Source organism: Streptomyces corallincola, from assembly GCF_019104725.1.
GTDB classification, from domain to species: Bacteria; Actinomycetota; Actinomycetes; order Streptomycetales; family Streptomycetaceae; genus Streptomyces; species Streptomyces corallincola.
The window spans coordinates 1-55,052 of the sequence record NZ_JAHRXF010000025.1 but is presented as its reverse complement, the minus strand read 5'-3'; the positions used below and the strand labels follow the sequence as shown (position 1 = coordinate 55,052).

General features: G+C 72.6%; 54 protein-coding genes, 1 tRNA gene and 1 riboswitch (1 of these 56 running past the window's edge). Of the genes, 22 read left to right on the top strand and 33 right to left on the bottom strand.

The features are described 5' to 3' along the window. A protein-coding gene (locus tag KUM39_RS17375) for an LCP family protein (protein WP_217786580.1) crosses the window boundary here: on the top strand, positions 1-764 show its 3' portion. It extends 901 nt beyond the left edge of the window; only the last 764 of its 1,665 coding nucleotides appear in the window; its start codon lies off the left edge, out of view; its stop codon occupies positions 762-764. A gap of 80 nt (positions 765-844) precedes the next feature. On the opposite strand, the gene KUM39_RS17370 is transcribed toward KUM39_RS17375, so the two are convergent. Next, the gene (locus tag KUM39_RS17370) at positions 845-1,873 is read right to left on the bottom strand and encodes a glycosyltransferase family 2 protein (RefSeq protein ID WP_217786579.1); all 1,029 of its coding nucleotides are present in this window, start codon (positions 1,871-1,873) and stop codon (positions 845-847) included. Between the two features lie 169 nt (positions 1,874-2,042). Between KUM39_RS17370 and KUM39_RS17365 the strand changes: the two genes are divergently transcribed. Further along, complete coding sequence (locus KUM39_RS17365; protein WP_443732238.1) at positions 2,043-3,539, top strand: LCP family protein; 1,497 nt, start codon at positions 2,043-2,045, stop codon at positions 3,537-3,539. A 235-nt stretch (positions 3,540-3,774) separates the two neighbouring features. Here the strand turns inward: KUM39_RS17365 and KUM39_RS17360 are convergent, their stop codons facing one another. Then, positions 3,775-4,323, bottom strand: coding sequence for an acyl-CoA thioesterase (locus KUM39_RS17360; RefSeq protein ID WP_217786578.1), 549 nt, complete (start codon positions 4,321-4,323; stop codon positions 3,775-3,777). Positions 4,324-4,441: 118 nt separating this feature from the next. Between KUM39_RS17360 and KUM39_RS17355 the strand changes: the two genes are divergently transcribed. Then, a complete protein-coding gene (locus KUM39_RS17355; RefSeq protein WP_217786577.1) occupies positions 4,442-5,743 on the top strand; it encodes an LCP family protein in 1,302 nt (433 codons plus the stop codon). A gap of 146 nt (positions 5,744-5,889) precedes the next feature. Here KUM39_RS17355 and KUM39_RS17350 read toward each other — a convergent pair whose 3' ends face one another. From KUM39_RS17350 to KUM39_RS17335, 4 genes are all read right to left on the bottom strand, one after another. After that, positions 5,890-6,744, bottom strand: coding sequence for a class I SAM-dependent methyltransferase (locus KUM39_RS17350; RefSeq protein ID WP_217786576.1), 855 nt, complete (start codon positions 6,742-6,744; stop codon positions 5,890-5,892). Positions 6,745-6,832: 88 nt separating this feature from the next. After that, the gene (locus KUM39_RS17345; protein ID WP_217786575.1) at positions 6,833-7,195 is read right to left on the bottom strand and encodes a four-helix bundle copper-binding protein; all 363 of its coding nucleotides are present in this window, start codon (positions 7,193-7,195) and stop codon (positions 6,833-6,835) included. Between the two features lie 182 nt (positions 7,196-7,377). Next, positions 7,378-7,914: a DinB family protein gene (locus tag KUM39_RS17340; protein WP_217786574.1), complete on the bottom strand. Its 537-nt coding sequence runs from the start codon at positions 7,912-7,914 to the stop codon at positions 7,378-7,380. Positions 7,915-8,009: 95 nt separating this feature from the next. Beyond that, entirely contained in the window at positions 8,010-9,167 is a 1,158-nt protein-coding gene (locus KUM39_RS17335; protein ID WP_217786573.1) for an acyl-CoA dehydrogenase, read from the bottom strand. A 220-nt stretch (positions 9,168-9,387) separates the two neighbouring features. Between KUM39_RS17335 and KUM39_RS17330 the strand changes: the two genes are divergently transcribed. Next, a complete protein-coding gene (locus KUM39_RS17330; RefSeq protein ID WP_217786572.1) occupies positions 9,388-10,731 on the top strand; it encodes a UDP-glucose dehydrogenase family protein in 1,344 nt (447 codons plus the stop codon). A gap of 180 nt (positions 10,732-10,911) precedes the next feature. Here KUM39_RS17330 and KUM39_RS17325 read toward each other — a convergent pair whose 3' ends face one another. After that, positions 10,912-11,418, bottom strand: coding sequence for a CGNR zinc finger domain-containing protein (locus tag KUM39_RS17325; RefSeq protein ID WP_217786571.1), 507 nt, complete (start codon positions 11,416-11,418; stop codon positions 10,912-10,914). A gap of 126 nt (positions 11,419-11,544) precedes the next feature. On the opposite strand from KUM39_RS17325, the gene KUM39_RS17320 reads away from it, so the two are divergent. Together KUM39_RS17320 and KUM39_RS17315 are read left to right on the top strand one after the other, a co-directional pair. Continuing rightward, positions 11,545-11,916: a VOC family protein gene (locus KUM39_RS17320; RefSeq protein WP_217786606.1), complete on the top strand. Its 372-nt coding sequence runs from the start codon at positions 11,545-11,547 to the stop codon at positions 11,914-11,916. 44 nt (positions 11,917-11,960) lie between these two features. Then, on the top strand, positions 11,961-12,350 hold the full coding sequence (locus KUM39_RS17315) for a VOC family protein (RefSeq protein ID WP_217786570.1): 390 nt from the start codon (positions 11,961-11,963) through the stop codon (positions 12,348-12,350). A gap of 34 nt (positions 12,351-12,384) precedes the next feature. Here KUM39_RS17315 and KUM39_RS17310 read toward each other — a convergent pair whose 3' ends face one another. From KUM39_RS17310 to KUM39_RS17295, 4 genes are all read right to left on the bottom strand, one after another. Next, complete coding sequence (locus tag KUM39_RS17310; protein ID WP_217786569.1) at positions 12,385-13,479, bottom strand: membrane dipeptidase; 1,095 nt, start codon at positions 13,477-13,479, stop codon at positions 12,385-12,387. A 299-nt stretch (positions 13,480-13,778) separates the two neighbouring features. Continuing rightward, complete coding sequence (locus KUM39_RS17305; RefSeq protein WP_217786568.1) at positions 13,779-14,972, bottom strand: dipeptidase; 1,194 nt, start codon at positions 14,970-14,972, stop codon at positions 13,779-13,781. 7 nt (positions 14,973-14,979) lie between these two features. After that, complete coding sequence (purE, locus tag KUM39_RS17300) at positions 14,980-15,504, bottom strand: 5-(carboxyamino)imidazole ribonucleotide mutase (protein ID WP_217786567.1); 525 nt, start codon at positions 15,502-15,504, stop codon at positions 14,980-14,982. Next, entirely contained in the window at positions 15,501-16,640 is a 1,140-nt protein-coding gene (locus KUM39_RS17295) for a 5-(carboxyamino)imidazole ribonucleotide synthase (protein WP_217786566.1), read from the bottom strand. Before KUM39_RS17295 ends, purE begins: the two co-directional genes overlap by 4 nt. 225 nt (positions 16,641-16,865) lie before the next feature. On the opposite strand from KUM39_RS17295, the gene KUM39_RS17290 reads away from it, so the two are divergent. Next, complete coding sequence (locus tag KUM39_RS17290; RefSeq protein WP_217786565.1) at positions 16,866-17,366, top strand: GtrA family protein; 501 nt, start codon at positions 16,866-16,868, stop codon at positions 17,364-17,366. A 40-nt stretch (positions 17,367-17,406) separates the two neighbouring features. Here the strand turns inward: KUM39_RS17290 and KUM39_RS17285 are convergent, their stop codons facing one another. From KUM39_RS17285 to KUM39_RS17270, 4 genes are all read right to left on the bottom strand, one after another. Next, entirely contained in the window at positions 17,407-18,678 is a 1,272-nt protein-coding gene (locus KUM39_RS17285; protein WP_217786564.1) for a sensor histidine kinase, read from the bottom strand. Between the two features lie 146 nt (positions 18,679-18,824). Then, positions 18,825-19,502, bottom strand: coding sequence for a response regulator transcription factor (locus tag KUM39_RS17280; RefSeq protein WP_217786563.1), 678 nt, complete (start codon positions 19,500-19,502; stop codon positions 18,825-18,827). A 214-nt stretch (positions 19,503-19,716) separates the two neighbouring features. Beyond that, positions 19,717-20,484 (bottom strand): ATP-binding protein, encoded by a 768-nt coding sequence (locus KUM39_RS28225; RefSeq protein WP_217786562.1) that lies wholly within the window; start codon positions 20,482-20,484, stop codon positions 19,717-19,719. 293 nt (positions 20,485-20,777) lie between these two features. Next, positions 20,778-21,155 (bottom strand): STAS domain-containing protein, encoded by a 378-nt coding sequence (locus tag KUM39_RS17270; protein WP_217786561.1) that lies wholly within the window; start codon positions 21,153-21,155, stop codon positions 20,778-20,780. Positions 21,156-21,401: 246 nt separating this feature from the next. On the opposite strand from KUM39_RS17270, the gene KUM39_RS17265 reads away from it, so the two are divergent. Next, positions 21,402-22,325: an RNA polymerase sigma factor SigF gene (locus KUM39_RS17265; RefSeq protein WP_217786560.1), complete on the top strand. Its 924-nt coding sequence runs from the start codon at positions 21,402-21,404 to the stop codon at positions 22,323-22,325. A gap of 230 nt (positions 22,326-22,555) precedes the next feature. On the opposite strand, the gene hutI is transcribed toward KUM39_RS17265, so the two are convergent. From hutI to hutU, 4 genes are all read right to left on the bottom strand, one after another. Next, positions 22,556-23,731 (bottom strand): imidazolonepropionase, encoded by a 1,176-nt coding sequence (hutI, locus tag KUM39_RS17260; RefSeq protein ID WP_217786559.1) that lies wholly within the window; start codon positions 23,729-23,731, stop codon positions 22,556-22,558. Between the two features lie 65 nt (positions 23,732-23,796). Beyond that, a complete protein-coding gene (locus KUM39_RS17255) occupies positions 23,797-25,134 on the bottom strand; it encodes a formimidoylglutamate deiminase (protein ID WP_217786558.1) in 1,338 nt (445 codons plus the stop codon). Continuing rightward, the gene (locus tag KUM39_RS17250; RefSeq protein ID WP_217786605.1) at positions 25,131-26,333 is read right to left on the bottom strand and encodes an allantoate amidohydrolase; all 1,203 of its coding nucleotides are present in this window, start codon (positions 26,331-26,333) and stop codon (positions 25,131-25,133) included. The genes KUM39_RS17255 and KUM39_RS17250 overlap by 4 nt, the downstream gene beginning before the upstream one ends. Positions 26,334-26,443: 110 nt before the next feature. Continuing rightward, a complete protein-coding gene (gene hutU, locus KUM39_RS17245; RefSeq protein WP_217786557.1) occupies positions 26,444-28,108 on the bottom strand; it encodes a urocanate hydratase in 1,665 nt (554 codons plus the stop codon). A gap of 277 nt (positions 28,109-28,385) precedes the next feature. Here hutU and KUM39_RS17240 point away from each other — a divergent pair, with 277 nt between their 5' ends. From KUM39_RS17240 to KUM39_RS17220, 5 genes are all read left to right on the top strand, one after another. Next, positions 28,386-29,762, top strand: coding sequence for a type III PLP-dependent enzyme domain-containing protein (locus KUM39_RS17240; RefSeq protein WP_217786604.1), 1,377 nt, complete (start codon positions 28,386-28,388; stop codon positions 29,760-29,762). 180 nt (positions 29,763-29,942) lie between these two features. Then, positions 29,943-30,332: a hypothetical protein gene (locus KUM39_RS17235; RefSeq protein WP_217786556.1), complete on the top strand. Its 390-nt coding sequence runs from the start codon at positions 29,943-29,945 to the stop codon at positions 30,330-30,332. Then, positions 30,329-31,159: a transcriptional regulator gene (locus tag KUM39_RS17230; protein ID WP_217786555.1), complete on the top strand. Its 831-nt coding sequence runs from the start codon at positions 30,329-30,331 to the stop codon at positions 31,157-31,159. Before KUM39_RS17235 ends, KUM39_RS17230 begins: the two co-directional genes overlap by 4 nt. Positions 31,160-31,190: 31 nt before the next feature. Next, positions 31,191-31,769 carry a roadblock/LC7 domain-containing protein gene (locus KUM39_RS17225; RefSeq protein WP_217786554.1) on the top strand — a complete coding sequence of 193 codons (579 nt, stop codon included), beginning with the start codon at positions 31,191-31,193 and terminating at the stop codon, positions 31,767-31,769. Positions 31,770-31,785: 16 nt separating this feature from the next. After that, a complete protein-coding gene (locus KUM39_RS17220; protein ID WP_217786553.1) occupies positions 31,786-32,157 on the top strand; it encodes a hypothetical protein in 372 nt (123 codons plus the stop codon). Between the two features lie 19 nt (positions 32,158-32,176). Here the strand turns inward: KUM39_RS17220 and KUM39_RS17215 are convergent, their stop codons facing one another. Next, positions 32,177-32,770 (bottom strand): hypothetical protein, encoded by a 594-nt coding sequence (locus KUM39_RS17215; protein WP_217786552.1) that lies wholly within the window; start codon positions 32,768-32,770, stop codon positions 32,177-32,179. 173 nt (positions 32,771-32,943) lie between these two features. Beyond that, on the bottom strand, positions 32,944-33,804 hold the full coding sequence (locus tag KUM39_RS17210; protein WP_217786551.1) for a MurR/RpiR family transcriptional regulator: 861 nt from the start codon (positions 33,802-33,804) through the stop codon (positions 32,944-32,946). 309 nt (positions 33,805-34,113) lie between these two features. On the opposite strand from KUM39_RS17210, the gene KUM39_RS17205 reads away from it, so the two are divergent. After that, the gene (locus tag KUM39_RS17205) at positions 34,114-34,536 is read left to right on the top strand and encodes a hypothetical protein (RefSeq protein ID WP_217786550.1); all 423 of its coding nucleotides are present in this window, start codon (positions 34,114-34,116) and stop codon (positions 34,534-34,536) included. A 370-nt stretch (positions 34,537-34,906) separates the two neighbouring features. Here the strand turns inward: KUM39_RS17205 and KUM39_RS17200 are convergent, their stop codons facing one another. Beyond that, entirely contained in the window at positions 34,907-36,298 is a 1,392-nt protein-coding gene (locus KUM39_RS17200; RefSeq protein WP_217786549.1) for a cystathionine beta-synthase, read from the bottom strand. A gap of 158 nt (positions 36,299-36,456) precedes the next feature. Between KUM39_RS17200 and KUM39_RS17195 the strand changes: the two genes are divergently transcribed. From KUM39_RS17195 to KUM39_RS17185, 3 genes are all read left to right on the top strand, one after another. Further along, positions 36,457-37,476, top strand: a complete 1,020-nt coding sequence (locus tag KUM39_RS17195) for an SGNH/GDSL hydrolase family protein (RefSeq protein WP_217786548.1) — start codon at positions 36,457-36,459, stop codon at positions 37,474-37,476. A 151-nt stretch (positions 37,477-37,627) separates the two neighbouring features. Further along, positions 37,628-38,848, top strand: a complete 1,221-nt coding sequence (locus KUM39_RS17190; RefSeq protein WP_217786547.1) for an acetyl-CoA C-acetyltransferase — start codon at positions 37,628-37,630, stop codon at positions 38,846-38,848. A 291-nt stretch (positions 38,849-39,139) separates the two neighbouring features. After that, a complete protein-coding gene (locus tag KUM39_RS17185) occupies positions 39,140-39,943 on the top strand; it encodes a hypothetical protein (protein ID WP_217786546.1) in 804 nt (267 codons plus the stop codon). A gap of 52 nt (positions 39,944-39,995) precedes the next feature. Here the strand turns inward: KUM39_RS17185 and KUM39_RS17180 are convergent, their stop codons facing one another. After that, complete coding sequence (locus KUM39_RS17180) at positions 39,996-40,307, bottom strand: hypothetical protein (protein WP_217786545.1); 312 nt, start codon at positions 40,305-40,307, stop codon at positions 39,996-39,998. 99 nt (positions 40,308-40,406) lie between these two features. Between KUM39_RS17180 and KUM39_RS17175 the strand changes: the two genes are divergently transcribed. Continuing rightward, positions 40,407-40,637, top strand: a complete 231-nt coding sequence (locus tag KUM39_RS17175) for a DUF4287 domain-containing protein (RefSeq protein WP_217786544.1) — start codon at positions 40,407-40,409, stop codon at positions 40,635-40,637. A gap of 71 nt (positions 40,638-40,708) precedes the next feature. Here the strand turns inward: KUM39_RS17175 and KUM39_RS17170 are convergent, their stop codons facing one another. Then, on the bottom strand, positions 40,709-41,572 hold the full coding sequence (locus KUM39_RS17170; RefSeq protein ID WP_217786543.1) for a Bax inhibitor-1/YccA family protein: 864 nt from the start codon (positions 41,570-41,572) through the stop codon (positions 40,709-40,711). 277 nt (positions 41,573-41,849) lie between these two features. Then, a tRNA-Leu gene (locus tag KUM39_RS17165) sits at positions 41,850-41,933 on the bottom strand. Positions 41,934-42,332: 399 nt separating this feature from the next. On the opposite strand from KUM39_RS17165, the gene KUM39_RS17160 reads away from it, so the two are divergent. Then, positions 42,333-43,103, top strand: coding sequence for an ABC transporter ATP-binding protein (locus tag KUM39_RS17160; protein ID WP_217786542.1), 771 nt, complete (start codon positions 42,333-42,335; stop codon positions 43,101-43,103). Continuing rightward, positions 43,103-45,631: an ABC transporter permease gene (locus KUM39_RS17155; RefSeq protein ID WP_217786541.1), complete on the top strand. Its 2,529-nt coding sequence runs from the start codon at positions 43,103-43,105 to the stop codon at positions 45,629-45,631. Before KUM39_RS17160 ends, KUM39_RS17155 begins: the two co-directional genes overlap by 1 nt. Positions 45,632-45,713: 82 nt before the next feature. Here the strand turns inward: KUM39_RS17155 and KUM39_RS17150 are convergent, their stop codons facing one another. Both KUM39_RS17150 and KUM39_RS17145 read right to left on the bottom strand, forming a co-directional pair. Further along, positions 45,714-47,006 carry an SAM-dependent methyltransferase gene (locus KUM39_RS17150; RefSeq protein ID WP_217786540.1) on the bottom strand — a complete coding sequence of 431 codons (1,293 nt, stop codon included), beginning with the start codon at positions 47,004-47,006 and terminating at the stop codon, positions 45,714-45,716. A gap of 360 nt (positions 47,007-47,366) precedes the next feature. Next, complete coding sequence (locus tag KUM39_RS17145) at positions 47,367-48,743, bottom strand: NAD(P)/FAD-dependent oxidoreductase (protein ID WP_217786539.1); 1,377 nt, start codon at positions 48,741-48,743, stop codon at positions 47,367-47,369. Between the two features lie 483 nt (positions 48,744-49,226). Here KUM39_RS17145 and KUM39_RS17140 point away from each other — a divergent pair, with 483 nt between their 5' ends. Then, the gene (locus KUM39_RS17140; RefSeq protein ID WP_217786538.1) at positions 49,227-49,499 is read left to right on the top strand and encodes a type II toxin-antitoxin system Phd/YefM family antitoxin; all 273 of its coding nucleotides are present in this window, start codon (positions 49,227-49,229) and stop codon (positions 49,497-49,499) included. Next, positions 49,496-49,765 carry a type II toxin-antitoxin system RelE family toxin gene (locus KUM39_RS17135; protein ID WP_217786537.1) on the top strand — a complete coding sequence of 90 codons (270 nt, stop codon included), beginning with the start codon at positions 49,496-49,498 and terminating at the stop codon, positions 49,763-49,765. Before KUM39_RS17140 ends, KUM39_RS17135 begins: the two co-directional genes overlap by 4 nt. Before the next feature lie 45 nt (positions 49,766-49,810). Here KUM39_RS17135 and KUM39_RS17130 read toward each other — a convergent pair whose 3' ends face one another. The 6 genes from KUM39_RS17130 to KUM39_RS17105 all read right to left on the bottom strand — a co-directional run. Then, complete coding sequence (locus KUM39_RS17130; protein WP_217786536.1) at positions 49,811-50,752, bottom strand: Ppx/GppA phosphatase family protein; 942 nt, start codon at positions 50,750-50,752, stop codon at positions 49,811-49,813. Then, a complete protein-coding gene (locus KUM39_RS17125) occupies positions 50,749-51,336 on the bottom strand; it encodes a DUF501 domain-containing protein (protein ID WP_246620290.1) in 588 nt (195 codons plus the stop codon). Before KUM39_RS17125 ends, KUM39_RS17130 begins: the two co-directional genes overlap by 4 nt. A gap of 70 nt (positions 51,337-51,406) precedes the next feature. After that, positions 51,407-51,883, bottom strand: a complete 477-nt coding sequence (locus KUM39_RS17120) for an FtsB family cell division protein (RefSeq protein WP_217786535.1) — start codon at positions 51,881-51,883, stop codon at positions 51,407-51,409. Positions 51,884-52,018: 135 nt separating this feature from the next. After that, the gene (gene eno, locus KUM39_RS17115; RefSeq protein ID WP_217786603.1) at positions 52,019-53,299 is read right to left on the bottom strand and encodes a phosphopyruvate hydratase; all 1,281 of its coding nucleotides are present in this window, start codon (positions 53,297-53,299) and stop codon (positions 52,019-52,021) included. A gap of 401 nt (positions 53,300-53,700) precedes the next feature. Then, positions 53,701-54,429: a transglycosylase family protein gene (locus KUM39_RS17110; RefSeq protein WP_217786534.1), complete on the bottom strand. Its 729-nt coding sequence runs from the start codon at positions 54,427-54,429 to the stop codon at positions 53,701-53,703. A gap of 4 nt (positions 54,430-54,433) precedes the next feature. Continuing rightward, a riboswitch (cyclic di-AMP (ydaO/yuaA leader) is annotated at positions 54,434-54,603 on the bottom strand. A 198-nt stretch (positions 54,604-54,801) separates the two neighbouring features. Continuing rightward, the coding region (locus KUM39_RS17105) for a LysM peptidoglycan-binding domain-containing protein (protein WP_217786533.1) at positions 54,802-55,052 on the bottom strand (251 nt) is incomplete at its 5' end.

The following is a 55,052-nucleotide window of genomic DNA, read 5'->3' as shown; positions in this document are numbered from 1 at the left end:
AGAACGTCTTCACCGACGGCGGCCGGCTGATGGACCTGGCCGAGGCGGGCACCCGCTCCCTCCAGGTCTCCGAGGAGATCGGCAGCGTCAAGAAGCTGTACGACCTGGCCACGCAGCTCAAGTCGGTGCCGACCGACCGCATCACCATGACGACGATGCCGTGGGTGCCGGACCCCCGGGACCCGGACGCGCACGTCGTACCGGACGGCGGCAACGCGGCCAAGATGTGGCAGATGATCCGCGACGACGTGCCCTTCGACAAGAACGGCACCGCGTCGGACGCCAAGGGCGGCGAGGGCGGCGGGAAGAGCGGCGACGGCGGTCCGAAGGCCGAGCAGCCCTCGCAGCGCCCCGACCGGCTCGGTGTCCTGGTGCGCAACGCCACCCGCACCGCCACCGAACCCCCGGTCTCCGGGCGGGCGTCCGCCATCGGCCGGGAGCTGGTGGGCAAAGGTTTCAGCAGGGCGACCGCCGACCCCTCCGGCCCGGCCTCCGAGGAGCGGACGGCCGTGACCTACCCGAGCGCCGACCTCAAGGGCGACGCGCAGGCCGTCGCGCGGGCGCTCGGCATCCCGCCGGACTCCGTGAAGCAGTCCACCGACGCCACCGGGGTCACCGTCGTGATTGGCTCCGACTGGCGCACGGGGACGGCCTACCCCGCGCGGAAGAAGCCCACGGCGGGCGACCTGCCGGACAACGCCGACGCGCTGAACGGCTCCGAGGCCGACACGTGCATGGACGTGTACAGGCCGTACCAGTGGTAGCGGGCGCGGTGCGGGAAACGGGCGGGCGGTGAGCGCCGGGCGGTTGAGCGTCACCGCCCGGCCGTCGGGCGTACGGCCGCTCAGCCCGCGGCGGGCACCGCCGGGCGGCGCGAGGCGATGACCTTGCGCGCCAGGGACTTCGGGCTGGTCAGGAAGCCCCAGCCCCAGGACATGTGCATGGTGCCCAGCGCGACCGGGATGCGCAGCCGCGCCGTCAGCGGCAGCCCCCTGCCCGCCGGGACCGAGCCCGCGACGATCGCCGCGAGGTAGCCGCCGGGGACCAGCAGCGCCCAGGGGGTCAGGGCCGCGCCCACGACCAGGCCCGCCGCGATGGCGCACACGGCGGTCGGCGGGGCGAGATAGCGCAGGTTGATCGAGCCCTCGTGGTACCGGGCGACGACGTGCCGCCAGCGGCCGTAGTCCTTGTACTGCTTGGCCAGCGCGCGCACGCTCGGCCGGGGGCGGTACGACACCCGCAGCTCCGGCGAGAACCAGATCAGGCCGCCCGCCTCGCGGATGCGGAAGTTCAGCTCCCAGTCCTGGGCGCGGACGAACTCCTCGTTGTAGCCGCCCTGCCGCTCCAGCGCCTCGCGGCGGAACACCCCGAGGTACACGGTCTCGGCGGGACCGGCCTGGCCGCCGGTGTGGAAGGCCGCGTTGCCCACGCCGATCCTCGACGTCATGGCGGCGGCGACCGCGTGCTCCCAGTCGTTCTCGCCCTCGGCGTGCATGATGCCGCCGACGTTCTGCGCGCCGGTCTCGTCCAGCAGGCGTACGGCGGTGGCGATGTAGTCCGGCGAGAGGATGCCGTGGCCGTCCACGCGGACCACGACCGGGTGCCGGGACGCCTTGATCGCCGCGTTCAGCGCGGCCGGGGTCCGGCCCGTCGGGTTGGGCACGGTGTGCACCCGCGGGTCCTCGGCGACCAGCTCGGCGGCGATCTCGTCCGTGCGGTCCGCGGACGGACCGAGGGCGATCACGACCTCCATGTCACCGCCGTACTCCTGCGCGAGGATCGCGCGGACCGCTCCGCGCAGATGCCGTTCCTCGTTCAGCACGGGCATGATCACGGACACGGCGGGGAGGCGCACGTCGGGCTTGGTGTTCATAAGGACCTCACGTTACCGCGAACGGGGGACACGGGAGCGCGCCGCCGGGACGACGACGCGGGCTGGAGATCGTATCGGCCTACGGTTCTCACAAATCCCACGTATGGCCGCAAGGCCCCTCGCCGACGTCGCGGAGATCCGTCGCGGGGCCGTAGCCCGGAGGTGTCCCTTGCCCAGCCCGCCGAGGTCCCCCGCCCGGCCGCAGCGCAGACCGCAGCCGCCCGGCCGTGTACCACCGGCCCCCGCGCGGACCGCACGGGTGCGGCGTCCCAAGCGGCCCCGCTGGGCCATGCGGGCCCTGACCACACTGTCGGTGGTGGTGCTCGCCTCGGCCGGGATCGGCCACGCGGTGGTGACCAGCCTGGACGCGGGGATCTCCCGGATCGACGCGTTCAAGGACATGAAGAACCGGCCGCGCGCCGGGCACGGCATGAACGTGCTGCTGGTCGGCACCGACGGCCGCGACAAGATCAGCGAGGCGGAGCGGCGCGCGTTCCGCCTCGGCGGTGCGCCCTGCCACTGCACGGACACGATGATGATCGTGCACATCTCGGAGGACCGGGGGCGGGCGAGCGTGGTGAGCCTGCCGCGCGACTCCTACGCGGAGGTCCCCGCGCACCTGGACCGCACCACCGGCAAGCAGCACGGCGCGCATCCCATCAAGCTGAACGCGGCCTACGCCGAGGGCGGTCCGCAGCTCACCATCGGCACCGTCGAGAACATGACCCACGTGAAGATCGACCACTACATGGAGGTCGATTTCACCAGCTTCATGCGGACCGTGGACGTGCTCGGCGGGGTGCGGATCTGTACGGCGGTCCCGCTGAAGGACTCGTACACCGGGCTCGACCTCTCCCCCGGCCCGCACGCGCTGAACGGCGGACAGGCGCTCCAGTACGTACGCGCCCGGCATGTGGACGGGGCCTCCGACCTGGGCCGGATGAAGCGGCAGCAGCGGTTCCTGGCGGCGCTGATCGAGCGGGCCACCTCCTCGGGGGTGCTGCTGAACCCGATGAAGTTCCGGGACGTGACGCGGGCGGTGCTCGGGTCGGTGCGGGCGGACGCCGGGTTCGGCACCGACGAACTGCTGGACCTCGGGCGGGCGATGCGGAACTTCTCGCCGTCCTCCTCCGAGTTCACCACCGTGCCGATCGGGCAGATGGACTTCCCCGTCAAGGGCGTCGGCTCGACCCTGAAGTGGGACCCGGCCGCCGCCGGGCGGGTCTTCCAGGCGCTGCGCGACGACCGGCCGCTCGCGGTGGCACCGCCCCGCAAGGGCCCCGCCCCGGCGACCGTCGAGGTGGACCCGCACGCGATCCGGGTCCAGGTGGAGAACGGCACCGCGACGGCGGGGCTGGCCCGCAAGGCGGACGCGGCGCTCGCCGCGACCGGCTTCGCCACCACCCGGCAGCCGACCACCGCCGCCGGTCACGCCGTCAAGCGGACCGTCATCACCTACGACCCCCGCTGGGACCGCTCGGCCCGTTCACTGGCCGCCGCCCTGCCCGGCAGCGAACTCCGCGCGGCCCCCGGTCAGGGCCCGCTGCTCAAGGTCACGGTCGGCGCCGACTTCCGGACCGTGCACCAGGTCCGCGCCGACGACCCCGGCAGGCCGGAGCAGAGCGTCCAGCGCGGCAACGAGGTGGTGTGCGGGGCCCAGGCGTAACCGCCCTCGCGGCTTGAGCGGCGGTACGGGGCGGGGTGCAGGAATGCGGGGCAGCGGGGCAGGAGGCTCGGGACCTCCGGCCCCGCTTCTCGCTTCTCGCCTTCTCACGCGGGCGGGACGGATGTGCGGGAGAGCACGCGGGCGGCCGGATCGGGAGGCCGCCCGGCCAGGGCCGCCGAGCCGGGGGCGCCGAGCCAGGGGCGCCGAGCCAGGGGCGCCGAGCCAGGGGGCGCCGTCAGTCCAGGAACCCCTCCGCCGCGCGCTGCTCGCGGAGTTCGCGGATGGCGCGGCGGCGGGCGAGCCGGTGGGTGCGGCGGATCTGGGCCTCCTGGTAGCGGCGGCGGTCGCGGTCGGTCTCAGGGAGCACCGGGGGGACCGCGCGGGGCTTGCCGTCGGCGTCCACGGCGGCGAAGACGAGGTAGGCGGAGCCGACCTGGGTCGCCGGGGCGGACTCGTTCCAGCGCTCGGCCATGACCCGGACGCCGATCTCCATCGAGGACCTGCCGGTCCAGTTGACCTGGGCCTTCACATGGACGAGGTCACCGACCCGGACCGGCTCCAGGAACGCCATCTCGTCCATCGACGCGGTGACGGCGGGACCTCCGGAGTGCCGTCCGGCCACCGCGCCCGCCGCGTCGTCCACCAGTTTCATGATCACACCGCCGTGCACGGTGCCCAGCAGGTTGGTGTCACTGTGGGTCATGATGTGGCTGAGCGTGGTGCGCGAGGCGGACGTGGGCTTGCCCGGAATTTCCGGTTCCGCGTCCGTGGCCTGGTCTGTCATGACCCCCACCTTATGCCGAGGCGTACGCCGCGTATTTTGTGTCAGCTTGGCAACAGCGCCGCTCTGATTTTCCGACAGGCCTTGTGGGGCCCATACCGCGACCCTGCACACTGGCCGCATGAATGACTGGCCCCAGGGACCGTCCGACGACAACCGCGGACCCCGCTACGGACACGGCAGCGCCGGTGCGCAGCCGGAGGGTGCCCGTGTGATGCGCCAGGTGCGGCGCCCGCAGGCACCGCCCGGACAGCGTGGCCACGGCGAGCCCTCGGCGCCGCCGTACGGCAACGGTGTCCCGCAGCAGCCCGCGTACGTGGACGGGCAGGGACACGACGGCCGGGGCGGCGGCTACGACAGCGGGTACAGCTCGGGCCAGGTCTACGGCAACCGCCCCGGCGGTCCCGGTGGCCCGTACGGCACCGGCACCCGGCCCCCGCGTCCGGCGCCGAACTGGGGGCGGCGGATCAAGTGGGGCGTGCTGACACTGGCGGCGGTGCTGCTGGTCACGTCGGTGAGCACGTACTTCTGGGCCGACTCCAAGCTGCACCGGGACGTGGACCTCTCCAAGGTCATCGACCGCCCGGCCGCCGGCGACGGCACGAACTACCTGATCGTCGGCTCCGACAGCCGCGCGGGCATGTCGGCCGAGGAGAAGAAGAAGCTGCACACCGGTTCCGCCGAGGGCCAGCGCACCGACTCGATGATGATCCTGCACGTGGGCGGGAACGGGGACACCCTGATCTCGCTGCCGCGCGACTCCAACGTGACGATCCCGCAGTTCAAGGGGTCGGAGTCGGGCAAGATCCGGGGCCCGCTGGGCCAGAACAAGCTGAACGCGGCGTACGCGATAGACGGGCCGACCCTGCTGGTGCGGACCGTCGAGTACAACACCGGTCTGCACATCGACCACTACGTGGAGATCGGCTTCGCCGGTTTCGCCAAGATCGTGGACGCGGTCGGCGGGGTCGAGATCGACATCGACAAGGGGTTCAAGGACAAGTACTCCGGCGCCGACTTCAAGGCGGGCAAGCAGACCCTGAACGGTGAGCAGGCCCTCGCCTTCGTCCGCACCCGGCACGCCTTCGCCGCGTCCGACCTCCAGCGCACCAAGAACCAGCAGAAGTTCCTGTCCGCCCTCGCGCACCAGGTGGCGACCCCGTCCACGGTCATGAACCCCTTCACGTTCTACCCGACGATGGGCGCCGGGCTGGACTCGCTCACCGTGGACAAGGACATGTCCCTGTGGGACCTGGCCTCGATGTTCTGGGCCATGAAGGGCGTCAGCGGCGGTGACGGCACCTCCCTGAACATGCCGATCTCCGGCTCGGTCGGCGGCAACCTCGTCTGGGACAAGGCGAAGGTGAAGACGCTCGTGGACGAGCTGAACAACGACCAGAAGGTGACGGTCACGGGCAACTGACGTCGCGGTCGGCGCGCGCTCGCACGAGCTCGTACGAGGGGGAGGGACTCCGGTTCCTCCCCCTCGTCATGTCCGGGCGCCTCCGCGGCGTACGGCCGGGCCGAGGCCCTCGGCGTCCCGGCCGCCTCGGGCCCACCACTCCCCCGCTACGCGGCGGGAGCCGCCCACGTCCCGGACGCCAGTACGGCCACATGGGGAAGGGCCAGTCGCCGCGCGTCCCCGGTGGACCGCGACGGCCCGGTGACGAAGGGCGCGCAGAGCCGGTCGTAGGCCCGCCGGACCCGTACGACGGTCTCCGGGTCCTGGGCGGTCAGGACCAGCCCGACGGTGGCGACCCCGCCCGCCGCGGCGCCCCACCACTCCCCGGCGGTGGTGAGGTGGTCCCAGGAGGGCTCATGGGCCTCGACGCCGTGGAACCCGTCCCCCGCGAGCAGGCCCGCCACGCCCTCGGGGGTACGGGGGAAGTCCTCGTCGGGGTGGAGGCGGGGCAGATACGCGGGCGGTACGGCCCCGCCCTCGGCGAGCGCCCGGCCCAGCAGGTCCTGGCCCGCACCGCGCCGGGCGACCCACAGGGTGACGGCCAGCCGCCCGCCCGGCCGGAGCACCCGGCGCAGTTCGGTGAGGGCGGCGCGCGGCCGCCCCACGTGGTTGAGGACGAAGTTCCCCACCACGGCGTCGAACACCCCGTCCGCGAAGGGAAGTCCGGGGAGCGCGGCGACGCACGCGGAGACCCCGCGCCGTCCTGCCTCGGCGGCCATGCCGGGGTCGGCGTCCACGGCGTGGACCAGCGCGCCCCGCTCCAGGGCGGCGAGGGCGGCGGCGCCGGTGCCGGTGCCCACGTCGAGGACGCGGGTGCCCCGGCCGACTCCGGCCGCGTCGAGCAGCGCGGGGACGGGGTGCGCGCACAGCGGTGCGAAACCGTGGGCGTAGGCGCGGGTCCGCCCGGACCACATGGCCCGCTCGGCGGTGTCGAAGGCCGTGGTCGCGTCGGTGTCGATCATGCCCGCCAGCCTGCCGCACGCCCGGCCGGAGACACCACCCTCGGGGGCGTCCCGGCCGGACCGGGCATCCCGGACGCGGGGCGGGGACTCACATGGCGGCGCCCGCCATGCTCCGGCACATGTCCGCGCAGCGGCGGCACGCCTCGGCACAGCGGATCATCTGGGCGTCGTCGGGGAGGGACATGCACGCCTCGGCGCACATCTCGCAGGCGCGGGCGCACATCGCGCAGATGTCGGCGGACATCGGGGAGCGGCGCATCATCATGTCGGCACAGAGACGGGTGGTCTCTGAGCAGTCCATGAGGGCGCGCATGATCTGGAGCTGGGCCTGGCCGCCCATGTTCAGACAGGCGCTCATGGTCTCCTCGCAGATGCCGTGGCAGGTCATGCACGCCTCGACGGCGTCCTGGGTCTGCCGGGTCATGGCGGGTGCGGTACCGGACTGGGTCATGGCTCCTCCTTCGGCGGGCCCGGACCCGGAGCGGGTCCGGTCTGCCTTCCGTCCTACGCCCGTGCCCGCCCCCGCGCATGTGACCGGCCGGTCGGCAAGCGGGGCGGGGCCGTACGGGTGAGAGCCGCCGGGGGCGGGGTGCGCGGGGGCGGGGTGCGCGGGGGCGGGGGCGGGGTGCCGGGTCAGACGCCCGCCGTGCCGTCCACGCGTTCGCGGATGAGGTCGGCGTGGCCGTTGTGGCGGGCGTACTCCTCGATCATGTGGATCATGATCCAGCGCAGCGAGACGCCCTGGTCACCGAGGACGTCGGACTCCGGGCCGGGGAGTTCGGGCAGCGGGCCGCAGTCGTCGGGCGAGGCGAGGGCGATGAGTTCGCGGCCCCGCTCGATCTCGGTGCGCCAGGCGGCCATCACCTCGTCGATGCCCCGGTCGGGGCTGAGCGTGAAGCCCTCGCCGTCCCCGAACAGCGCGGGCAGGTCCTGGCCGGAGAACACCCGCCGGAACCAGTTCCGCTCGATCTCCGCCAGGTGCTGCACCAGCCCCAGCAGGGTCATCGGGGACGGCGGCACCGAGGCCGTCCGCAACTGCTCGTCCGTCAGCCCCGCGCACTTCAGCGCCAGCGTCTCCCGGTGGAAGTCGAGCCACGCCTCCAACTGGTCCCGCTCGGTGGCCCTCGGCTGCGGGACGGGTCGTCCGTCCGGTGTCGTCTTCGTCGTCATGTCCGCACCCTGCCAGACAAGACCCCCGCACCCACGGACGAAGGTCCCCCGGCGCGCTGCCGGGGGACCTTTCTCGTGGTGCGGGCGCCGGGAGGCTACGGCAGGTTGCGGGCCATGACGATGCGCTGGACCTGGTTGGTGCCCTCATAAATCTGGGTGATCTTGGCGTCGCGCATCATGCGCTCGACCGGGTAGTCGCGGGTGTAGCCGTAGCCGCCGAGAAGCTGGACGGCGTCGGTGGTGACCTCCATCGCCACGTCGGAGGCGAAGCACTTGGCGGCGGCGCCCTGGAAGGTGAGGTCGCTGTCGCCGCGCTCGGACTTGGCGGCGGCGGCGTAGGTGAGCTGGCGGGCGGCCTCGATCTTCATGGCCATGTCGGCCAGCATGAACTGGATGCCCTGGAAGTCGGCGATGGGCTTGCCGAACTGCTTGCGCTCCTGGACGTAGCCCTTGGCGTAGTCGAAGGCGCCCTGGGCGACACCGAGCGCCTGGGCGGCGATGGTGATGCGGGTGTGGTCCAGGGTGGCCATCGCGGTGGCGAAGCCGGTGCCCTCGGCGCCGATCATGCGGTCGGCGGGGATGCGGACGTTGTCGAAGTAGACCTCGCGGGTCGGGGAGCCCTTGATGCCGAGCTTCTTCTCGGGGGCGCCGAAGGAGACACCGGGGTCGGACTTATCCACGACGAACGCCGAGATGCCCTTGGACCGCTTGGTGGGGTCGGTGACGGCCATCACCGTGTAGAACTCGGAGACGCCCGCGTTGGTGATCCAGCGCTTCACGCCGTTGAGCACCCAGGAGTCCCCGTCGCGCACGGCCCTGGTCCTCATACCGGCCGCGTCCGAGCCCGCCTCCGGCTCGGAGAGGCAGTACGAGAACATCGCGTCGCCCTTGGCGAGCGGACCCAGGTACTTCTTCTTCAGCTCCTCGGAGCCGGACAGGATCACCGGGAGCGAGCCCAGCTTGTTCACGGCCGGGATCAGCGAGGACGACACACAGGCGCGGGCCACCTCCTCGATGACGATGACCGTGGCGAGCGCGTCGGCGCCGCCGCCGCCGTACTCCTCGGGGACGTGCACGGCGTGCAGGTCGTTCGCCACCAGCGCGTCCAGCGCCTCCTGCGGGAAGCGCGCCTCCTCGTCCACGGCGGCGGCGTACGGCGCGATCTTCGCCTCCGCCAGCGCGCGGACGGCGTCGCGGAGCATGCCGTGCTCCTCGGACGGGCGGTACAGGTCGAAGTCAGCCGATCCGGCCAAGGTCTCTCACGCTCCAAGGACACAGGGGACGCTAATTACCGTTAAGTAACACGAATTTTAGGGGCCGCTCCGCGAGACGCCTACGTGAGCTTGGCGACAGGGGGAAATTTTCCCGCCGAGGGCCGCGGCTATGCTCGCCCCGGCGGCCCGCCCGTCCCCCGTCCGTCTCCGTCCACGCACCGCACGCCGGTGCCGGACGCACCCGAGCTGGAGCACGTCCATGAGCCTGAAGATCACCGTGATCGGCACCGGCTACCTCGGCGCCACGCACGCCGCGGCCCTGGCCGAGCTGGGCTTCGAGGTCCTCGGTCTCGACGTGGTCCCGGAGAAGATCGCCCTGCTGGAGCGGGGTGAGACCCCGATGTACGAACCGGGTCTCGACGAGCTGCTGCGTCGGCACGTCAAGGGCATCGAGGGCTCCAGCGGGCGGCTGCGCTTCACCTCCGACTGGGCCGAGGTCGGCGCCTTCGGCGATGTGCACTTCGTCTGCGTGAACACCCCGCAGCGGCACGGGGAGTACGCGGCCGACATGTCGTACGTGGACTCCGCCTTCGCCTCGCTCGCCCCGCACCTGCGCGGTCCCGCCCTGGTCGTCGGCAAGTCCACGGTGCCGGTCGGCACCGCGGAGCGGCTCGCCGGTTACCTGGCCGAGCACGCCCCGGCCGGGACGGACGCCGAGCTGGCCTGGAACCCGGAGTTCCTCCGCGAGGGCTTCGCCGTCCAGGACACCCTGCACCCGGACCGGATCGTCGTCGGCGTACGCGGTGAACGCGCCGAGAAGCTGCTCCGCGAGGTGTACGCCACCCCGCTCGCGGAGGGCACACCGTTCGTGGTGACCGACTTCCCGACCGCCGAGCTGGTCAAGACGGCCGCGAACTCCTTCCTGGCCACCAAGATCTCCTTCATCAACGCGATGGCCGAGGTCTGCGAGGCGGGCGGCGGCGACGTGGCCAAGCTCGCGGAGGCCATCGGCCACGACGACCGGATCGGCGCCAAGTTCCTGCGCGCCGGGATCGGCTTCGGCGGCGGCTGCCTGCCCAAGGACATCCGCGCCTTCATGGCCCGCGCGGGCGAGCTGGGCGCGGACCAGGCGCTGACCTTCCTGCGCGAGATCGACTCCATCAACATGCGGCGCCGGGGCCAGATGGTCGAGATGGCCCGCGAGGCGCTCGGCGGCGGCTCGTTCCTCGGCCGCCGGGTCGCGGTGCTCGGCGCCGCCTTCAAGCCCGACTCCGACGACGTCCGCGACTCCCCCGCCCTCAACGTGGCCGGTCAGATACACCTCCAGGGCGGCCAGGTCACGGTCTACGACCCGAAGGGCATGGCCAACGCCCGCAGGGTCTTCCCGACCCTGGGCTACGCCGACTCCGCGCTGGACGCGGTACGCGGCGCCGATGTCGTCCTGCACCTCACCGAGTGGCGCGAGTTCCGCGAGCTGGACCCGGCCTCCCTCGGCGAGGTCACGGCCGCCCGCCTGATCCTCGACGGCCGCAACGCCCTGGACCCCGAGGTCTGGCGCCGCGCGGGCTGGACGTACCGCGCGATGGGACGCCCGCGCGCGTAGGGCCACCAGCACCCCGGCACCGGCCGGGGCCCCGTCCGCGCGGGAGGCGGCGGCCGGACGTGCCGGTCCGGCCGAGGCTCAGTCGGCCGGACCGGCACCCCGGCATTGTGCCGCAAGCGGCGGCGGAGGGGGCCGGGCAGGACCGGACAACCGGGCGGGACGGGACCGGAGCGCGGGGGATCAGACCCGCTTGGCCCGGTAGCGCCGCATCTTGGCGCGCGCCCCGCACACCCCCATCGAGCACCAGCGGCCCCGCCCGGCCGGGCTGCGGTCGTAGTACGCCCAGTGGCAGGTGACGGACTCGCACGCCTTCAGCCGGGTCCAGGTGCCCGCGACCAGCGCCTCCGCCACCGCCACCGCGACACGGGAGCGCAGCGCACCGGTGTCGGCGGCGGTGAGGGCGGCCGAGCCGTCGCCGGGGTCCACGGTGACGAGCAGCGGCGCGGCGGCGAGGAGTTCGCCGAGCGGGGTCACCTCGGCGTGCGGCGGGTACCCGGCGTGCGCGAGCAGGACCACGCGCAGCGCTTCGCGCAGCTCACGGGCGTCCTCCACCCCGGCGGCGCCGATGCCCAGCGCCGCCCGGCCACGCCCGGTGTCCAGCGCGTCGGCGCCGGTCTCCAGGTCGAGGGTGTTCACCAGGGCCTCGACCAGGACCAGCCCTCCCGGTGCGGGCGCTCGCTCAGTCATGGCTGCAAGTTACCTCCGCGAATCGGGTTGTGTCCGTTACCGCAGGGGCAGAACCATCAGGTAACGCGTTACCTGATGAGCACGTTCTACGGTAACTCCGTGCTCCCCGCGCCCCAGGAGGAAGTCATGGCCCTCGCCACGCTGGACGTCGTCGCCCTGGACTGTCCCGATCCGCGAGCGCTGGCCGCGTTCTACGCCGGGGTGCTGGGCGGCACGGTGAGCGAGGAGGACGACGGGGAGTGGGTGGAACTGGCGCTCCCGGACGGCCGGAAGCTGGCCTTCCAGCGGGCCACGGGGTTCGTCCCGCCCCGCTGGCCCGCCGCCGAGGGGGGCCAGCAGATGCACCTCGACCTGAATGTCCCCGCCGCCCAGCTCGACGCGGCGGAGAAGGGTGTGCTGGAACTGGGCGCCCGCCTGCTGGAGACCGGCCCGCCGGAGCGGGGCTGGCGAGTGTACGCCGACCCGGCGGGGCATCCGTTCTGCCTGTGCACCTGCTGACGACACCCCCACACCCTGTGCCATCCGTCCTTGAGGAGACCCCGATGACGTCCGTCGCCCGCCTCCGCAGCGTCGTCCTCGACTGCCCCGACCCGGCCGCGCTGGCCGCCTTCTACGCGGCCCTCGCGGGCGGCACCCCGGACGCGCAGGACGACGACTGGGTCGTCCTCCACGTCCCGGACGGGCCCCGGCTCTGCTTCCAGCGCTCCGAGGCGTACGAACCCCCGAAGTGGCCCGGACCCGAGGGCGCCCAGCAGTTCCACCTGGACTTCGACGGCGGGCCCACCTGGGCGGACATCGACCGGGCCCACGAGCAGGTGCTCGCGCTGGGGGCCCGCCCGCTGGACCTCACGGACCGCGAGACGAAGGACTTCCAGGTGTACGCCGACCCGGCGGGGCATCCGTTCTGCCTGTGCAGGATCGAGGAGGGGTAGGGCGGCCTCCCCGGCCCGCGCGCCCGGCGCTCCCTCAGCCGCCGTCCAGGTCGGCCAGCCGGGCCCGTGAGGGTTCGCCCCGGTCCTGGGCGGCACGGGCGGTGAAGTCCGCGCTGCGCAGGGCGCGTTGGACGTTCCCCCAGGTCAGCAGGGACAGCTCGGTGTCGCTCCAGCCGCGCCGGAGCAGTTCCGCGACGAGGTGGGGGTGGCGGGAGGGGTTGTCCAGCTCGGCGGGGTGCGCGGCTCCGGTGTCGTACGCACCGGAGAGGCCGACGCTCTCCGGTCCGGCCACGTCCCGTACGTGCCCGAGATGGTCGGCCACGTCCTCCACGGCCGTCCCGCACTGCTCGGCGGCGAACGGCACCATGCACAGGCCACCGGCGGCGCCGAGGGCGCCGAGCAGATCGTCGGAGACGTTGTCCGGGTGCGGGCGCAGGGCGCTCGCGGCCGAGCGGGTGCACAGCACGGGGGTGCGGGACAGCGCGAGCACCCGGTGCGCGGTGGACTCGGGGGCACCGGAGACGTCCGCGAGGACACCGAGACGGTTCATCTCCCGGACGACCTCCTCACCGAAGCGGGTCAGCCCGGTCTTCCCGCCCGCCCAGGCGGTGCCGGACAGGGTGAGGACGCGCAGGCCGAGCGTGTGCAGGGCGCGCAGTGCGGGGAGGGAGTCCGCGAGGGCGCGGGCCCCGGCGGGACCGAGTACGACAGCGGTCCGGCCGCAGTTCCGGGCGTCGATGACCTCCCCCGCCGACCGTGCCGGGCGCAGGCCCTCCGGGTGCGCGGCGATGACGGCCCGGGCGAGGTCGAGCAGTTCCAGGGTGGCGGCCAGCGCCCGGTCCCCGCCGGTCCCCTCGGGCAGGTCCAGCGCCCAGAACTGCGCCCCGACCCGGCCCGCCCGCAACCGGGGCACATCGGTGTCCACGGCACTCCCGCCCAGCTCCAGGTCGCACCGACCCGACCGCGCCAACACCCCCGGCAGCCCGCACCGCCCGTCCGCCACCGGGTACCGCTCCAACACCGCCCGCGCCAGCCGCAACGTGTCGTCCGCCTCCCCGCCGGGAAACGGATCATCCGGCAACTCGTCAAGACCGGCCGCCACGGGCACACCGTCCTGGAGGTGCGACATAAAGCCTCCGCGCGTCATCAAGGCCACACCACCCCGCAGTGGCCGCCGTCCCCCCACCGTCACACGCCCACCACGCGACCCACCTGACGAGTACGCCGTCCGAGGGACCAACAGCCCCAGGAAGGGCTGCGCAGCAGCCCTCAAAGGGGCGCGGGGAACTGCGCGACAAACCACGACGGACCCGCACCCGACAACGCACCTTCAAGGGGCGCGGGGAACTGCGCGACAAACCACAACGCACCCGCACCCGGCGACGAAGAGGGCGAGGCACGCACCCCGCCCCCCAAACCCGCGGAGCGCTACGCGTCCAGGACCTCGATCGTCGCGTTGGACGCCCCCCGCCGAGCACTCTCCGCGCGGGAGACCGACTCCGCCGCGTCCAGAACCCGCACCGCGTTCCGCCACGTCAGCTTGGCGAGGTCGGCGGAGGACCACCCGCGATCGAGGAGTTCGGCCACCAGACGGGGATAGCCGGAGACGTCGTCGAGGCCGGCCGGGGTGAAAGCGGTGCCGTCGTAGTCGCCGCCGATGCCGAGATGGTCGATCCCGGCGACCTCCCGCATGTGGTCGAGGTGGTCGGCGACCGTGGAAACGGTGGCGACGGGGCGCGGGCTGCGCTCCTCGAAGGCCCGGTGGACCCTCATCGCCTCGTCGGTGGTGTCGAGGTGGTGCAGCCCGTGCGCGCGCAGGTTCTCGTCGGCGGCGGCCGTCCAGTCCACGGCGGCCTGGAGGACGAACTTCGGCACGAAGGTGACCATAGCGACACCCCCGTTGGCGGGCAGCCGCTCCAGCACGTCGTCCGGGATGTTGCGCGGGTGGTCGCAGACCGCGCGGGCGGAGGAGTGGGAGAAGATCACCGGCGCGGTGGTGGTGTCCAGCGCGTCCCGCATGGTGGAGGCGGCGACGTGGGAGAGATCGACCAGCATGCCGACCCGGTTCATCTCGCGGACGACCTCCCGGCCGAACGCGGACAGCCCGCCCACCCGCGGCGCGTCCGTCGCGGAGTCCGCCCAGTCCACGTTCTCGTTGTGGGTGAGCGTCATGTAGCGCACCCCGAGCGTGTGCAGGGCGCGCAGGGTGGCGAGGGAGTTGGCGATGGAGTGCCCGCCCTCGGCGCCCATCAGGGAGGCGACGCGGCCCTCGGCGCGGGCGGCCTCCATGTCGGCGGCGGTCAGCGCGGGCGCGAGCCGCTCGGGGTAACGGGCGAGCATCTGCCGTACGCAGTCGATCTGCTCCAGGGTCGCCGCGACCGGCTCCGGGATGTCGGAGGGGACGTACACCGACCAGAACTGCGCGCCGACCCCGCCCTCGGCGAGCCGGGGCAGATCGGTGTGCAGGTCGGCGTCCTGGCGGTGGGCGACATCGAGCTTGTCGAGGTCGTAGCGGACCCGCTCGCGCAGCGCCCAGGGGAGGTCGTTGTGGCCGTCCACGACGGGCCACTCGCGGAGCAGTTCGCGGGCCGCGTCCAGGGAGGGGGAGGTCGTCTGCGTCATGAGTGCGTCACTTCCCGAAGCCGAAGCCGCCGACGGCACCCTCGGCCTTCTGCCGCAGCCGCTTGCCCTTCTCGGTCGCCTGGTCGTTCAGCTCCTGCTGGAAGTCCCGCATCCGCTGGGAGAGTTCCTCGTCGTGGACGGCGAGGATGCGCGCGGCGAGCAGCCCGGCGTTGCGGGCGCCGCCGACGGAGACGGTGGCGACGGGCACCCCGGCGGGCATCTGCACGATGGACAGCAGCGAGTCCAGGCCGTCGAGGTGCTTCAGCGGCACCGGCACGCCGATGACGGGCAGCGGGGTGACGGAGGCGAGCATGCCGGGCAGATGGGCGGCACCGCCCGCACCGGCGACGATCGCCTTCAGGCCCCGCTCGGCCGCGTGCTCGCCGTACGCGATCATCTCGCGGGGCATGCGGTGCGCGGAGACGACGTCCACCTCGTAGGGGATCTCGAACTCCGCGAGCGCCTTGGCGGCGGCCTCCATGACGGGCCAGTCGGAGTCCGACCCCATGACGATGCCTACGACGGGGCTCATTCGGTGATCGTGCCTCTCAGATAACCGGCTGCGTGACGGGCGCGCTCCAGCACGTCGTCCAGGTCGTCGCCGTAGGTGTTGACGTGTCCGACCTTGCGGCCGGGCTTCACGTCCTTGCCGTACATGTGGATCTTCAGCTTGGGGTCGCGGGCCATGCAGTGCAGGTACGCGGAGTACATGTCCGGGTAGTCGCCGCCGAGGACGTTGACCATGACCGTCCAGGGGGCGCGGGGGCGCGGGTCGCCGAGCGGGAGGTCGAGGACGGCGCGGACGTGATTGGCGAACTGCGAGGTGATCGCGCCGTCCTGGGTCCAGTGGCCGGAGTTGTGCGGGCGCATCGCCAGCTCGTTGACGAGGACGCGGCCGTCGCGGGTCTGGAACAGCTCCACCGCGAGGTGGCCGACGACGCCGAGCGCCTTGGCGATGGTCAGCGCCATCTCCTCGGCGTGCAGTGCGAGGTCCTCGTCCAGCCCGGGCGCGGGCGCGATCACGGTGTCGCAGACCCCGGCGACCTGCCGGGACTCCACCACCGGATAGGCGACGGCCTGGCCGTGCGGGGAGCGCACGACGTTGGCGGCCAGCTCCCGGACGAAGTCCACCTTCTCCTCCGCGAGCACCGGCACCCCGGCGCGGAACGGCGCTGCGGCCTCCGCCTCGGAGTCCACGACCCACACGCCCTTGCCGTCGTAGCCGCCGCGCACCGTCTTCAGCACGACGGGGAAGCCGTCGCCCTCGGCGGCGAACGCGGCCACGTCGGCCGGGTCCGCGACGATGCGGTGGCGTGGGCAGGGCACGCCGATCTCGGTGAGCTTCGCGCGCATCACGCCCTTGTCCTGGGCGTGCACGAGCGCGTCGGGCCCCGGCCGGACGGGGATGCCGTCCGCCTCCAGGGCCCGCAGGTGCTCGGTGGGCACGTGCTCGTGGTCGAAGGTGATCACGTCGCAGCCGCGCGCGAAGGCGCGCAGCGTCTCCAGATCGCGGTAGTCGCCCACGACGACGTCGTGGACGACCTGGGCCGCGGAGTCCTGGGGGGTGTCACTGAGGAGCTTGAACCTGATGCCCAGCGGGATGCCCGCCTCGTGCGTCATGCGCGCGAGCTGGCCACCGCCGATCATGCCGACTACCGGGAACGTCACCCCCCCAGCGTATCGGCCGCCCGGACCGGACCCCGATCGGCCTCCCGGAAGGTGTCGGACACGGGTGGCTCTTACCGGGCGCTTTCCATGCTCTTTACAACCCGTTCCGCGGGGCATGGCCTCGTGCGCGGGCGGTCGGGGGGATCACCTGGTTAGCATGGCCGGGTCGGCCGGGCCATGCGGAAAACGGCCGCCGAACCTACGGAAACAGGAGCTGCACCGCACATGGACCGTGGTTCCTCGGGGCTGCGCAGGCTCGTACGCGAGGTCGCCAAGTTCGGCGCCGTCGGCGGGGCGGGCGTGCTCGTCAACCTCGGCGTGTTCAACCTCGTCCGGCATGTCTCGGACCTGCCGGTGGTGCGGGCCAGCATCATCGCCACGATCGTCTCGATCGTCTTCAACTACGTCGGCTTCCGCTACTGGACGTACCGCGACCGCGAGAAGACCGGCCGCACCCGCGAGCTGGCCCTGTTCCTGGGGTTCAGCGCGATCGGCCTGGTCATCGAGAACGGCGTGCTCTACCTGGCCACCTACGGCTTCGGCTGGGACACCCCGTTGCAGAGCAACGTCTTCAAGTTCGTCGGCATCGGCGTGGCCACCCTGTTCCGCTTCTGGTCGTACCGCACCTGGGTGTTCCGGAGGATGCCCGCGCAGAAGACCGCGGTGGGCGCGGGCGGCCGGGGTCCGGAGCCGGAGGAGTCGGAGCCGGGCGAGCGGGTGTACTGAGCCCCGCGGAGCACACGGGGCTCACGGGGGCCGGGGCCGCTCAGCGGACCATCGGCTCCTCCTGCTCCTCCTCGTGGTGGCGCGCGGTGCGGGAGAGGAAGAGCCCGAAGACCGGCGGCTGGGACTGGAGCAGTTCGAGCCGTCCGCCGTCGGCCTCCGCGAGGTCGCGGGCGACGGCCAGGCCGATGCCGGTGGAGTTGCGTCCGCTGATGGTCCGCTCGAAGATCCGGGCGCCCAGGTCGGCGGGGACGCCGGGCCCCTCGTCGGTGACCTCGACCACGGACTGGTTGCCGGTGACCCGCGTGCGCAGGGCGACCGTGCCGCCGCCGTGCATCAGGGAGTTCTCGATCAGCGCGGCCAGCACCTGCGCGACGGCGCCGGGCGTGCCGACCGCCTGGAGGTGCCGTTTGCCGGAGCTGACGATGGCCCGGCCGACATTGCGGTACGCGGGCCGCCACTCGGCCAGCTGCTGCTGGATGACCTCGTCCAGGTCGAAGGCGACGGCGGAGCCGGTACGGGGGTCGCGGGAGTTCGTCAGCAGCCGCTGTACGACATCGGTGAGCCGCTCCACCTGGGACAGCGCGACGTTCGCCTCCTCCTTCACGGTGTCCAGGTCGTCCGTGAGGGTGATCTCCTCCAGCCGCATCGACAGCGCGGTGAGCGGGGTGCGCAGCTGGTGGGAGGCGTCGGCGGCGAGCCGCCGCTCGGCGGTCAGCATCCGCCCGATCCGCTCGGCGGAGGCGTCCAGCACGTCCGCGACCCGGTCCAGCTCGGGGACGGCGTACCGCTTGTGCCGGGGGCGCGGATCGCCCGAGCCGAGCCGTTCGGCGGTCTCCGCGAGGTCGGTCAGCGGGGAGGCCAGCCGGTTGGCCTGGCGTACGGCCAGCAGGACGGCCGCGACCACGGCGAGCAGCGCGACCAGTCCGATGATCAGCAGGGTGCGGCCCACTTCCCGCGTCACCGCCGAGCGCGGCTCCTGCACGGTGACCGTCTCGCCCTCGCCGCCGCGCTGGGTGGCGTGGATCACGTCCCCCTCCGGCCGCGTCCCGATCTCGATCGGCGCCCGGCCCGGGATGCGGATCTCCGCGTACTGCTCCTTGCTCACCGGGTTCCGCAGCACCTCGGCGTTGACGTTCTCCGTGGCCAGGATCCTGCTGTCCACGATGCTCGCCAGCCGCACCGCCTCGGACTCCACCCGTTCCTGCGCGCTGTTGCTGATCGTCCGCGTCTCCACGATCACCAGCGAGATCCCGAACACGGCGATCACCACCAGCACGACGGCCAGGGTGGACTGAATGAGACGACGACGCACGGTCCCTCCGGGGGTTTGACGCTACGACCAGTGTGCCGGTGCACACGGACGGGACACCGGAGGGGACTCGCCTGCGGGAGCAGCCCGTTCAGGGGGGCGCGGGGAACCGCGCGGACGCGTGCCGGGGTCGGCCGCGGCGGCGCCGCTCAGCTCTTCTCGAAGCGGAACCCCACGCCCCGTACCGTGGCGATGTAGCGAGGGTTCGCCGCGTCGTCGCCGAGCTTCTTGCGCAGCCAGGAGATGTGCATGTCCAGCGTCTTGGTGGACGACCACCAGGTGGTGTCCCAGACCTCCCGCATGAGCTGGTCCCGCGTCACGACCCGCCCCGCGTCGCGCACCAGCACCCGCAGCAGATCGAACTCCTTGGCGGTGAGCTGGAGTTCCTCGTCCCCCATCCACGCCCGGTGGGACTCGACATCGATCCGCACCCCGTGCGTGGCGGGCGGCTGCGCGGGCTCGGAGGCCCCGCGCCGCAGCAGCGCCCGGACCCGGGCGAGCAGTTCGGCGAGCCGGAACGGCTTGGTGACGTAGTCGTCGGCGCCCGCGTCCAGACCGACGACGGTGTCCACCTCGTCGGCGCGCGCGGTCAGGATGAGGATCGGCACGGTGTGACCGTCGGCACGCAGGCGACGGGCGACCTCCAGGCCGTCCATGCCGGGCAGGCCGAGGTCGAGCACGACCAGATCGACACCGCCCTGCATTCCGGCGTCGAGCGCGGTGGGTCCGTCTTCGCGCACCTCGACCTCGTAACCTTCCCGGCGCAGGGCGCGGGCCAGCGGTTCCGAGATGGACGCGTCGTCCTCGGCGAGCAGTACACGGGTCATGACCTGATGGTAGACCGCCCGCGCGGGGTGCCGGGGTGCGACCGGTGCTCCGGCTCTTACCTTCCGGTCCCCGGCACGGACCGGGGGCCGCCCCGCCGACCAGGAACGGAAGATCGGGCCGACCCGTGAGGGACGCCGACGGGACCTGACGGAGCGCCACGGAGCCGCGTACCGAGCCCGGTTGACGGGTCCGGCACGGCCCGAGGGGCGGCTGCTACGCCGGGCCGCCCAGCTCCGCCCAGACCGTCTTGCCCGAGCGGCCGGGGATGCGCAGCACGCCCCAGTCGAGGCAGAGGCGCTGCACGATGAACATGCCGTGGCCGCCGGGGCGTCCGGCGCGGTGCGGGGTGCGGGGCGCGGGCTGGCCGCTGCCCTGGTCCGACACCTCGACGCGGATCACCTTGCGGTCGCAGCTGAGGAGGAGTTCCTCGGGTCCCTCGGCGTGCAGGCAGGCGTTGGTGACCAGCTCGGAGACGACGAGGAGGACGTCCTCGGCGGCGGCCCGCCGGTCGGCGGAGTCGGCGGGCAGCCAGCCCCACGCGTACAGCGCCTGTCGGCTGAAGTCGCGGGCGAGGGGTACGACCCCGCTCTCCCCCTCCAGCCGCAGCCTGCGGGTCTGTCCGTCCGGGTGCTCCTGGGCGCCGTCCGCCCCGCCCCCGTCGGGGGTCCCGCCCCGCTCGGCGACGGCACTCCCCTCGGAGACGACACCGGACGCGGGGACGACACCGGACGCGGAGGCCGCGCCGGGCTCGGAGACCACACCCGTGTCGGAGACCACGCCTCCCTCGGAGAGCGCGTCCGCCTCGGAGCCCGTATCCCCGCCGGGGGACGCGTCCGCCGCGGAGACCGCGGACACCACGGAGCCGGACAGCCGGGGGCCGGACCGTCCGGGCTCGGACGCGCCGGAGGCGTCCGGCACCCCGGAGGCACCGCTCGGCTCCGGGCCGCGGTCGCCCGGCGAGTAGGGCCGGGTGGTGCTCATCAGCGCTTCACCTCACCGATTCACCAGTTCACGATTTGAGAAGTCCGGCACCGTACGGTGCCGGCCGGTCCGCGCGTCGCCCGCGCGGCACCTGATTGTCAGCCGCCCGCAGAAGGCCCTCACGACCAGGTCGCTCCCGGGGCGTTCTCCGGTTCCCGCGCCGGGCCGCCGCGAGCGGCGGACGACGGGGCTCAGGTTGTCTCCTGCCCGACCGATCCGCCGGAACACCCCCGTTCTGGGCGTGACCCGTGCAACGTCGTGGACGCGGCACGTCCGGGGGTGGCCGGAGCGGGTCAGCCGGATTCGCCGGACAGGGCCGCCTCCACCGAATCGTGGAGGGTGAAGACCGCCTCGGCGCCCGTGATCTCGAACACACGGGCCACGACGGGAAGCATGCCCGCCAGATGCACGGCACCCCCGGCGGCCTCCGCCTTGAGGCGGGCGCCGAGCAGGACGTTCAACCCGGTGGAGTCGCAGAACTCCAGCCGGGAGCAGTCCACCACCAGCCGTGCGAAACCCTTGTCGAGAAGGTCGTCGAGCGGTTCGCGCAGGAGATCGGCGGTGTGGTGGTCCAGCTCACCCGCCGGTGTCACTACGGCGCTGGAACCCTCTTCCCGCACCTCCACCAGAAGCCGGCCCGACTGTGTGCTGCCGACCGTCCCGTGGTCCATGCCGTCTCTCTCCCGAGGTCGTGGCCATCTGATGCACTCGAACATTACGCCTTCCCCACGCACTCCGACAGCCGAACAACCCCACACAATCGGACATATGGGGACAGAGGGGACTTGCGACCGGCTCGGCAAAGCAGGTAGGGCTAGTGGGACACACCCAAACACACGCCGGCTCGGAGGCGCCGCACACCGCTGTGCACGTACCTGGCTTCGGCAGCCTTATGCCGACAACGATGGAGGACACCCATGTCACCCCGGCTCGACGGCTCGCACACCCCCACGGCGGCGTCGATACCCCACCCGGAACAACTGGATCAGACCATCGATCCGAAAGACCCGCTCGACCCCCTCGATCCCCTCGACCCCCTCGCGGGGCTGCCGGAGATCCCGCCCTTCGACGAGGTGGGCCCGGTGGACGCGCGCGCGCTGTCCAAGACCCTCTTCGCCCGTCTGGAGGCGCTGGATGAGGGCACGCACGAGCACGCGTACGTCCGCAACACCCTGGTCGAGCTGAACCTCGCGCTGGTGAAGTTCGCCGCGTCCCGGTTCCGCTCCCGCAGCGAGCCGATGGAGGACATCGTCCAGGTCGGCACCATCGGCCTGATCAAGGCGATCGACCGCTTCGAGCTGGCGCGCGGGGTGGAGTTCCCCACCTTCGCCATGCCCACCATCATCGGCGAGATCAAGCGGTTCTTCCGGGACACCTCGTGGTCCGTGCGCGTACCGCGCCGCCTCCAGGAGCTGCGCCTCGAGCTGGCCAAGGCCGGTGACGAACTGGCCCAGCGGCTCGACCGCGCGCCGACCGTGCAGGAACTGGCCGAGCACCTCGGGCTGAGCGACGACGAGGTCGTCGAGGGCATGGCCGCGTCCAACGCGTACACCGCGTCCTCGCTGGACGCGCAGCCCGAGGAGGACGACTCCGAGGGCGCGCTCGCGGACCGGATCGGCTACGAGGACCACGGCCTGGAGGGCATCGAGTACATCGAGTCCCTGAAGCCCCTCATCGCCGAACTCCCCGCCCGCGACCGGCAGATCCTCTCCCTGCGCTTCGTCGCGGGGCTGACCCAGTCGGAGATCGGCGAGGAGCTGGGCATCTCCCAGATGCACGTCTCCCGGCTGCTGTCGCGGACCCTGGTGCGACTGCGCAAGGGCCTGACCGTCGAGGAGTGAGCGACGCGGGGGTCCGCCCCGCGGGGGTCGTCCCACACCCCGCGTGACGGCGCGCACCGGCGCGTCCCGCCCCTGAGGCCGTACGACCCGTGACACCCCGTACGACCGCGTGAAGCGGCCCGGCCCACCGCCGGGCCGCTTCTTCCGTGTTCGGGCGCACTCCGGGCCGGGTGCCGGGTGCCGGGTGCCCGGTGTGTCCCACGTCATGCGCGCGGGAACGCGCCGGATCGTCACACCACGCGCACGCCCGCCCGCCAGACGGCCTCGACCAGGGGTACGCCGGGCCGGTAGGCCAGGTGCACATGGCTCGGCGCGTCCAGCAGGACCAGGTCCGCCCGCGCGCCCGGCGCGATCCGGCCCACGTCCGTGCGGCGCAGGGCGGCGGCGCCCCCGGCCGTCGCGGACCAGACCGCCTCGTCGGGGGTCATGCCCATGTCCCGCACGGCGAGCGCGACGCAGAACGGCACCGAGGACGTGAACGACGAGCCGGGGTTGCAGTCGGTGGAGAGCGCCACCGTCGCGCCCGCGTCCAGCAGCCGCCGGGCGTCGGGCCAGGCGGCGCGGGTGGAGAACTCGGCGCCGGGCAGCAGCGTGGCCACCGTGTTCCCCTGGGCCAGCGCGTCCACGTCGGCGTCGGTGAGGTGCGTGCAGTGGTCGGCGCTGGCCGCGTCCAGCTCCACGGCGAGCCGCACACCGGGGCCGAAGGAGAGCTGGTTGGCGTGGACGCGCGGGGTCAGCCCCCTGGCGCGGCCCGCCGTGAGGACGGCGCGGGCCTGGTCGCCGTCGAAGGCGCCCTTCTCGCAGAACACGTCGATCCAGCGGGCGTGCGGGGCGCAGGCGTCCAGCATCTCGCCGGTCACCAGGTCCACGTAGGCGGCCGGGTCGTCGGCGAGTTCGGGCGCGACGACGTGCGCGCCGAGGTAGGTGACCTCGTCGGTGTGGGCGGCGGCGATGCGCAGCGCGCGGGCCTCGTCCTCGACGGTGAGGCCGTAGCCCGACTTGGTCTCGAAGGTCGTGGTGCCCTGGCGCAGCGCCTCCGCGAGGTAGCGGGTGAGGTTGGCCTCCAGCTCCGCGTCGGAGGCGGCGCGGGTGGCGGCGACCGTGGTGCGGATGCCGCCCGCGCTGTAGGGGCGGCCGGACATCCGGGCGTTGAACTCGGCGGTGCGGTCGCCCGCGAAGAGCAGGTGGGAGTGCGAGTCCACGAAGCCCGGCAGCACCGCCCGGCCGCCCGCGTCGAACCGGTTGTCGGTGGCTGGTGCTTTGCTTGACCCACCGGTCCACACGACGCGGTCGCCGTCCACGACGACGGCCGCGTCCCGGACCAGTCCGAGGGGGGAACCGTCGCCGAGGGAGGGGTCGTTGGTGACCAGCGTGGCGATGTTGGTGATGACGGTGGTGCTGCTCATGGTGTCCTCACGGTGGGCGGTGTCCGCACGGGCCGTGTCCGCACGGGTGGCGGTCGGGGCGGGGGTCAGCCGTGCAGGGCGCCGATCGCGTCGGCCAGCGCCGCCGGAACGTCCGGCACGAGGGTGTGCGCCCCGTCGCGCACCACGGTCCGTCCAGCCACGACCGTGTGCCGTACGTCCGCCGCTCCGGCCGCGAATACGGCCGTCTCGGCGCCGAGCCGGGCGGGCGGTCCGGCCGTCCTGACGGTGTCCAGCGCGATCGTCGTGAAGTCGGCGGGCGCGCCGGTCTCCAGGATGCCCGCGCCGTCCCAGCCGAGCGCGCCGTGCCCGGTCCCGCTCGCGGCCCGCAGCAGCGCGGCGGCGGTCCAGTGCCCTCGGGTCCGGCTGCGCAGCCGCTCGTCCAGCTCCATCGCGCGCGCCTCTTCGAGCAGGTCGATCACGGCGTGGCTGTCGGAGCCCAGGGAGAGCGGGGAGCCCGCGCGTTCCAGGGCGACGGCGGGGCCGATGCCGTCGGCGAGGTCGCGTTCGGTGGTCGGGCACATGCAGGTGCCGGTGCCGGAGCCGCCGATCAGGGCGATGTCGGCATCCGTCAGATGGGTGTTGTGCACACCGGTGGTGCGCGGTCCGAGCACCCCGTGGTCCGCGAGCAGCCGGGCCGGGGTCCGGCCGTGCGCGGCGAGACAGGCGTCGTTCTCGGCGGTCTGCTCGGAGAGATGGACGTGCAGCGGTGCGCGCCGCTCCGCCGCCCACCCGGCCACCGTCCCCAACTGCCCGGCGGGTACGGCCCGTACGGAGTGCACGGCCGCGCCGATCCGGGCGTGGTCCCGTTCCTTGAGAAGTGAACAGCGTGCGGCCCACTGTTCCGCGTCGCCGTCGGAGAAGCGGAGCTGATGGTGGTTCGGGGGCTCACCGAAGCCCGCCGACAGGTAGGCGGTGTCCAGCAGGGTGATGCGGATGCCCGCCTCGGCGGCGGCCTCGATCAGCGCCTCACCCATCGCGTTCGGGTCGGCGTAGCGGGTGCCGCCCGGCGCGTGGTGCAGGTAGTGGAACTCCCCGACACAGGTGATCCCGGCGAGCGCCATCTCGGCGTACACCGCGCGGGCGAGCGCGTGGTAGGTGTCCGGGGTGAGCCGGTCCGCGACGGAGTACATCACCTCCCGCCAGGTCCAGAAGGTGCCGGAGCCGACCTGTACGACCCCGCGCAGCGCCCGGTGGAAGGCGTGCGAGTGCGCGTTGGCCAGGCCCGGCAGGGTCAGTCCGCGCAGCACCTCGGCGCCGGGCGGCGGGGTGTCGGCGCCGGTGCGGAGGGCGGTGATCCTGCCGTCCGCGACGTCCAGGGCGACGCCCGGCTCGGTACGGGTGCCGAGCCAGGCGTGCTCCAGCCAGTACGTCCGTGTGGTCACCGGCAGGCCAGTCCTTCCAGTACGTCGGCGAGGGCGCGCACCCCGGCCAGGCAGTCGTCCTCGCCCGCCGACTCGGCCGGGGAGTGGGAGACCCCGGTGGGGTTGCGCACGAACAGCATGGCGGTCGGGACACGGCCCGACAGGATTCCGGCGTCGTGTCCGGCGCCGGTGCCGAGGACGGGGACCGTGAGGTCGGTGTCCCGGCCCAGGATGCGGCCGAGTTCGTCGCGGAGGGCGTGGTCGAACTCCACGACCGGGGTGAACGACTCGCGGACCACGTCCAGGTCGATCCCGTGCGCCGCCGCGTACTCCCGCGCCGCCCGCTCGATGCCGGTGACCACGGTGTCCAGGGTGGCCTGGTCGGCGGCGCGCGAGTCCAGCCAGCCGCGCACCAGGGACGGGACGGCGTTGACGCCGTTCGGCTCGACCGCGATCTTGCCGAACGTGGCGACGGCACCGGCGAGTTCGGCCTCCCGGCGGGCGGCGAGCACGGTCTCGGCGTACGACAGCATCGGGTCGTGCCGGTCCGCGAGCCGGGTGGTGCCCGCGTGATTGGCCTCGCCCCGGAAGTCGAACCGCCAGCGCCCGTGCGGCCAGATGGCACTGGCGATGCCGACGGCGTCCCCGGACAGGTCCAGCGCGCGGCCCTGCTCGACGTGCAGCTCCACGAACGCGCCGATGCGGGCGAGGCGTTCGGGGTCGGCGCCGATCGCGTCCGGGTCGTAGCCCGCCGCCTCCATCGCGCGCGGCAGACTCACCCCGTCCGCGTCGGTCAGCCGGTGCGCGTCCTCGACGCCGAGCTGCCCGGCCGTGAGCCGCGAGCCCACGCAGGCCAGCCCGAACCGGGCGCCCTCCTCGTCCCCGAAGTTGACGACCGCGAGCGGCCTGCCGAACCGCGCCCCCCTGTCTCGCAGTTCGTCCAGCGCGGCCAGCGCGGACACGACCCCGAGCGGCCCGTCGAACGCGCCCCCGTCCGGCACGGAGTCCAGATGCGACCCGGTGACCACGGCGTCCCCGGCCTCCGGGTCCCCCAGCCACCCCCACTGATTCCCGTTCCGGTCCACCTCGTAGGCGAGCCCGCGCCCTTCGACCTGCTCCCGGAACCACTCCCGGCACTCCGCGTCGGCCCCGCCCCAGGCGAACCGCCGATACCCCCCGGACCGGGAGTCGCGCCCGAGCGGCAGCAGTTCCCGCCACATCTCCGCGAAGGAGGGGGCGTTTCCGAGCCGGTTCGCCACGGACGCCGCGGTCGGCGCCGAGCCGCCCGCCCCCGCCGAGCCGTCGCCGTCCCCCGCACCGGTAGCCGAACTCACGCCTCGTCACCCTCCCGCATGGGCACCCGGACCCCCCGCTCGTCAGCGACGGAGTCCGCGATGTCGTACCCGGCGTCCACATGCCGGATGACCCCCATACCGGGGTCGTTGGTCAGCACACGCCGGATCTTCTCGCCGCCCAGCTTCGTCCCGTCCGCCACGGTGACCTGCCCCGCGTGGATGGACCGCCCCATCCCGACCCCGCCCCCGTGATGCAGCGAGACCCAGGAGGCCCCGGACGCCACGTTGACCATCGCGTTCAGCAACGGCCAGTCGGCGATCGCGTCGGACCCGTCGAGCATCGCCTCGGTCTCCCGGTAGGGCGACGCGACGGACCCGCAGTCGAGATGGTCGCGCCCGATGGCGAGCGGAGCGGCCAGTTCCCCGGAGGCCACCATGTCGTTGAAGCGCTCACCGGCCTTGTCCCGCTCGCCGTACCCGAGCCAGCAGATGCGCGCGGGCAGCCCCTGGAAGTGGACCCGCTCGCCCGCCATGTTGATCCAGCGCGCGAGGGACTCGTTCTCCGGGAAGAGGTCGAGGATCGCCCGGTCGGTCTTGGCGATGTCGGCCGGGTCGCCGGACAGCGCGGCCCAGCGGAACGGGCCCTTGCCCTCGCAGAACAGCGGCCGGATGTAGGCGGGCACGAAGCCGGGGAAGGCGAACGCCCGCTCGTAGCCGTGGAGCTTGGCCTCACCGCGGATGGAGTTGCCGTAGTCGAAGACCTCGGCGCCCGCGTCCATGAAGCCGACCATCGCCTCGACGTGCCGGGCCATCGACTCGCGGGCGCGGGCGGTGAATCCGGCCGGGTCCTTGGCGGCGGCGTCGGCCATGTCGTCGAAGTCGGTGCCGACGGGCAGGTAGGCCAGCGGGTCGTGGGCCGAGGTCTGGTCGGTGACGATGTCGATCGGGGCGTTCATCGCCAGCAGTTGCGGCACGAGTTCGGCCGCGTTGCCGAGGACGCCGATGGACAGCGGCCGGCGCTGGTCGCGGGCCTCGGTGGCGAGCCGGAGCGCGTGGTCGAGGTCGTCGGCGCGGACGTCGAGGTACCGGTGCTCGATGCGGCGCTCGATGGCGCGCGGGTCGCAGTCGATGCAGAGGGCGACGCCGTCGTTCATGGTGACGGCGAGCGGCTGGGCGCCGCCCATGCCGCCGAGTCCGGCGGTCAGCGTGATGGTCCCGGCCAGGGTGCCGCCGAACTTCTTGGCGGCGACGGCGGAGAAGGTCTCGTAGGTGCCCTGGAGGATGCCCTGGGTGCCGATGTAGATCCAGGAACCGGCCGTCATCTGGCCGTACATGGTGAGGCCGAGCGCCTCCAGGCGGCGGAACTCCTCCCAGTTGGCCCAGTCGCCGACCAGGTTGGAGTTGGCGATGAGCACGCGGGGCGCCCACTCGTGGGTCTGCATCACACCGACCGGGCGGCCGGACTGCACCAGCATGGTCTCGTCCTGCTTCAGCGTGCGCAGGGTGCGGACCATCGCGTCGAAGGAGCGCCAGTCACGGGCCGCCTTGCCGGTGCCGCCGTAGACGACCAGTTTGTCGGGGTGCTCGGCCACCTCGGGGTCGAGGTTGTTCTGGAGCATGCGCAGGGCGGCCTCCTGCTGCCAGCCCAGGGTGCTGAGTTCCGTGCCGCGCGGTGCTCGTACGGGGCGGGGTCCCGACATCGTCTGCCTCCTCTGTTGCCACCTCTATTCACATCCTTGCCGGATGAATAGTCCTAGTCAATACATCGGCGCGGCCGTGTGTACGCGCCACCGTGTTTGGCTGGGGCCGCACAGAACACGAGGAGGGCGACCCGGCACCGGACCGGACACCCCCGGCCCGCCGCCTCCGACCCCCCGCCTCCCCGGACCCCACCCCCCGAGGCCCCGTCCCCCGAGGCCCCGCCCCCGAACCCGCACGAAGGGACACCCCGTGGCACACGGCACCGACAGCGAGCGCATCGACCGCGAGCGGACCGGCCGCGAGGCCCGCGCCCGCGCCGACCGGCGGGACGCGGCGGTGCGCGCGGTGGTCGGACAGGGCCTGCTGCACCCGGACGCCCCAGTCGTGGGCCTGCTGGACGTCACCGGCATCCGGGAGTCGGCGGCGGCACTGCGCGCGGCGTTCGACGCGGTCACCGCACCCGGCACCCCGGTGCTGCACGCCTTCGCGGTGAAAGCGTGCCCGCTGGTCCCGGTGCTGCGCCTGCTGCGCGAGGCGGGCATCGGCGCCGAGGTGGCGAGTCCGGGCGAGCTGGCACTCGCCCGCGCGGCGGGTCTCGCCCCGGAGCACACGGTGCTGGACTCCCCCGCCAAGACCCCGGCCGAGCTGCGCGAGGCGCTGGCCTCGGGGATCGCGGTCAACGCGGACAACCCGCAGGAGCTGGACCGGCTGGACGCGCTGGTCCGCTCGGGCCCGCCCCGCTCCCCGCTCGGGCTCCGGGTCAACCCGCAGATCGGCGGCGGCTCCATCGGCGCGACCTCGACGGCCACCCCGACCTCCAAGTTCGGCGTGGCGCTGCGCGATCCGGGGGCGCGCGAATGGGTCGTACGGGCCTACGCGGAGCGGCCGTGGCTGACCCGGCTGCACACCCACACCGGCTCGCAGGGCGTCCCGCTGGAGCTGATGGCGCGGGGCGTGGCGGAGGCGTACGCGCTGGCCGAGGAGATCAACGCGGCGGCCGGGCGGCGGCAGATCGACACCCTGGACATCGGCGGCGGCCTGCCGGTGGACTTCGGCGCCGAGGCGGACTCGCCGACGTACGCGGAGTACGCGCGGCTGCTGGCCGGGCGGGTGCCGGGGCTGTTCGACGGGCGGTACGGCCTGGTCACCGAGTTCGGCCGGTCGCTGCTGGCCCGGCACGGCACGGTGGTGGCGCGGGTGGAGTACGCCAAGCGCAGCGGCGGGCGCCGGATCGCGGTGACGCACGCGGGCGTACAGGTGGCGACCCGGACCGTGTACGCGCCGGGGGCGTGGCCGCTGCGGATCGCGGCGTACGACGCCGAGGGGCGCCCCAAGTCCGGCCCGGCCGAGGTGCAGGACGTGGCCGGACCGGCCTGCTTCTCCGGCGACCTGCTCGCCGAGGGCCGTAGCCTCCCGCCGCTGGAGCAGGGCGACCACGCGGCGGCGCTGGACACGGGGGCGTACTACTTCGCGCACCACTACGCGTACAACTCCCTCGCGCGGCCCGGTGTCTACGGCTTCGGGCCGGACGGCACGGGAGGCGTGGCGTTCGCGGCCGTACGGGAGCCGCAGACGGTGGCGGAGATCGTGGCCGAGTCGGGAGGGGCGCACGCGGAGGCCCTCACCACCCTGAACGCGCCCGCACGCCCTTGACGGGAGCAGCCCGTGTAGCGGACGAATAGGTCAACTGACGGGAAACAGTCCTCAGTTGACCAACCCTAGTACGCCGGGCGCACATTCCAACGGAAAATGCCAAACCCCTCACCCGCCACGCACACGATGCGTAGTGTCGGCGTCACTCAACCGGAAGTCCACGGCGGGAGGGGAGCCACGGTGCCCGGAATCGACGAGTGCCTGCTGGAGGCCATGCGGCTGCCAGGCGCACGGGGGGCGGCGCTGGTGGACTGGACGAGCGGGCTGGCCCTCGGCACCGTCGGGGAAGCCCCCGGCGACGACCACGAGACCACGGCCGCCGAAGCCGCCGAACTCGCCCGGCTCGCCGCCGAGCACGGCGCCTTCGCGGCGGGAGGGAGCGACCACGGCGGGCCGCCCGTCGAAGATCTGATCGTCAGCAACCGCGACAGTTACCACCTGCTGCGGTTCGTGGACACCACGTTCGACAGCAGTGTCTTCCTGCACCTGTGGCTGGCCCGCGCCGAGGGCAACCTCGCGCTCGCCCGCATCCGGCTCGGCGAGATGGCGGCCCGGCTGGTGCTGGGATGACCGTGACGTTCTCACCGCCGCCTCCACCCCTGCCGGTGCGCGACCGGGCCACCGCCCAGGACCGTACGACGGGCGCGCTCTCCCCGATGCTCCGCCGCCTCGCGGAGGAGGAGGCCACCGGCGTCCTGGAGCGCGAGCACGGCACCCTGCACCTCGCCGGGGGCCGGGTGGTGCACGCCGAGAGTCCGCACGCCCCTGGTCTCGGCGTGCTCCTCACGGCCCACGGAACCCTGGCCACGGCCGCCTGGCAGCGGGCGGCGGAAGCGGGCGGTCCCGCCGACGCGGCCCACCGGCTGCTGGAGGCCGGGCTGCTCCCGGAGGGCGCGCTCGCCCTGTGCCATCTGGACGCGCTGTACGACGCGGGGTACTTCGCCCTGTCGCCGAGCAGCACGCCCGGCCGGTTCCGGTACGACAGCACGCCCCGCCGGGGCCCGCTGCCCTCGGTCCCGGTGGTGCAGCTGGAGCGGGAGACGCTGCACCGGCGGCTGCTGCTGCACCGGCTCTGGCCGGACGCGGCGGCCGACTCCGCCGCGCTGGTCCGCGCCGTCCCGGCGGGCACGGCACCGGTCACCCCGCGCGGGCGGGCGGTCCTGGACCGGGTGGACGGCGTCCGCACGGCACCGGAGATCGCCCGCGCGCTGGGACGGCAGGCGTTCCACACCCTGGTGGACGTACGGCGGCTGACGGCGGCCGGACTGGTCCGGCCGGTCTCCGTGCCGTACCACCCGCCGTACGCACCGCCCGCTCCCCCGCCGCCCCCGCTCACGGTCACCGACCCCGACATCGCGCTGCTGAAGAGGCTCAGGGATGCGCTGGAGGCGCTTTGAACGGCAACGCTCCGCCGAGAGGAGAGAGCTGATGGTGTCCGAACAGGATCTCGGCACCGTACTGGACGAACTACGCAGGCTGCGCACCAGCGTGCCGCAGCTCACCGGTGCCCTCGCTGCCGGGGTGGACGGCCTGGTGGTCGCCCACGACACCCCCGGCATCGACCCCGAGGGCCTCGCGGCACTCACCGCCGCCTCGCTCGGGGTCGCCGTAAGGGTGGCCGACGCCACCGGCAACGGCGGCTTCCGGGAACTCCTGGTGCGGGGCGAGCGCGGCTACGTCGCCACCTACGCGGCCGGACGGTCCGCCGTGCTGACGCTGCTCAGCGAGGACCGGGTGAACGTCGGCCGCCTGCACCTGGAGGGCCGACGGGCCGCCGTCCGCATCGGCGAACTGCTGGACGCCGCGGAGACCGCGGCGCGGGCCGCCCGCCCGAGGCTCGGCACCGTACCCGGCACACCGGCTTCACCGGGTGCACCGGGTGCACCGGGTGCACCGGGTGCACCGGGCACGCCCGGTCCCGTACCCGGACCACCACCGCAACGGACGAGAACGACGCGCGCGCCGCGTGGCACGGCCACCGAGGCGCGCACCGCAACCGAACGCTGACCCGAGAGGACTTCTCATGGCGAACACCGAGACCGCACTGAAGGAAGCGCTCACCATCGAGGGCGCCACCGGCGTCGCGCTCGTCGATTACACGAGCGGCATGGCGCTGGGCACGATGGGCGGCAGCAAGACGTTCGACCTGAACGTGGCCGCCGCCGGGAACACCGACGTGATCCGCGCCAAGATGCGCACGATGGAGCACCTCGGCGTGAAGGCCGAGATCGACGACATCCTGATCACGCTGACCGACCAGTACCACCTGATCCGCCTGCTCCGGGGCCGGGGCGGCAACGGCCTGTTCCTCTACCTGGTGCTGGACGGCGCCCGCGCCAACCTGGCGATGGCCCGCCACCAGCTCAAGCGCATCGAGGAGGACCTGGAGGTCTGACGGGCGTCGGCGTACGCCTTCAGCCCCGGACCGGTGCTGCGGACCGGCGGCGCGCTCCTCCGGGAGCCGCGTCGCCGGCCGCGACGCCCGTGCCGCGCAGGGCCTTCACGGCCCTGCCCGCCGGGTTCCCGGCGCGTGCGTCGAGCCAGTCCACCCGGACCCACAGCAGGGTGTCCCCGGCGCGTTCGCGGCGGCCCACCCAGGCGGCCTTGAGCCACAGTCCCGTCCCGGCCCCGGCGAGCAGCATGCCACCGGCCGCCGGTACGGCGAACGCGCTGCCCAGGGCGAGCGCGCACGCCGCCAGCAGCCACCAGCGGTGTCCGCGCCGCCAGTCGCGCAGACTCACCGCCCGGTCCTGGAGCACGTCGTGCCTGCCCGCGCGGGACGCGCCCCGCGCCAGTTCGGCGTATCTGCGGCGCCGTACGAGCGCCACGGCCGCCGCCGCGACCAGGAACAGCGCGGCCCCGGCGCACACCCCGATCCGACGCCCGGTCAGTCCCGGCACCAGCAGCCCCACACCGCCCGCGAAGACCCCGCACCACCACAGGGGCGCGGCCCCGGCCCGTACGACGACGGCCACTCGGGCCAGCCCCTGCGCTCCGCCTCGCGCCACGCCCGTCCTCCTCGTTCCCGGACATCCCCGTCCGTGGCGGCACGGTAACCGGGGAAGCTGAGACGGACCTGAGAGCGCGGGAACGCGGTGACCGGACGGGATGTGGCGGTGCGGCCGGGGTGAGGGGCGGTGGGGGGTGAGGGGGGTGGTGGGACGGGGGTGCCCTGGTGGGGTCACTCCACGAACAGTCCCCGGGCCGCCGCGCGGGCGTCGAACTCCTCCAACCGGGCCTGCGCGTCCGGAAGATCGTCGCAGAGCGCCTCCAGCAGCACCCGCCCGAGCAGCATCGGCGCGCACGCGGTGTCGAAGGCGAGCCCGGTGCCGACGGCGGCGGGCAGCAGCAGGTCGGAGTAACGGGCGACCGGCGCGAACGCGGAGTCCGCGACGGTGACGACGGTCAGCCCCGCGTCCTTGGCGTAGGCGAGGGTGTCCACCACCTCGCGCGGGTGCCGGGGCAGCGCGAAGCAGAGCAGCGCGGAGGCGCCCGCGCGGACGGCCGCGTCCAGCCGGTCGTGGATCATCGTGCCGCCCTCGTTGAGCAGCCGTACGTCCGGATGCACCTTGGCGGCGAAGTAGGCGAAGCCGTACGCCTGCGAGGCGGCGGCGCGCAGCCCCAGCACCGGCAGCGGCCGGGACCCGGCGAGCACGCGCCCGGCCCGCCGCACCGGGCGCGGGTCCGCGAGCAGGTCGGCGAGGTGCCGCAGATTCTCGATCTCGGCCTCGACGGCCTGCTGGTACTCGTTGTACGAGCCCGCGTCGGCGGCCGGTTCGGCGGGTACGACCTCGCGCAGGTGGCGGCGGAGCGCCGGGTAGCCGTCGAAGCCGAGGGCCACGGCGAACCGGGTCACCGAGGGCTGGCTGACCCCGGCGAGTTCGGCCAGTTCGACGCTGGACAGGAACGGCATGTCGGCGGCGCGGCGGACCATGCTGTGCGCGATGCGCCGCTGGGTCGGTGTCAGCCGGTGCCCCTCGAACAGCGCCTGAAGCCGCGCGGCGGGGCTTTCCGCCGACGCTGTACTCGGGTCCATGCTCATGACGCCCGCTTCCCCTCCGGTCCCGGCCCGCCGACGGCGGCCCGTGCCACGACTGCCTATTCAGTCATGCAGCACTTTGCATGACCCTATGCAGGCAGGCAAGCGGTTCGGGGGTTCTCCGGTGGATCGGGGGAAGGGCCGAGAGGGTCGTGGGGGCATGGGGCACGTGGGGCGCGTGGGGCGCTTGGGAGGCAGGGGGATCGGGGGCGGGAGCAAGAGGTACGGGGCGGACCGGGTGGGGCGGGTCCCAGGAGAAGAGGGGGGTTGTCCCCAGTGTGCCGGAGGGCCGGAATTCCTAATCTGAATCCCATGAACGCAACCGCACCCGATCCACGGGACACCGATCTCAAGAAGGACCTGGACGCCACTGTGCGGGCGCGCCGGGATCTGGGCGACGAGTACGAATCGGCGCTGGTCGAATCCTTCCTGGAGAAGGTGGACCGGCGCATCGACGAGGCGGTGGACCGCCGGGTGCGGCGACAGCTGGCCGAGCGGCGGATGGAGGACGCGCGGGACGTCCGCCGGGCGCGGGACACCGATTCATGGGCGGAGCGCTTCGGCCTCTCCGTGGTCTCACTCCTGCTGGCGATACCCCTCTCCGCGATCGCCGCCTCGCTGGCGGGCCTGCCCGGCCTGATCACCGCGTGGGTGGGCATCGTCGGCGTGAACATGGCCCAGGCGGCACGCCTCAACCCGGATCTGTTCGCGGGACGGCGCGGCGCGAAGGGGTGAGACGCGAAGGAGCGAGAGAGAAGTGAGGTGCGCGGGGACCGCCGCACCCCCGTTTCCGGGGGGCGGGACGACGGCGGTCCCCGCGAGGGACGCGTGCCGGGTCAGGCCGGGCGTGCGCGTCCTGGGCGTTTCAGGAGGTCCGGGAGCCGCTCCGGAAGTTCCTTGACGCCGTACGGCGCCGGCTCGGACGGGGAGCCGCTCCCGCCCTGCCGACACCCCCTAATCTGCCGAACCCGTGTTAAGCCCGTGCTGCGTACACGTGACACGTGCGTAGCACTTCACCACCAACGAGCCCAACCCACTCAGGGTGGGTGCCGGGGCCCGGAGAAGGCGACGGCGCCGACTCAGCCGAGTGCCGCCGCGACCTCACCTACTTACCGCTCTCCTTGGCGAGGAACGCCAGCAGATCCTGCCGACTGACAACCCCGGTCGGCTTCCCTTCGACCAGCACGATGGCCGCATCCGCCCGCCCCAGCACGGCCATGAGATCCGCGACCGGCTCCCCCGACCCCACCTGGGGCAGCGGCGACGACACGTGCTTCTCCAGCGGATCACCCAGCGAGGCCCGCTGGGAGAACAGCGCGTCGAGAAGCTCCCGCTCCACGACCGACCCGACGACCTCGGCGGCCATCACATCGGGATGTCCGGCCCCCGGCTTGACGACCGGCATCTGCGAGACCCCGTACTCCCGCAGCACCTCGATCGCCTGCCCGACGGTCTCCTCGGGGTGCATGTGCACCAGCGAGGGAATGGTCCCGTCCGCCTTGTAGCTGAGCACGTCCCCGACCCGGGCACTGGAGCCCCCGTCGTCGAGGAACCCGTAGTCCGCCATCCACTCGTCGTTGAAGATCTTCGAGAGGTAACCGCGCCCGCTGTCCGGCAGCAGAACGACGACGACGTCGTCCTCTTCGAGCCGCTCGGCGACCCGCAGCGCCGCGACGACGGCCATGCCGCAGGACCCGCCGACGAGCAGCCCCTCCTCCTTGGCGAGCCGCCGGGTCATCTGGAACGCGTCCTTGTCGGACACGGCGACGATCCCGTCGGCGACGGTCCGGTCGTAGGCGGTCGGCCAGAAGTCCTCACCGACGCCCTCGATGAGGTACGGCCGCCCGGAGCCGCCGGAGTACACGGACCCCTCGGGGTCGGCGCCGATGACCTGGACCCTGCCGTCGCTGGCGTCCTTCAGATAGCGGCCGGTGCCGGAGATGGTGCCGCCGGTGCCGACGCCCGCCACGAAGTGGGTGATCCGCCCCTCGGTCTGCTCCCACAGCTCGGGGCCGGTCGAGTGGTAGTGCGAGAGGGGGTTGTTGGGGTTGCTGTACTGGTCCGGCTTCCAGGCACCCGGCGTCTCACGGACCAGCCGGTCGGAGACGTTGTAGTACGAGTCGGGGTGCTCGGGGTCCACGGCGGTGGGGCACACCACGACCTCGGCGCCGTACGCCCGCAGCACGTTGATCTTGTCGGTGCTCACCTTGTCGGGGCACACGAAGATGCACTTGTAGCCCTTCTGCTGGGCCACGATCGCCAGACCCACACCGGTGTTGCCGCTGGTCGGCTCGACGATGGTGCCGCCCGGCTTCAGCTCGCCGCTCTGCTCGGCGGCCTCGATCATGCGCAGGGCGATGCGGTCCTTCACGGAACCGCCGGGGTTGAAGTACTCGACCTTGGCCAGGACGGTCGCCTTGATGCCCTGGGTCACGTTGTTGAGCCGCACCAGCGGGGTGTTGCCGACGAGGCTGATCATCGAATCGTGGAATTGCACCGTTGTCTCCGGTTGCTTGCACAGCGGTCGTAGTGATTCCGCCAGCCTAGGGCCTGTCGCGGGGCCTCCCGCAGGTTGTTCACTCCCCGTCGAGATTGACGCACGGCCTGTACGGGGCAAGGAGTGGGTGTACGGCTACGAGGAGGTGGCGGCGACGCATGACGAGCATGTCGAGGGCACGGGTGGCCCGACGCATCGCGGCCGGTGCCGCGTACGGCGGCGGCGGGGTCGGCCTGGTCGGAGCGGCGGCGGTGGGTGTGCTGCTGGCGGAGATGCGGCTGGCCAGGCGCCATGTGGGCAACGGGGGCGCGGACCGCGTCCCGGTGGCCGAGGGGATCTACGGGCACGTGTACGACGCCCCCGGTGAGCCACCGCTGCGGCTGGCGATGCTGGGCGACTCCACGGCGGCCGGTCAGGGGGTGCACCGCGCGGGCCAGACACCGGGCGCGCTGCTCGCCTCGGGACTCGCTGCGGTGGCCGAACGGCCGGTGCGACTGCGGAACGTGGCGCTGCCCGGCGCCCAGTCCGACGACCTGGACCGGCAGGTGGCCGAGGTGCTGTCGGCGCCGGAGGCGTTCCCGGACGTCTGCGTGATCATGATCGGCGCGAACGACGTGACCAACCGGATGCCCCCGACCCGTTCGGTCCGGCACCTGTCGGCAGCGGTACGGCGGCTGCGCACCGCCGGTGCCGAGGTGGTCGTCGGCACCTGTCCCGACCTGGGCACCATCGAACCGGTCCAGCAGCCCCTGCGCTGGCTGGCCCGGCGCACCTCACGGCAGCTGGCGGCGGCGCAGACCATCGGCGTGGTCGAGCAGGGCGGGCGCACGGTGTCCCTGGGCGATCTGCTCGGCCCGGAGTTCGAGGCCAACCCGCGCGAACTGTTCGGCCCGGACAACTACCACCCCTCGGCCGAGGGGTACGCGACCGCCGCGATGGCCGTCCTGCCCACCATGTGTGCCGCACTCGGCCTCTGGCCCGCCGAGGAGGACCGCCCCGACGCCTCCCGCCGCGAGGGCTTCCTCCCGGTCGCCCGCGCCGCCGCCGAGGCGGCCTCGGAGGCGGGTACGGAGGTGACGGCGGCCATGCCGACCGGTCCGCGCGGCCCCTGGGCCCTGCTGAAGCGGCGCCGCAGGCGGCGGGTACCGGAGCCGGAGGTGGCGACGCGGACACAGTGACGCGGACACAGTGAGGAGAGCCCGCACAAGCCAAGCAAGCGCTTGCACAGATGCGGCACGTGTCACACCGCAGCGCCGATGACCCGAACACCTACGGACGGGTAACTTCCCAACCGGTAGGAAAAAAGCCGCACGCCACACAGGAGCCCCGATGCCCGAAGCCGTCATCGTCTCGACCGCCCGCTCCCCCATCGGCCGCGCCGGCAAGGGTTCCCTCAAGGACCTCCGCCCCGACGACCTCACGGCGACGATCATCCAGGCCGCCCTCGCCAAGATCCCCGAGCTGGACCCGAGGGACATCGACGACCTGATGCTCGGCTGCGGCCTGCCCGGCGGCGAGCAGGGGCACAACCTGGGCCGGATCGTCGCCGTGCAGATGGGCATGGACCACCTGCCGGGCTGCACGGTCACCCGGTACTGCTCGTCCTCGCTCCAGACCTCCCGCATGGCGCTGCACGCGATCAAGGCCGGGGAGGGCGACGTCTTCATCTCGGCCGGTGTCGAGACCGTCTCCCGCTTCGCCAAGGGCAGCTCGGACGGCCTGCCCGACACCCACAACCCTCTCTTCGCCGACGCGGAGGCCCGTACCGCCGCGACCGCGCAGCAGGAGGGCACCACCTGGCACGACCCGCGCGCGGACGGCCTGATCCCGGACGCCTACATCTCGATGGGCCAGACCGCCGAGAACCTGGCCCGCTGGAAGGGCGTCACCCGGCAGGACATGGACGAGTTCGGCGTCCGCTCGCAGAACCTCGCGGAGGAGGCCGTCAAGGCGGGCTTCTGGGAGCGGGAGATCACCCCGGTGACCCTGCCGGACGGCACGGTCGTCAGCGCGGACGACGGCCCCCGCGCGGGCGTCACCCTGGAGGGCGTCCAGGGCCTGAAGCCGGTGTTCCGCCCGGACGGCCTGGTCACGGCGGGCAACTGCTGCCCGCTGAACGACGGCGCCGCCGCCCTCGTGATCATGAGCGACGTGAAGGCGCGCGAGCTGGGCCTGACCCCGCTCGCCCGGATCGTCTCCACCGGTGTCTCCGGTCTCTCCCCGGAGGTCATGGGCCTCGGCCCGGTCGAGGCCAGCCGCCAGGCGCTGAAGCGGGCCGGGCTGACCATCGACGACATCGACCTGGTCGAGATCAACGAGGCGTTCGCCGCCCAGGTGATCCCCTCCTACCGCGAGCTGGGCATCGACCTGGACCGGCTGAACGTCAACGGCGGTGCCATCGCCGTCGGCCACCCCTTCGGCATGACCGGCGCCCGGATCACCGGCACGCTCATCAACTCGCTCCAGTGGCACGACAAGCAGTTCGGCCTGGAGACGATGTGCGTCGGCGGCGGCCAGGGCATGGCGATGGTGATCGAGCGTCTGAGCTGACGTTTCGGCACACCCTCGGTAGCCGTTCGGGCACCGCAGGTCAGAAACGGTCTGGAACCCGTAAAACCCCAGGGTTCTGGGCCGTTTTGTGATCCAATCTCCCCCAGGATGTGACCTATCTCGCCCATAGGACGCATAGGTGCAGGTCACGGCAGGTGAACCGGGTCAGGACGGAAGGGTTCCGCCCAACATCCTGTCCGTTTCGTGACGTTACGCACTGACAGTTGTCCGGTCCGCCCCGCAAGCTGATGTAGGAAGTCGGGGGACGCCTTTGAACCTGGGAGTACGTCAGTGAGCGCCATGCCGATCGCCCTGCTGCTCACCACGGCCGCCACCGGCGCCGTGGGCGTCGCCGTTCTGCGCACCGTCGTGAAACTGCGCCGACAGCTCACGGAGCTGCAGGCGCAGCTCGCGGTGAACCACGTGCCCGCGGCGGGCACGCTGCTGCCCGCGGCCCGCACCGCCGCCGACACCGAGCAGATACGCGCGGCCGTCTCCGCCGCACTCGCCGAGGAGCGGGAGCGGGAGCTGGCCGAGGCCCGCGCGTTCTGGGCCGCGCAGGAGGCGCGCGACGCCACCGACGCCCCCTCGCTGCTGGGCTTCCCCGACACCGATCTCTTCCTCCCCCGGCAGGCCGACTTCACCGGCATCGAGCCGCTGGAGCCGGTGTCCGAGCCGAGCACCGAGGCCGAGGACTTCGCCTCCGGCACCCGTGAGGACTCCCCCGAGCTGGCCGCGGCCCGCCGCCGCCACCCCTCGCACCCCGACTTCGTCCCCGTGCAGTCCCCGGTCTCCGGCGGTCACGAGCGCACGGTGACGACCCTGGAGGAGCTGGCCTCCGGCCGTGTGGAGCTGGCCGACGTACGGCCCGGCCCGCTCGGCACCCTGGACGTGTACGTCTTCGCCGACGGCACCACGCTCTGCATGACGCCGGGTCACAAGGAGACGGCCGAGCGGCTGGCGGCGGCGCTGCGCGAGGGCGAGCGGCCCTACCTGCTGGGCGGCTCCGGCATCTCCGGCGCCTACACGCTGACCTTCGCGTGCGGCGACGACACCCTCTACATCCTGGCGGACCGGGTCATCGCGTCCCTCTGAGGAACGCCCCGGTGAGCTGCCGCGAGGGGGCCGCGCGCCCGAGGGCCGGTGATCACACCCCCGCCCGCCCCCGCGCCTCCTCCACCAGCCGGACCGCCTCCGCGACCTCCCCGTCGCTCTCCAGGACGTGTGCCAGGTCGTGCCCGGCCACGAGCAGTTGGTCGGCGGCGGCGAACATGCCCGCGTCGGGCATCGTCCGGGGTTCGCTCCCCGGCTCCTCCACGCGCTGTGTCCATCCGGCGAGTTCCCGTGCCAGGGCGAGCGCCTCGGCGGCGGCCCCGCGCTGGAGACGGCTCTGCGGGGCGGCCCGCAGCCGGTCGGCGAAATGGTCCAGTGCGCGGGTCAGGGGCGTCGTATCAACCACGGGCCGAGCGTAGCGCCCCGGACTGTTGCCAACGCGCGAAGGCTCAGGCACGGTGACGTGAAGGACCGGCTCACATCCCCTTTGCGTTCGGAGGCGCCGATGTCCCAGCTGTTCTCGGAGGAGACCCACCGCAACCTGCTCGCCCGCATCCCCCAATGCACCGGTCGTGAGGTGTCCGACTGGCTCCGCACCGTCGAGGACGGTCCCGCCCTGTTCCGCTTCGAGGAGAAGGTGAGCTGGCTGCGCAGCGAGTACGACCTCGCCTACGGCCACGCGAAGGCGCTCGTGCACGAGTACGACCTGCGGCGCGCCGCCCGCAACCTGCGCTGACCCGCGGGCGGCGAAACGGCGAAGGGCCCCAGGAGAACCTGGGGCCCTTGCGCGTGCCGTAACGGGGTCGGCTAGTCGTTGCTACTGAAGATGGCGACCAGCCGCAGCATCTCGATGTAGATCCACACCAGGGTCATGGTGAGGCCGAAGGCGGCCAGCCAGGACTCGTTGCGCGGGGCGCCGTAGGCGATGCCGTCCTCGATCTGCTTGAAGTCGAGGGTGAGGAAGAAGGCGCCGAGCACGATGGCGATGATGCCGACGATCGCGCCGAGCGGGCCGAAGCTGCGCAGGCCGCCGTCCGGGGCGACACCGAACACCACGAGCAGCAGATTGACCGCCATCACCGCGATGAACGCCACGGCGATGGCCATGCCGATCCGGGCGTACCGGGCGGTGACCCTGATCCAGCCCGCCTTGTAGATCAGGAGGGTCGCGCCGGAGACCGCGAAGGTGCCGAGCACCGCCTGGAAGGGCGCGCCGCTCCAGCGGGAGTTGAACATCTCGCTGATCACACCGAGGAAGACGCCCTCGAAGACGGCGTACCCGATGATCAGCGCGGGGGACGGGGTGCGCTTGAAGCTCTGGATCATCGCCAGCACGAACGCGACGATGGCGGAGCCGATGGCGAGCCCGTAGCTGGTCGTCGAGACCGGCAGCAGCGCCCAGGCAAGGGCGGCACCGACGACGACCGTGCCGAGCGTGATGCCCGAACGGGTGACGACGTCGTCCATCGTCATCCGGTCGGTGGTCGCGGGCGCCTGCGGCGGCGCACCCTGCTGCACGCCCTGCTGGGCGTAGGGGTTGCCCGCGTACGGGTTCTGCGCGTAGGGGTTGCCGCTCGGCGCGGACCCGGCCTGCGGTGCGGTGCCGAAGCCGGCGTAGCCGTTGTCGCGGCTGAAGCCCCGCCGCGAGAAGACCGGGTTACTGCTCCTCATTTCACTCCTCCATGCCCACCCTGCGTGGCCTTGCCCCAAGAGTAATGGATTGGCAAAAGCCCGGCTGTACTACCTGAGAAGGATCTTCCCTCCCCCCACCTCGGAACACCTTCACGAACCCCACCATTCCCCTGAGACGAGCACCTGGGGGATGTGGTCGCGCGGGCGGCGGAAGCGGGGGACGGCCGACGTGCCCCGGGCGGAGGGAGGGCACCGGCGGGACATGGCGGGAGAAAGCGCGCGGCGACATCGTGAACAACCGCAAACTCAAGGAAAGTGCCCGGAACCGGACTTGAACCGGTACGCCCGCTGAGGGGCAGCGAGGTTTAAGCTCGCCGTGTCTGCATTCCACCATCCGGGCAGGCCAAGAGCGCCGCTTCGAGCGGTCCGCAGCCTATCGGGGGACGTCCCCCGAACAGCGGACGGGACAGCCCGATGTTGTCTTATTTTATTGATGTCTGAGGGTGCATCAGACCGTGGAACGCGCCATCCGCACTTGCCAATAGCGTGACGCGGGCCGGGTGGCCGCGAAGGCGGAATGACGGAATTTCACCTACCGAACGAGGGCGCTCCACCCGTTCTGTACGACCGGAACCGCCCCTGGCCTCGGGGTCCGCCGTCCTCCCCAGGTATGAGGGCCCGCGCCCGGTGTCCGACCGAGGTCGCCCCCACAACCGGAACAGCGGCTGATTCCGGCGGCCCGCGCCGACGGGACGATGGACGTGTCCCCCGCATCCAGCGCCGACAGGAGCACCCTCCCGTGACCACCACCCCCGCCCCCGGCCGCGCCACCGCCGTGGCCGCCCGCGCGAGCGAGCTGTCGAAGATCTACGGACAGGGCGAGACCCGCGTGGTCGCGCTGGACCAGGTCTCCGTCGATTTCCGGCAGGCCGAGTTCACCGCGATCATGGGCCCCTCCGGCTCCGGCAAGTCCACGCTGATGCACTGCGTCGCGGGCCTGGACACCTTCTCCTCCGGCTCCGTGCGGATCGGGGACACCGAACTCGGCTCGCTGAAGGACAAGCAGCTCACCCGGCTCCGCCGGGACAAGATCGGCTTCATCTTCCAGGCGTTCAACCTGCTGCCCACGCTGACCGCGCTGGAGAACATCACCCTCCCGATGGACATCGCCGGACGCAAACCGGACAAGGCGTGGCTGGAGCAGGTGATCGGCATGGTCGGGCTCTCCGGACGGCTGAGCCACCGCCCCGCCCAGCTCTCCGGCGGCCAGCAGCAGCGCGTCGCCGTGGCCCGCGCGCTGGCCTCCCGGCCCGAGATCGTCTTCGGCGACGAGCCCACCGGAAACCTCGACTCCCGCTCCGGCGCCGAGATCCTCGGCTTCCTCCGCAACTCCGTGCGCGAGCTGGGCCAGACCGTCGTCATGGTCACCCACGACCCCGTCGCCGCCGCCTACGCGGACCGGGTCGTCTTCCTCGCCGACGGCAGGATCGTGGACGAGGTCCTCTCCCCCACCGCCGACTCCGTCCTCGACCTGATGAAGCGGTTCGACGCGAAGGGCCGTACGAGCTGATGTTCCGCACCGCCCTGCGCAACGTACTCGCGCATAAGGCCCGGCTCCTGATGACCGTGCTCGCCGTGATGCTCGGCGTGGCCTTCGTCTCCGGCACCCTGGTCTTCACCGACACCGTCTCCGACGCCTACCAGAACAGCTCCGCCAAGGGCTTCGACGGCGTGGACGTCGCCGTGCGCCCCAGGTTCCAGGACTCCGAGGGCGACCGGGTCGGCAAGCGGGCCGAGCTGACCGAGGCGCTGCGCGAACGCGCCGCGAAGGTCCCCGGCGCCGCCTCCGCCACCGGTGTCGTCACCGGCTTCACCGCCGTGGCCGACAAGAGCGGCAAGCTGCTCGGCAGCGGCTGGCAGTCCCAGGGCGGCAACTACTGGGGCACCCGGGACAGCCGCTACCCCCTGGTCTCCGGGCACGCCCCGCACGGCCCCGGCGAGGTGCTGCTCGACTCCGCGAGCGCCCGCCGCGCCGGATACCGGACCGGCGACACCGTACGGATCTCGGTGGACGGCCCCGTCCTCACCCCGCGCGTCAGCGGCATCTTCACCACCGACGACGGCAATGTCGCCGCGGGCGGCAGCCTCGCCCTGTTCGACACCCCGACCGCCCAGTCCCTGTTCGGCAAGAAGGGCACGTACGACGAGATCGACGTGAAGGCGGCCCCCGGCACCGGCCAGGCCGCCCTGAAGGCCGCGCTGGACGGGGCGCTGCCCGCGAAGGCCGTCAGGACCACCACCGGCACCCGGCTCGCGGAGGACCAGGCCGAGCAGATCTCCGCGTCGATGAGCGGCCTGCGGCAGGGCCTGCTGGTGTTCGCCGGGATCGCGCTGTTCGTCGGCACCTTCATCATCGCCAACACCTTCACCATGCTGGTCGCCCAGCGGACCCGTGAACTCGCCCTGCTGCGCGCCGTCGGCGCCTCCCGCCGCCAGGTCACCCGCTCGGTGCTGGTCGAGGCGCTGCTGGTCGGCGCGGTCGCCGGGGTCACCGGCCTGGTCGCGGGCATCGGCATCGGCGCCGGACTGCGCGGCCTGCTCGACGCGTTCGGCGTGACCCTGCCCGACGGTCCGCTGGTCGTCGCGCCCGCCACGGTGGCCGCGGCGCTCGGGGTCGGTGTCGTCGTCACCGCGCTCGCCGCCTGGCTGCCCGGCCGCCGCGCCGCGAAGATCCCGCCGGTGGCCGCCATGAGCAGCGTGCACGCCAAGGCGACCGCCAAGTCCCTGGTGCTGCGCAACACCCTCGGCGCGCTGCTCTCCGCCGCCGGTGCCGCCGCGATCCTCACGGCCACCACCATGAAGACCGACATCGGCCAGGTCGTCATGGGGCTCGGCGCGGTCCTGCTGATCACCGGCGTGTTCGTGCTGACCCCACTGCTGTCCCGGCCACTGATCGCCGCCGCCGCGCCCCTGCTGCGCCTGTTCGGCGTCTCGGGCCGCCTCGCCCGCCAGAACTCGGTCCGCAACCCGCGCCGTACGGCCGCCACCGCGTCCGCGCTGATGATCGGACTGACGCTGATCACCGGTATGACGGTGATGGCGGGCAGCCTCCAGCACGCGATCGACCGGATGGCCAGTTCCGCGATCCGCGCCGACTACGTCGTCTCCATGACGACACACGGTCCGCTCTCCCCGGACGTGGAGCGCCGGCTCGCCGCCGACCCGGACGTCACCGCCAGCAGCCCGCTGCGCGACGCGCCCTCCCGCATCGACGGCCGCACCGAGTTCCTGACCGGCGTCAACGGCCGCACCATCGGCGGGCTGACCGACCTGAAGACCGACGACGGGTCCTTCCGGGTCGGCGGTGACCGCGTCGTCGTGGACCAGGACACCGCCAAGGCCCACCACTGGCGCGCCGGATCGGAACTCACCGCGTACTTCGAGGACGGCAAGGCCGTACGCCTCACCGTCTCCGGGGTCTACACCGGCAACGCGATGATCCGGGGCATCATGCTGGACAACGCCACGCTCTCCCGGCACCAGGCCGACCCCAGCGACATGCAGATCATGGTGAAGACCGCCGGTGGCACCTCGGAGGCCGCCAAGGATCGGCTGGTCAAGGCCCTCGGCTCCAACCCCGCCCTCCAGGTCCAGGACCGGAAGGACATCTCCGACGGCATCGCGTCCGCCTTCACCCTGATCCTGAACATGGTCTACGGCCTGCTCGGCATGGCGGTGATCGTCGCCGTCCTCGGGGTCGTCAACACCCTCGCCATGTCGGTGTTCGAGCGCGCCCAGGAGATCGGGATGCTCCGGGCCATCGGCCTGGACCGCCGGGCGGTCAAGCGGATGGTACGACTGGAGTCCCTGGTCATCTCCCTGTTCGGCGGGGTGCTCGGCATCGGGCTCGGCGTGTTCTTCGGCTGGGCGGTCGGACGGCTGCTGGGCACACGGATGCCGACGTACGAACTCGTCCTGCCGTGGGACCGGATGGCACTGTTCCTGGTGCTCGCGGGGGTCGTCGGCATCCTGGCCGCGCTGTGGCCCGCGCGGCGGGCGGCCCGGCTGAACATGCTGGGCGCCATCAAGGCGGAGTAGCTCCGCGGGTTCGCCGGTGGGACACGAGGTCCCGCTCCCCCCTCGCCGGGGGGAGCGGGACCTCGCCGTTGGTGCGGTCCGGTCAGGCGCCGGTCCAGGTGCGGGTGCGCAGCGGCAGGCCCGACGCTCCCTGGTCCGGGGTGCGGACCGCCAGGACCTGGTTGACGCCGATGCGGTTGTGCTCGAAGGCCAGCGCGGAGGCCGCCATGTAGAGCCGCCACACGCGCGCCCGGCCGGGGCTGGTCAGCCGGGTCGCCCGCGTCCAGTCCGACTCCAGGTTGGCGACCCACTCGCGCAGCGTCAGGGCGTAGTGCTCGCGGATCGACTCCACGTCCCGTACCTCGAAGCCCGCCCGCTCCAGCTGGGTGACCGTCGTGCCGACCGGGGCCAGTTCGCCGTCCGGGAAGACGTAGGAGTCGATGAAGCGGTCCACGTGGTACCCCGACTCGTCGCCCCGCGGGCGGCGCGCGATCTGGTGGTTGAGGAGTCGGCCGCCCGGCTTGAGCAGGGCGTACAGGTCCCTGGCGTACTCCAGGTACCGTTCGGCGCCGACGTGTTCGGCCATGCCGATGGAGGAGATCGCGTCGTACGGGCCGTCGGTGACGTCCCGGTAGTCCTGCACCCTGATCTCCACCCGGTCGGTCAGGCCCGCGTCCGCGACCCGCTTGCGGGCGTACGCGGCCTGCTCCTGGGAGAGGGTGACGCCGACGACGCGTACGCCGTGCTCGCGGGCCGCGTGCAGCGCCATCGAGCCCCAGCCGCAGCCGACGTCCAGCAGGCGCTGTCCCTCCGTCAGGCCGAGCTTGGCGCAGACCAGTTCGAGCTTGTCGCGCTGCGCGGACTCCAGGGTGCCGCCCGGCTGCCAGTACGCGCAGGAGTACACCATCGAGGGGCCGAGGACGATCTCGTAGAAGTCGTTGCCCACGTCGTAGTGGTGGCTGATGGCGCGTCTGTCGGTGCGGCGGGTGTGCAGGTGGCGGGTTCTGCGGATCTCCTCGCGCGGCGGGGGCGGGGGGATCGGGGGACCGGCCAGCCGGAGCAGGTCGCGGGCCGCGGCGCGTACGGCCGGGTCGCGCAGCGCCGTCAGCAGGCCGGGGGCGTCCTCGTCGCGCTCCCAGATCAGCGACGACATGGCGTTCAGGGCGGTGTAGAGGTCGCCCTCGATGTCCAGGTCGCCGGAGACCCAGGCGCGGGCCAGGCCCAGTTCGCCGGGTTTGAACAGCAGGCGGCGCAGAGCGCGGCGGTTGCGTACGACCAGGGCCGGCGCCTCGGGCGGGCCCGCCTCCGAGCCGTCCCAGGCGCGCAGCCGCAAGGGGAGCGGGACTCCCAGCAACTGCTCGGCAAGACTCCTGAGCCGCGACGCGGCGTCGGCCATAGCGCACCTCCGGTAAGGGAAATCGGGCCGCTGGATCGTCTGTCGTCGGACGGGGAAACGAGCGGCACGCGGAGGGCATTCCCGCGCGGGGGCACGGGTTTGTCAGGTTGCCGGAACCGTCACACGGTCGCCTCATCCGCCGTCCGGCGGGTCCGCGTTCCGCGGGGCGGGGTGCCCGCGGCGTGTCCGTCCCCTCGGTGGGGGCCGTAACGCCTGTTCGGGGGGTGGGTCGGTGCCGTGCGCGGCCTCCGCGTCCACCGTGGTTCCGGTACGCCGAAGGGGCCGCCCGCACCACGGATGGCGGGCGGCCCCTTCGGGGTGTGCCTGAGGTCAGGAGGCCTCGGGTCAGGAGGCCTGAGGTCAGGAAGCCTTGGCCTTTTCCTCGGTCTTGGCGGCGACCGGGGCGGGGCGGGCGGCCTCGAAGAACTCCTCGCGGGGGTTCTCCATCGCGCCGAGGGAGACGACCTCGCGCTTGAGGAACATGCCGAGGGTCCAGTCCGCGAAGATGCGGATCTTGCGGTTCCAGGTCGGCATGGCCAGACCGTGGTAGCCGCGGTGCATGTACCAGGCGAGGCGGCCCTTGAGCTTGATCTTCATCTTGCCCATGACGATCATCGCCACGCCCTTGTGCAGGCCGAGACCGGCGACCGCACCCTTGTTGGCGTGCTCGTACTCCTTCTGCGGGAAGCCCCGCATGCCGGAGACCACGTTGTCGCCGAGGGCCTTGGCCTGGCGCAGCGCGTGCTGGGCGTTCGGCGGGCACCAGGCGTTCTCGTTGCCCGCCTTGCGGCCGACGAGGTCCGGGACCTGGGCGTTGTCACCGGCGGCCCAGATGTAGTCGGTGCCCTTGACCTGGAGCGTCGGTTCGCAGTCCACGTGACCGCGCGGGCCGAGGGGGAGGCCGAAGCGGGAGAGCGCCGGGTTCGGCTTGACGCCCGCCGTCCAGACGATGGTGTTGGAATCGACCTCAAGGCCGTTCTTCAGCACGACGTGGCCGTCCACGCAGGAGTCCATCGAGGTGGAGAGGTAGATCTCCACACCGCGGCTCTCCAGGTGCTCCTTGCCGTACTGGCCGAGCTTGGGGCCGACCTCGGGGAGGATCTTGTCGGCGGCGTCCACCAGCACGAAGCGCATGTCCTCGCGGGAGACGTTGCGGTAGTACGAGGCGGCGTCGCGGGCCATGTCCTCGACCTCGCCGATGGTCTCGGCACCGGCGAAACCGCCGCCGATGAAGACGAAGGTGAGCGCCCGGCGGCGGATCTCCTCGTCGGTCGTGGAGTCGGCCTTGTCCAGCTGCTCCAGCACGTGGTTGCGCAGGCCGATGGACTCCTCGATGCCCTTCATGCCGATGCCCTGCTCGGCGAGGCCGGGGATCGGGAAGGTGCGGGAGACCGCGCCCATCGCGATGACCAGGTAGTCGAACGGCAGCTCGTACGCCTCGCCCACCAGGGGGGCGATCGTGGCGACCTTGCGGTCCTGGTCGATGGTGGTGACCCGGCCGGTGAGGACCTCCGCCTTCGGCAGCACGCGTCGCAGCGGGACGACGACGTGCCGGGGGGAGATGCTGCCGGCGGCGGCTTCGGGGAGGAAGGGCTGGTAGGTCATGTACGACCGGGGATCGACGACCGTGACGGTCGCCTCGCCGTAGCGCATCTTCTTGAGGATGCGCCGAGCTGCGTACAGGCCTACGTACCCACCGCCTACTACGAGGATCCTGGGACGCTCCGTGGTGCTCATGGGATCGAGTATGTACCCGCCCTCAGGGGGGTGCTCGTGCGCCCCTTCACAAGGTTCACCCACCCCTGTGTTATCCTCCGCGCCCCGCTTGGGACGCACCCGGAGGCGTCGGCGGGCCCGGGCCCGGTTCGCCCCGTTGTCAAGGCCGTGTGAGCAGCGACTCTTGCCCTCCGGAGCTCTCTCACCTCCCTCTCACCCACACGTGCCGCGCGCGACGCGGGCTCCTTCACCCCCTGCAACTGAACATGTTCAACCCGTCCAGCACCCCCCGGAAGGGCCAACCGGCCCCTTTTGGCCCTCCCCCTGAGCGGAAATCCTTGTGAAGAACTTCACGATGTTTCCGGGGCGAGGGGCACCCGATGATCGCCCAAGACACCTTTTCCCCGCTCAGACGTTGTGCGGGGCTGCTCAGACGGGGGTGGACGCGTGGGCGCTCACTCCCGAGACCGCTCGCGTGTACACCATCATGCGTACACTTTCTTCATGGCCGACAACATCGTGACCGTGAGGGAAGCCCGCGCGCACCTGGCGGACCACATCAACCACGCCGAGGAGGGCACACCGACGGTGATCACCCGCAACGGCGTGCCCGTGGCGGCCGTGGTGCCCATCGCGGACTTCTACGCGCTGGAGGAAGCAGCCGACGTGTTGCTGGCGCGCGAGGCGGAGGCCGTTCTGGCCGAGGACGGCCCGACGGTGTCCATGTCCGAGCTGCTGGCGGATCTGTTCGCCGATCACGCCGACGACGCGGCATGAAGTACGCGTTCCGGTTCACCGCGGCGGCACAGCGGCAACTCCGGGCCATCGACCGGCCCACCGCCATGCGCATCCTGACCGCGCTGACCGCGCTCGGCGATGATCCGTACCGTGAGGACGCCGACATCAAGAAGCTCACCGGTCCGTCGGGCCTTTTCAGGCTCCGGGTCGGCAGCTACCGGGTCGCCTATCGGGTCGAGGACGGCGAGCTCGTCGTCCTCGTCGTCAAGATCGGCGACCGGCGCGACGTCCACCGCACCATCTGAGAGCGGACGTCCCGGAGCCCGGAGACTCCGGGGTCGTCCGCGTGGTCAGGTCAGTGACCACGCGATGCCGTCGAGGATGTCGTGTTCGCTGACGACGACCTCCTCGGCGCCGACGCGGGTCATGATCGTCAGGAGGACCAGGGCGCCCGCCGCGATGACGTCCACGCGGCCGGGGTGCATGGAGGGGACGGCGGCGCGCTCGGCGTGGGTGGAGGCCAGCAGGCGCTCGGTGATCGTGCGGACCTGGTCCAGGGTCATCCGGGAGTGGTGGATGCGCGTCGTGTCGTACGCGGGGAGGTCCTGGGCGATGGCGGAGAGGGTGGTGACCGAACCGGCCAGGCCGACCAGGGTGCGGGCCTCCTTGAGGGGGACCGTCCGCTCGGCCAGGTCCAGCGCCGCCTCGATGTCCGCGCGCATCGCGGCGATCTCGTCCGGGGTCGGCGGGTCGCTGACCACGCCGTCGTGGACGAGGTGGCGTTCCGTCATCCGGACGCAGCCCACGTCCACCGAGCGGGCCGCGCGGACGCCGGTGTCGCCGACGACGAACTCCGTGGAGCCACCGCCGATGTCCACCACGAGGTAGGGGCGGGCCAGGTCGTCGCCGCCGGTGAGTTCCTTCGTGGCGCCGGTGAAGGAGAACTCCGCCTCCTGGTCGCCGCTGATGACCTCGGGCTCGACGCCGAGGATGTCCACCACACCGCGGACGAAGTCGTCGCGGTTGGAGGCGTCGCGGGAGGCGGAGGTGGCGACGAAGCGGACCCGGTCCACCCCGTGCGCCGCGATGACCTCCGCGTACTCCCGGCACGCGGCGAAGGTGCGGTCCAGCGCCTCGGGGGCGAGGCGGCCGGTGCGGTCCACGCCCTGGCCGAGCCGCACGATCGTCATCCGGCGGTCCAGGTCGGTCAGTTCGCCCGTCTCCGGGTCCGCGTCGGCGACCAGCAGGCGGATCGAGTTCGTACCGCAGTCCACGGCGGCCACGCGGGTCACTGGGCGGCCTCCTCGGCACCCCGGGTGGCCCCGGCGGCCCCGGTGTCGTCCGCGGCCTCGGCACACGGGCCGCCCGCCGTGACGCACGGGCCCTTGGCCCACCACTCGGGGAGCATCGCCAGTGCCTCGTCGCCGAGCGGGTTGACGCCCGGTCCGGCGGCCAGCGAGTGGGCGACCAGGACGTGCAGGCACTTGACCCGGTCCGGCATGCCCCCGGCGCTCGGGAAGCCCGCCAGCACCTCGATCTCGTCGCGGCGCCGGATGTAGTCCTCGTGCGCGGCCCGGTAGGCGTCGGCCAGTTCCGGGTCCTCGGCCAGCCGCTGGGTCATCTCCTTCATGACGCCGTTCGCCTCCAGCGTGCCGATCGCGGAGGCCGCGCGCGGGCACGTCAGGTAGTACGTCGTCGGGAAGGGCGTGCCGTCGGGCAGCCGGGGCGCCGTCTCCACGACGTCCGGCCGACCGCAGGGACAGCGGTGGGCGATGGCGCGCAGACCGCGCGGGGGGCGGCCGAGCTGCTGCTGGAAGGCCGCCACGTCGGCGTCGGTGGGCTCGGTGCGCGGGGTGGGCGGCGGAGGCGTTTCCATGACTGCTTTCGGAGTTGCTTTCTGGTCGGTGACGGCCCGGCACCCCCCCGGGGGGGGCGCGGGGCCGGTCTCACTGGTCGGAGGCGTCGGCCTTGTCCACGCCGTCCCAGACGTTCGCGTACCAGGGCCGGTGCGCGGCGCCGAGGTCGGCGCGGGACTGCTTGGCCGCGTCCGGGTCCACGACGATGTATCCGGTCTCGCCGGGCTTCACGTAGTGCAGCCGCCGCCGGATCTGCTGCTCGGCGTAGGCGTCGTCCTGCCAGCGGGCCTTGAGGTCGCGCAGCTGCTCGACGCGGGTGCGGGCCTGCTGCTGCTGGCGCCGCTGGTCCGCGATCTCGGCGCGCTGCGAGACGTACTGCCGCATCGGGTAGGCGAGGGCGACGATCATCGAGCAGAGCACCAGCGCGAGCAGCGCGGCCCGGCCGGTGAGCCGGGAGCGGCGGGCCTGCCGTTTGGTCTGGGAGCGGTAGACCCTGGCCGCGGTCTGCTCGCCGAGCAGCTTGAGCCTGGTCGTGGTGGAGAACCGGTCCCGGTCCTTCACGGCCATGTCCCGCCTCCCCTTCACACGCGTACGTCCCCGCACACGGTACGGGACCGGGTACGGGGACGTACGTACGACTGGCTCAGGACGGGGCGCCGGGTGACCCTGATCGGCTCACCGGGACCCGTTCGTCCGCCTAGCTCAGCCCTTGAAGCGCGGGAAGGCGCTGCGGCCGGCGTAGACGGCGGCGTCGTCGAGGATCTCCTCGATGCGCAGCAGCTGGTTGTACTTGGCGACGCGCTCGGAGCGGGCCGGGGCGCCGGTCTTGATCTGGCCGCAGTTGGTGGCGACGGCGAGGTCCGCGATGGTGACGTCCTCGGTCTCGCCGGAGCGGTGGGACATCATGCACTTGAAGCCGTTGCGCTGGGCCAGCTCGACGGCGTCCAGGGTCTCGGTCAGCGAGCCGATCTGGTTGACCTTGACCAGCAGGGCGTTGGCCGCGCCGTCCTCAATGCCCCGGGCGAGGCGCTCGGGGTTGGTGACGAACAGGTCGTCACCGACGATCTGGACCTTGTCACCGAGCTTCCCGGTGAGGACCTGCCACCCGGCCCAGTCGTCCTCGAACAGCGGGTCCTCGATGGAGACCAGCGGGTAGGCCGCGACCAGCTCCTCGTAGTACTCGGTCATCTCGGCGGCCGAGCGCTCCTTGCCCTCGAACGTGTAGACGCCGTCCTTGTAGAACTCGGAGGCGGCCACGTCGAGCGCGAGGGCGATCTGCTGGCCGGGGGTGTAACCGGCCTCCTTGATCGCTTCGAGGATGAGGTCGAGGGCCTCGCGGTTGGAGCCGAGGTTGGGCGCGAAGCCGCCCTCGTCGCCGAGACCGGTGGCCAGGCCCTTGTTCTTCAGGACCTTCTTCAGCGTGTGGTAGACCTCGGTGCCCCAGCGCAGCGCCTCGGAGAAGGACTCCGCGCCGATCGGCGCGATCATGAACTCCTGGATGTCCACGTTGGAGTCGGCGTGCGAGCCGCCGTTCAGGATGTTCATCATCGGCACCGGGAGCAGGTGCGCGTTCGGGCCGCCCAGGTAGCGGAACAGCGGCAGGTCGGACGCCTCGGAGGCGGCGTGCGCGACGGCGAGGGAGACGCCGAGGATGGCGTTGGCGCCGAGCGAGCCCTTGTTGTCGGTGGCGTCCAGGTCGAACATCGCCTGGTCGATGAGGCGCTGCTCGGTGGCGTCGTAGCCGACCAGCTCCGGGCCGATCTGCTCGATGACGGCGAGGACGGCCTTCTCGACACCCTTGCCCTGGTAGCGGTTCGGGTCACCGTCGCGCAGCTCGATGGCCTCGAAGGCGCCGGTGGAGGCACCGGACGGGACGGCGGCACGGCCGGTGCTGCCGTCGTCGAGGCCGACCTCGACCTCGACCGTGGGGTTGCCTCGTGAGTCGAGGATCTCCCGAGCTACGACGACGTCGATGGACGGCACGAGCATCTCCTTCATGGGATGTGACGCTGGGTGTGCGGGGCTGGGTGCCCTGCGGCTAGAGCCTAGCCGCCCCCGGAGGGTCGGCCCGCGACCGACCGTTCCGTGGACAGGGAGACCGTACCTATTGTTCACCGTCGGAACAAAGGGGTGGGGGGATGAGGCGCGGGCGAAGAACGGGGAAAGCCCGGTGGAACGACCCCGCCCCGGCGCGACGGGGGAATGCGCGCCGGGGCGGGGAGCCCGTGGGGACGGGGGGATGCCGTCGCCCGGCCCACTGGGTGCGGGGGGGGGCGGCCGGGCGGGGCGGTGGTTCTCGGGCGGGGTGGCGGCTCCGGGGCCCTACGGCGATTCGGGCCGTACGGGGCACACGTGCCGCACCGGGCCCACTCGCCGTGCGGGGCCTACTTGAGGTGGAGCTGCTGGCCCGGGTAGATCAGGTCGGCGTGCTGGACGATGTCCTTGTTCAGGTCGAACAGCTTCTGCCAGCCGCCCTTGACGCCGTGCTTGGCCGCGATGGCGCTGAGGGTGTCGCCCTTGACCACCTTGTACTCGCCGTCGCCCTTCTTGACCTTCTGGCCGGTCGGGGTGGTGACGGTCTTGGTGACGGCCGGGCGCTCGGCGGAGCGGTTGGCGGCCTGCGGCGCGGTGGCGCGGTCGCTGGTGCCGGTGGCCGGGGCGGACTTCTGCTCGGCCTTCTGGTCGGTCTTGGGGGCGGCGGAGGTGCTGCCCGAGGACGCGGCCGGGGTGCCGTTGTACGGGGTGCTGGTCAGGCCCGTGCCGCAGACCGGCCAGGCGCCCTTGCCCTGGGCGGCGAGGACCTTCTCGGCTACGGCTATCTGCTGGGACTCGCTGGCCTTGTCGGCGGTGGCCGCGTACTGCGTGCCGCCGTAGGCCGCCCAGGTGGAGGCGGAGAACTGCAGGCCGCCGTAGTAGCCGTTGCCCGTGTTGATGGACCAGTTGCCGCCGGACTCGCACTGGGCGACGGTGTCCCACTGGGAGGTGGTGGCGGCGGAGGCACTGCCGGCCGCCATCAGCGGGGCGGCGACGGCGGCGCCGGCCACTCCGGCGAGCGCGATGGCGCGGGTGGCCCTGGACGTGCGGCGGTGCTTGCCCTTGGCGGTGAACAGCATGGATCGATCCCCTCACCGACGCCTGCGAGGTGAGCTGTCGGGTTCGGGCCGGTTGAGTTGCCCGGCCGTGCCCCTGTCCGGGACACGGCTCCACCCCTAGCCGTCGGCGGCGTCAACTGCCGCCCTACGGCACTTACCTGGGTCCCCCGCTCCTGCCTGCGGCGCATGACGCGACGACTGTTCCCGGGTGGTCGCTGGCAGGATTCGGCGTTGCGACGGCCGGGGCCCGTGGTGACGAGCGGTCATGACCGTAGACAGGTGATCGCGGGATTTTCAAAGACGATCAGGGCTTCTGAGACTCATCCCACACTTTCACCAAAGCGGACATTAGCCACCGAAACGGGGCGTCAACTGGCGTTGGTTTTCGCCCGATTAGCCACCGACTCGGAGGGTCTGACCGGCGGCTATGTGGTTCGGGTCGCCGCCGACCGCCTGCTCGTTGGCCGCGTACAGCGCGTGCCACCCGCCCGCGACACCAAGGGAGTCGGCGATGGAGGCGAGGGTGTCGCCCTCGCGGACCGTGTAGGTCTCCGGCGCGGCGGAGGCGTGGCGACCGGAGACGGCTGCGGTCTGACCGCTCTTGCCGCTCCCCTCGCCCTTCCCGTTCGCCCCGCTCTTCACGG

Excerpts from the sequence above, each read along its gene's own strand:
- KUM39_RS17370 (WP_217786579.1), bottom strand. The coding sequence starts at position 1,873 with ATGAACACCAAGCCCGACGTGCGCCTCCCCGCCGTGTCCGTGATCATG.
- KUM39_RS17360 (WP_217786578.1), bottom strand. The coding sequence starts at position 4,323 with ATGACAGACCAGGCCACGGACGCGGAACCGGAAATTCCGGGCAAGCCC.
- KUM39_RS17355 (WP_217786577.1), top strand. The coding sequence starts at position 4,442 with ATGAATGACTGGCCCCAGGGACCGTCCGACGACAACCGCGGACCCCGC.
- KUM39_RS17350 (WP_217786576.1), bottom strand. The coding sequence starts at position 6,744 with ATGATCGACACCGACGCGACCACGGCCTTCGACACCGCCGAGCGGGCC.
- KUM39_RS17345 (WP_217786575.1), bottom strand. The coding sequence starts at position 7,195 with ATGACCCAGTCCGGTACCGCACCCGCCATGACCCGGCAGACCCAGGAC.
- KUM39_RS17340 (WP_217786574.1), bottom strand. The coding sequence starts at position 7,914 with ATGACGACGAAGACGACACCGGACGGACGACCCGTCCCGCAGCCGAGG.
- KUM39_RS17330 (WP_217786572.1), top strand. The coding sequence starts at position 9,388 with ATGAGCCTGAAGATCACCGTGATCGGCACCGGCTACCTCGGCGCCACG.
- KUM39_RS17325 (WP_217786571.1), bottom strand. The coding sequence starts at position 11,418 with ATGACTGAGCGAGCGCCCGCACCGGGAGGGCTGGTCCTGGTCGAGGCC.
- KUM39_RS17320 (WP_217786606.1), top strand. The coding sequence starts at position 11,545 with ATGGCCCTCGCCACGCTGGACGTCGTCGCCCTGGACTGTCCCGATCCG.
- KUM39_RS17315 (WP_217786570.1), top strand. The coding sequence starts at position 11,961 with ATGACGTCCGTCGCCCGCCTCCGCAGCGTCGTCCTCGACTGCCCCGAC.
- KUM39_RS17310 (WP_217786569.1), bottom strand. The coding sequence starts at position 13,479 with ATGTCGCACCTCCAGGACGGTGTGCCCGTGGCGGCCGGTCTTGACGAG.
- KUM39_RS17305 (WP_217786568.1), bottom strand. The coding sequence starts at position 14,972 with ATGACGCAGACGACCTCCCCCTCCCTGGACGCGGCCCGCGAACTGCTC.
- purE (WP_217786567.1), bottom strand. The coding sequence starts at position 15,504 with ATGAGCCCCGTCGTAGGCATCGTCATGGGGTCGGACTCCGACTGGCCC.
- KUM39_RS17290 (WP_217786565.1), top strand. The coding sequence starts at position 16,866 with ATGGACCGTGGTTCCTCGGGGCTGCGCAGGCTCGTACGCGAGGTCGCC.
- KUM39_RS17280 (WP_217786563.1), bottom strand. The coding sequence starts at position 19,502 with ATGACCCGTGTACTGCTCGCCGAGGACGACGCGTCCATCTCGGAACCG.
- KUM39_RS28225 (WP_217786562.1), bottom strand. The coding sequence starts at position 20,484 with ATGAGCACCACCCGGCCCTACTCGCCGGGCGACCGCGGCCCGGAGCCG.
- KUM39_RS17270 (WP_217786561.1), bottom strand. The coding sequence starts at position 21,155 with ATGGACCACGGGACGGTCGGCAGCACACAGTCGGGCCGGCTTCTGGTG.
- KUM39_RS17265 (WP_217786560.1), top strand. The coding sequence starts at position 21,402 with ATGTCACCCCGGCTCGACGGCTCGCACACCCCCACGGCGGCGTCGATA.
- hutI (WP_217786559.1), bottom strand. The coding sequence starts at position 23,731 with ATGAGCAGCACCACCGTCATCACCAACATCGCCACGCTGGTCACCAAC.
- KUM39_RS17250 (WP_217786605.1), bottom strand. The coding sequence starts at position 26,333 with ATGTGGCGGGAACTGCTGCCGCTCGGGCGCGACTCCCGGTCCGGGGGG.
- hutU (WP_217786557.1), bottom strand. The coding sequence starts at position 28,108 with ATGTCGGGACCCCGCCCCGTACGAGCACCGCGCGGCACGGAACTCAGC.
- KUM39_RS17230 (WP_217786555.1), top strand. The coding sequence starts at position 30,329 with ATGACCGTGACGTTCTCACCGCCGCCTCCACCCCTGCCGGTGCGCGAC.
- KUM39_RS17225 (WP_217786554.1), top strand. The coding sequence starts at position 31,191 with ATGGTGTCCGAACAGGATCTCGGCACCGTACTGGACGAACTACGCAGG.
- KUM39_RS17220 (WP_217786553.1), top strand. The coding sequence starts at position 31,786 with ATGGCGAACACCGAGACCGCACTGAAGGAAGCGCTCACCATCGAGGGC.
- KUM39_RS17210 (WP_217786551.1), bottom strand. The coding sequence starts at position 33,804 with ATGAGCATGGACCCGAGTACAGCGTCGGCGGAAAGCCCCGCCGCGCGG.
- KUM39_RS17205 (WP_217786550.1), top strand. The coding sequence starts at position 34,114 with ATGAACGCAACCGCACCCGATCCACGGGACACCGATCTCAAGAAGGAC.
- KUM39_RS17195 (WP_217786548.1), top strand. The coding sequence starts at position 36,457 with ATGACGAGCATGTCGAGGGCACGGGTGGCCCGACGCATCGCGGCCGGT.
- KUM39_RS17190 (WP_217786547.1), top strand. The coding sequence starts at position 37,628 with ATGCCCGAAGCCGTCATCGTCTCGACCGCCCGCTCCCCCATCGGCCGC.
- KUM39_RS17175 (WP_217786544.1), top strand. The coding sequence starts at position 40,407 with ATGTCCCAGCTGTTCTCGGAGGAGACCCACCGCAACCTGCTCGCCCGC.
- KUM39_RS17170 (WP_217786543.1), bottom strand. The coding sequence starts at position 41,572 with ATGAGGAGCAGTAACCCGGTCTTCTCGCGGCGGGGCTTCAGCCGCGAC.
- KUM39_RS17155 (WP_217786541.1), top strand. The coding sequence starts at position 43,103 with ATGTTCCGCACCGCCCTGCGCAACGTACTCGCGCATAAGGCCCGGCTC.
- KUM39_RS17150 (WP_217786540.1), bottom strand. The coding sequence starts at position 47,006 with ATGGCCGACGCCGCGTCGCGGCTCAGGAGTCTTGCCGAGCAGTTGCTG.
- KUM39_RS17145 (WP_217786539.1), bottom strand. The coding sequence starts at position 48,743 with ATGAGCACCACGGAGCGTCCCAGGATCCTCGTAGTAGGCGGTGGGTAC.
- KUM39_RS17140 (WP_217786538.1), top strand. The coding sequence starts at position 49,227 with ATGGCCGACAACATCGTGACCGTGAGGGAAGCCCGCGCGCACCTGGCG.
- KUM39_RS17135 (WP_217786537.1), top strand. The coding sequence starts at position 49,496 with ATGAAGTACGCGTTCCGGTTCACCGCGGCGGCACAGCGGCAACTCCGG.
- KUM39_RS17125 (WP_246620290.1), bottom strand. The coding sequence starts at position 51,336 with ATGGAAACGCCTCCGCCGCCCACCCCGCGCACCGAGCCCACCGACGCC.
- KUM39_RS17120 (WP_217786535.1), bottom strand. The coding sequence starts at position 51,883 with ATGGCCGTGAAGGACCGGGACCGGTTCTCCACCACGACCAGGCTCAAG.
- KUM39_RS17110 (WP_217786534.1), bottom strand. The coding sequence starts at position 54,429 with ATGCTGTTCACCGCCAAGGGCAAGCACCGCCGCACGTCCAGGGCCACC.